45 protein-coding genes, 1 tRNA gene and 1 pseudogene (1 of these 47 running past the window's edge) are annotated in these 57671 nt (G+C 71.5%); 28 read left to right on the top strand and 19 right to left on the bottom strand.

From position 1 onward, the window contains the following. Positions 1-600 carry the 3' end of a hypothetical protein gene (locus tag I3F58_RS18610; protein WP_240109751.1) on the top strand. The gene continues 702 nt to the left of window position 1, outside the view, so only the last 600 of its 1302 coding nucleotides appear in the window; the start codon falls outside the window, past its left edge; it ends in the stop codon at positions 598-600. On the opposite strand, the gene I3F58_RS18605 is transcribed toward I3F58_RS18610, so the two are convergent. Beyond that, on the bottom strand, positions 588-1568 hold the full coding sequence (locus tag I3F58_RS18605) for an ATP-binding protein (RefSeq protein ID WP_240109750.1): 981 nt from the start codon (positions 1566-1568) through the stop codon (positions 588-590). The two genes, I3F58_RS18610 and I3F58_RS18605, sit on opposite strands and share 13 nt — an antisense overlap. Positions 1569-1667: 99 nt before the next feature. On the opposite strand from I3F58_RS18605, the gene I3F58_RS18600 reads away from it, so the two are divergent. Next, positions 1668-2486, top strand: a complete 819-nt coding sequence (locus I3F58_RS18600; RefSeq protein WP_240109749.1) for an oxidoreductase — start codon at positions 1668-1670, stop codon at positions 2484-2486. A 328-nt stretch (positions 2487-2814) separates the two neighbouring features. Here I3F58_RS18600 and I3F58_RS18595 read toward each other — a convergent pair whose 3' ends face one another. Beyond that, positions 2815-3720, bottom strand: a complete 906-nt coding sequence (locus tag I3F58_RS18595) for an HAD-IB family hydrolase (RefSeq protein ID WP_240109748.1) — start codon at positions 3718-3720, stop codon at positions 2815-2817. 599 nt (positions 3721-4319) lie between these two features. Here I3F58_RS18595 and ssd point away from each other — a divergent pair. From ssd to I3F58_RS18560, 7 genes are all read left to right on the top strand, one after another. After that, positions 4320-5519, top strand: a complete 1200-nt coding sequence (gene ssd / locus I3F58_RS18590; RefSeq protein WP_240109755.1) for a septum site-determining protein Ssd — start codon at positions 4320-4322, stop codon at positions 5517-5519. Then, positions 5516-6667 carry a TadA family conjugal transfer-associated ATPase gene (locus I3F58_RS18585; protein WP_240109747.1) on the top strand — a complete coding sequence of 384 codons (1152 nt, stop codon included), beginning with the start codon at positions 5516-5518 and terminating at the stop codon, positions 6665-6667. Before ssd ends, I3F58_RS18585 begins: the two co-directional genes overlap by 4 nt. Beyond that, on the top strand, positions 6661-7563 hold the full coding sequence (locus I3F58_RS18580; RefSeq protein ID WP_240109746.1) for a type II secretion system F family protein: 903 nt from the start codon (positions 6661-6663) through the stop codon (positions 7561-7563). Before I3F58_RS18585 ends, I3F58_RS18580 begins: the two co-directional genes overlap by 7 nt. Continuing rightward, positions 7560-8321: a type II secretion system F family protein gene (locus tag I3F58_RS18575; RefSeq protein WP_240109745.1), complete on the top strand. Its 762-nt coding sequence runs from the start codon at positions 7560-7562 to the stop codon at positions 8319-8321. The genes I3F58_RS18580 and I3F58_RS18575 overlap by 4 nt, the downstream gene beginning before the upstream one ends. Positions 8322-8365: 44 nt before the next feature. Then, positions 8366-8608, top strand: a complete 243-nt coding sequence (locus tag I3F58_RS29430; protein ID WP_275678667.1) for a DUF4244 domain-containing protein — start codon at positions 8366-8368, stop codon at positions 8606-8608. A gap of 70 nt (positions 8609-8678) precedes the next feature. Beyond that, positions 8679-9002, top strand: a complete 324-nt coding sequence (locus I3F58_RS18565; RefSeq protein WP_308355039.1) for a TadE family type IV pilus minor pilin — start codon at positions 8679-8681, stop codon at positions 9000-9002. 143 nt (positions 9003-9145) lie between these two features. Next, positions 9146-9481 (top strand): Rv3654c family TadE-like protein, encoded by a 336-nt coding sequence (locus I3F58_RS18560; RefSeq protein ID WP_240109754.1) that lies wholly within the window; start codon positions 9146-9148, stop codon positions 9479-9481. Between the two features lie 111 nt (positions 9482-9592). Here the strand turns inward: I3F58_RS18560 and I3F58_RS18555 are convergent, their stop codons facing one another. Further along, a complete protein-coding gene (locus tag I3F58_RS18555) occupies positions 9593-12061 on the bottom strand; it encodes a DEAD/DEAH box helicase (protein ID WP_240109742.1) in 2469 nt (822 codons plus the stop codon). A 79-nt stretch (positions 12062-12140) separates the two neighbouring features. Here I3F58_RS18555 and I3F58_RS18550 point away from each other — a divergent pair. From I3F58_RS18550 to I3F58_RS18505, 10 genes and pseudogenes are all read left to right on the top strand, one after another. After that, positions 12141-12495 (top strand): annotated as a pseudogene (locus I3F58_RS18550) (STAS domain-containing protein). A 518-nt stretch (positions 12496-13013) separates the two neighbouring features. Further along, positions 13014-13493 (top strand): ATP-binding protein, encoded by a 480-nt coding sequence (locus I3F58_RS18545; RefSeq protein WP_240109741.1) that lies wholly within the window; start codon positions 13014-13016, stop codon positions 13491-13493. Between the two features lie 226 nt (positions 13494-13719). Then, complete coding sequence (locus I3F58_RS18540; RefSeq protein ID WP_240109740.1) at positions 13720-16074, top strand: sodium-translocating pyrophosphatase; 2355 nt, start codon at positions 13720-13722, stop codon at positions 16072-16074. Positions 16075-16294: 220 nt separating this feature from the next. After that, positions 16295-16969 (top strand): small secreted protein, encoded by a 675-nt coding sequence (locus I3F58_RS18535; protein WP_240109739.1) that lies wholly within the window; start codon positions 16295-16297, stop codon positions 16967-16969. Positions 16970-17077: 108 nt separating this feature from the next. After that, complete coding sequence (locus tag I3F58_RS18530) at positions 17078-18625, top strand: methyltransferase (RefSeq protein WP_240109738.1); 1548 nt, start codon at positions 17078-17080, stop codon at positions 18623-18625. A gap of 898 nt (positions 18626-19523) precedes the next feature. After that, positions 19524-19721: a hypothetical protein gene (locus I3F58_RS18525; RefSeq protein ID WP_240109737.1), complete on the top strand. Its 198-nt coding sequence runs from the start codon at positions 19524-19526 to the stop codon at positions 19719-19721. A gap of 294 nt (positions 19722-20015) precedes the next feature. Continuing rightward, a complete protein-coding gene (gene topA, locus I3F58_RS18520; RefSeq protein ID WP_240109736.1) occupies positions 20016-22871 on the top strand; it encodes a type I DNA topoisomerase in 2856 nt (951 codons plus the stop codon). Between the two features lie 286 nt (positions 22872-23157). Further along, the gene (gene tmk, locus I3F58_RS18515; RefSeq protein ID WP_240109735.1) at positions 23158-26403 is read left to right on the top strand and encodes a dTMP kinase; all 3246 of its coding nucleotides are present in this window, start codon (positions 23158-23160) and stop codon (positions 26401-26403) included. Positions 26404-26501: 98 nt separating this feature from the next. Further along, positions 26502-27713: a DNA polymerase III subunit delta' gene (locus I3F58_RS18510; RefSeq protein WP_240109734.1), complete on the top strand. Its 1212-nt coding sequence runs from the start codon at positions 26502-26504 to the stop codon at positions 27711-27713. A 101-nt stretch (positions 27714-27814) separates the two neighbouring features. Further along, a tRNA-Thr gene (locus I3F58_RS18505) sits at positions 27815-27888 on the top strand. A gap of 66 nt (positions 27889-27954) precedes the next feature. Here the strand turns inward: I3F58_RS18505 and I3F58_RS18500 are convergent. Next, on the bottom strand, positions 27955-29121 hold the full coding sequence (locus I3F58_RS18500; RefSeq protein WP_240109733.1) for an epoxide hydrolase family protein: 1167 nt from the start codon (positions 29119-29121) through the stop codon (positions 27955-27957). Positions 29122-29203: 82 nt separating this feature from the next. On the opposite strand from I3F58_RS18500, the gene kamB reads away from it, so the two are divergent. Then, the gene (kamB, locus tag I3F58_RS18495) at positions 29204-29866 is read left to right on the top strand and encodes a 16S rRNA (adenine(1408)-N(1))-methyltransferase KamB (protein WP_240109732.1); all 663 of its coding nucleotides are present in this window, start codon (positions 29204-29206) and stop codon (positions 29864-29866) included. 25 nt (positions 29867-29891) lie between these two features. Here the strand turns inward: kamB and I3F58_RS29425 are convergent, their stop codons facing one another. From I3F58_RS29425 to I3F58_RS18455, 7 genes are all read right to left on the bottom strand, one after another. Next, on the bottom strand, positions 29892-31076 hold the full coding sequence (locus I3F58_RS29425; protein WP_275678663.1) for a DUF371 domain-containing protein: 1185 nt from the start codon (positions 31074-31076) through the stop codon (positions 29892-29894). A gap of 123 nt (positions 31077-31199) precedes the next feature. Next, positions 31200-31898: a PIG-L deacetylase family protein gene (locus tag I3F58_RS18480; protein ID WP_240109731.1), complete on the bottom strand. Its 699-nt coding sequence runs from the start codon at positions 31896-31898 to the stop codon at positions 31200-31202. Between the two features lie 42 nt (positions 31899-31940). Next, a complete protein-coding gene (locus I3F58_RS18475) occupies positions 31941-32771 on the bottom strand; it encodes an APH(3') family aminoglycoside O-phosphotransferase (protein ID WP_240109730.1) in 831 nt (276 codons plus the stop codon). Further along, entirely contained in the window at positions 32764-34110 is a 1347-nt protein-coding gene (locus I3F58_RS18470) for an aminotransferase class III-fold pyridoxal phosphate-dependent enzyme (RefSeq protein ID WP_240109729.1), read from the bottom strand. Before I3F58_RS18470 ends, I3F58_RS18475 begins: the two co-directional genes overlap by 8 nt. Before the next feature lie 93 nt (positions 34111-34203). Continuing rightward, positions 34204-35994, bottom strand: a complete 1791-nt coding sequence (locus I3F58_RS18465; protein WP_240109728.1) for a hypothetical protein — start codon at positions 35992-35994, stop codon at positions 34204-34206. Positions 35995-36389: 395 nt separating this feature from the next. Further along, the gene (locus tag I3F58_RS18460) at positions 36390-37214 is read right to left on the bottom strand and encodes a class I SAM-dependent methyltransferase (protein ID WP_240109727.1); all 825 of its coding nucleotides are present in this window, start codon (positions 37212-37214) and stop codon (positions 36390-36392) included. A 55-nt stretch (positions 37215-37269) separates the two neighbouring features. Beyond that, positions 37270-38724 carry an FAD-binding oxidoreductase gene (locus tag I3F58_RS18455; RefSeq protein ID WP_240109726.1) on the bottom strand — a complete coding sequence of 485 codons (1455 nt, stop codon included), beginning with the start codon at positions 38722-38724 and terminating at the stop codon, positions 37270-37272. A 457-nt stretch (positions 38725-39181) separates the two neighbouring features. Between I3F58_RS18455 and I3F58_RS18450 the strand changes: the two genes are divergently transcribed. Both I3F58_RS18450 and I3F58_RS29420 read left to right on the top strand, forming a co-directional pair. Next, positions 39182-40960 (top strand): hypothetical protein, encoded by a 1779-nt coding sequence (locus I3F58_RS18450; protein ID WP_240109725.1) that lies wholly within the window; start codon positions 39182-39184, stop codon positions 40958-40960. A 133-nt stretch (positions 40961-41093) separates the two neighbouring features. Then, positions 41094-41924 (top strand): hypothetical protein, encoded by an 831-nt coding sequence (locus tag I3F58_RS29420; RefSeq protein ID WP_275678662.1) that lies wholly within the window; start codon positions 41094-41096, stop codon positions 41922-41924. Positions 41925-41967: 43 nt separating this feature from the next. Here I3F58_RS29420 and I3F58_RS18440 read toward each other — a convergent pair whose 3' ends face one another. The 4 genes from I3F58_RS18440 to I3F58_RS18425 form a co-directional block, all read right to left on the bottom strand. Then, on the bottom strand, positions 41968-43587 hold the full coding sequence (locus I3F58_RS18440) for a GMC oxidoreductase (RefSeq protein WP_240109724.1): 1620 nt from the start codon (positions 43585-43587) through the stop codon (positions 41968-41970). A 14-nt stretch (positions 43588-43601) separates the two neighbouring features. Continuing rightward, positions 43602-44810 carry a 2-deoxy-scyllo-inosose synthase gene (locus I3F58_RS18435; protein WP_240109723.1) on the bottom strand — a complete coding sequence of 403 codons (1209 nt, stop codon included), beginning with the start codon at positions 44808-44810 and terminating at the stop codon, positions 43602-43604. A gap of 191 nt (positions 44811-45001) precedes the next feature. Continuing rightward, positions 45002-46033, bottom strand: coding sequence for a radical SAM protein (locus tag I3F58_RS18430; protein WP_240109722.1), 1032 nt, complete (start codon positions 46031-46033; stop codon positions 45002-45004). Between the two features lie 14 nt (positions 46034-46047). Next, positions 46048-47031, bottom strand: coding sequence for a radical SAM protein (locus I3F58_RS18425; RefSeq protein ID WP_240109721.1), 984 nt, complete (start codon positions 47029-47031; stop codon positions 46048-46050). 192 nt (positions 47032-47223) lie between these two features. Here I3F58_RS18425 and I3F58_RS18420 point away from each other — a divergent pair, with 192 nt between their 5' ends. Continuing rightward, positions 47224-48702, top strand: a complete 1479-nt coding sequence (locus I3F58_RS18420) for an MFS transporter (RefSeq protein ID WP_275678661.1) — start codon at positions 47224-47226, stop codon at positions 48700-48702. Positions 48703-48774: 72 nt separating this feature from the next. Here the strand turns inward: I3F58_RS18420 and I3F58_RS18415 are convergent, their stop codons facing one another. From I3F58_RS18415 to I3F58_RS18405, 3 genes are all read right to left on the bottom strand, one after another. Next, entirely contained in the window at positions 48775-50049 is a 1275-nt protein-coding gene (locus tag I3F58_RS18415) for a DegT/DnrJ/EryC1/StrS family aminotransferase (RefSeq protein ID WP_240109719.1), read from the bottom strand. Between the two features lie 64 nt (positions 50050-50113). Continuing rightward, positions 50114-50905, bottom strand: a complete 792-nt coding sequence (locus I3F58_RS18410) for a class I SAM-dependent methyltransferase (protein ID WP_240109718.1) — start codon at positions 50903-50905, stop codon at positions 50114-50116. Then, a complete protein-coding gene (locus tag I3F58_RS18405) occupies positions 50902-51375 on the bottom strand; it encodes a carboxymuconolactone decarboxylase family protein (protein WP_240109717.1) in 474 nt (157 codons plus the stop codon). Before I3F58_RS18405 ends, I3F58_RS18410 begins: the two co-directional genes overlap by 4 nt. A 280-nt stretch (positions 51376-51655) precedes the next feature. Between I3F58_RS18405 and I3F58_RS18400 the strand changes: the two genes are divergently transcribed. From I3F58_RS18400 to I3F58_RS18380, 5 genes are all read left to right on the top strand, one after another. Next, positions 51656-52933 carry a glycosyltransferase family 4 protein gene (locus I3F58_RS18400; protein ID WP_240109716.1) on the top strand — a complete coding sequence of 426 codons (1278 nt, stop codon included), beginning with the start codon at positions 51656-51658 and terminating at the stop codon, positions 52931-52933. Positions 52934-53189: 256 nt separating this feature from the next. Further along, positions 53190-54284 (top strand): radical SAM protein, encoded by a 1095-nt coding sequence (locus tag I3F58_RS18395; protein ID WP_240109715.1) that lies wholly within the window; start codon positions 53190-53192, stop codon positions 54282-54284. Between the two features lie 40 nt (positions 54285-54324). Next, complete coding sequence (locus tag I3F58_RS18390; RefSeq protein WP_240109753.1) at positions 54325-55056, top strand: TylF/MycF family methyltransferase; 732 nt, start codon at positions 54325-54327, stop codon at positions 55054-55056. 8 nt (positions 55057-55064) lie between these two features. Further along, the gene (locus tag I3F58_RS18385; protein ID WP_240109714.1) at positions 55065-56060 is read left to right on the top strand and encodes a zinc-binding dehydrogenase; all 996 of its coding nucleotides are present in this window, start codon (positions 55065-55067) and stop codon (positions 56058-56060) included. A 39-nt stretch (positions 56061-56099) separates the two neighbouring features. After that, positions 56100-56594 (top strand): RNA methyltransferase, encoded by a 495-nt coding sequence (locus I3F58_RS18380; protein ID WP_240109713.1) that lies wholly within the window; start codon positions 56100-56102, stop codon positions 56592-56594. A gap of 91 nt (positions 56595-56685) precedes the next feature. Here the strand turns inward: I3F58_RS18380 and I3F58_RS18375 are convergent. Beyond that, positions 56686-57671 (bottom strand): PLP-dependent aminotransferase family protein (locus I3F58_RS18375; RefSeq protein WP_240109712.1); only part of this gene is annotated, 986 nt, incomplete at its 5' end.

The raw sequence follows: 57671 nt of genomic DNA, 5'->3' as shown, positions 1-57671 counted from the left end.
TGCCTCGAAGGTCGGCAGAACTTCAGGAAGGCCGCTGCGGAGCTGGGCTGGCGCTACGACACCAGCGGTGTCAACAACCAGGTCTGGCCCGGCAGGAAGGAGGGCCTGTGGGACCTGTCCATGCAGCTCGTCCCCATCCCGGGTCGGGACTTCGAGACACTGTCCATGGACTACAACTTCGCCGTCAATCAGTCGGGGAAGACCCTCCACGGCGACCCGGCCATGCACAGGTACTGGGGAAACCAGATGCGCGACGGGCTGATCCAGGCTTTCAACCGCTCGTACCGGGGCAACCGTGCGCCGCTCATCATCGGGAACCACTTCGAGTCCTGGAACGGTGGCACGTACATGCGGGCCATTGAAGAAACGATTGCGCACGTCTGCGTCCAGGCTGACGTGCGTTGTGTGTCGTTCCGGCAGCTGGCCGACTGGCTGGATGTCCAGGACCCGGCGGTGCTGGCGAAGCTGCGCACCCTGAAGGTGGGCGAGGCGCCGCCCGGGGGCTGGGCGAGCTTCCTCGCCCCCCGGCCTCAGGCCGGATCCGGCGCTTCCGCCGCGCCGGGTGTGGCCGCGGGGGCGCGGCGTCCTCAGGAGAGCTGAGGCGCGGGCTCCCGCAGGACGAAGGCGGGGTCGACCTGCTCGGCCAGGTCGGCACCCGCCTTCGCGCTGCCCCAGCTGTGTGCGTTCCTGAGGTGGAAGTGCACCATCTGCCGCGTGTAGCGCTCCCAGTCGCGCTGCTCGTACGTGTCGTCCACCGTGGCCTTCAGTACGTCCAGGGCCGCGTGGACCTCCGGCTCCACCGCACCGAACGGGGCCGGCCTGCCCTTCTCGGCGGCACGCACCCAGTCCGAGTGGCCCACCGTCGTCAGCAGGTCGTCGCCGATCTCGCCACGCAGGAAGTCCAGGTCGTCCCGCCCCTGGACCTTGTTGCCGACGACCCGGAGGGGGACGCCGAAGTCCCGGGCGTACTCCTTGTACTGGCGGTATACGGACACTCCCTTCCGCGTCGGCTCCGCCACCAGGTACGTCATGTCGAACCGGGTGAACAGCCCCGAGGCGAACGAGTCGGCGCCGGCTGTCATGTCGACGACCACGTACTCGTCCGCGCCGTCCACCAGGTGGTTCAGATACAGCTCGACCGCTCCGACCTTCGAGTGGTAGCAGGCCACACCCAGATCGGCCTCGGTGAACGGCCCCGTCACCATCAGTCCGGCCTCGCCGCCGTCCAGCCGGATCGTCCGCGCGCACGCGGCGTGGACCGGATCGTCCCCTCGGACCCGGAGCAGCCGCGACCCCTCGCCCGGTGGAGTCGTCTTGATCATCCTGTCGGCGGAGGCGATCCGGGGGTTCGTACCTCGCAGATACTCCTTGATCAGCGGCATCCGGGCACCCATCGAGGGAAGCCCTGCCGCCTCCTCCTCGTCCAGGCCGAGCGCGGCGCCCAGGTGCTGGTTGATGTCCGCGTCGATCGCGGCGACGGGGGCTCCGGCCGCTGCCAGACGGCGGATGAAGAGTGAGGACAGCGTCGTCTTGCCGCTCCCACCCTTTCCAACGAAAGCGATCTTCATGTTCACCTAGGGTAGCGGGTCGGCTGCGTCACGTTGTCTCTATGAAGAAGGCCACTCGGGAGCGCTGTGGCGAGAGAGGGGCGCGTAGCCTCGTTACCTATGAGTACGCATGCCGCCGACCCGCTGGCCACCCTGGGTGAGCTCCCGGGTGTGCCTGATGCCGTCGAGTCCGTTCGCAAGGCTGTGGACCGGGTCTACGGACACCGCGTGATGCGGCGCCGCAGCAACGAGATCTCCTCCGAGGCCGCTCTGCGCGGCGCCCGCGCCTCGGCTGCGCTCTCCGGAGCCGACTGGGCACTCGAAGAGGTGCGCAGGCGCAGCGACTTCGGTGTCGAATCCGAGGCCAGGACCGTCGGTGCCGCCCTGCGGCTGGGTGCCGAGGCGGGGCAGCTGCTGTCCATCTGGCGCCAGTCGCCGCTGCGCGTGCTGGCCCGGCTCCATCTGGTGGCGGTGGGGGATCCCGGCGACTCGGTGGGAAGGCCTCGCCAGGACGGCGAGAACGTCGACGAGCCGCTGGTCGAGGCGCCGCTGCCCGGCGCCGCCGAGGTGGCCGGTCGACTGGACGGTCTGGCCGGTCTGGTGGTCACGGGCAGCGCGGCCCCGGCCTTGGTGACGGCCGCGGTGGTGCACGGCGAGATTCTCGCGCTGCGTCCCTTCACCTCGTACAACGGCCTCGTGGCGCGGACGGCCGAGCGCATCGTGCTGATCGGCAGCGGGCTCGACCCCAAGGCCGTCTGTCCGGCCGAGGTCGGCCATGCCGAACTGGGGCGGGCCGCCTACGTCGCGGCGTTCGGGGGTTATCTCTCCGGTACGCCCGAGGGCATGGCCCAGTGGATCGCGCACTGCGGGCGGGCCGTCGAGCTGGGCGTTCGAGAGTCGACGGCCGTCTGTGAGGCGCTTCAGCGCGGCGCGGCCTGACGTCCAGCGCGGCTGGACGTCCGCATCCGGTGGCCGGACAGGGTTGCGGCGGTGCCGAAGACGGCACCGCCGCTGGCACATCGGCCAGAGTTACCAAGCGTCCTCGATATGTGCCCATCAGGCGGGGAACTTTGCCCGGCGCCTGGTGCGGCTGGCCCGTAATCGACGGGTCGACGTCGCGTGGGTGCTCAGCTTCTGTGCGGTTCGGTCCGTGGGGCCTTCTTGCTCAACAGGTGATCCTCTCGGATGTCCTCCGGTCTCGCGGGCCGTAACTCCTTTGTACTCCGGAGCGCCGGGATGGGAAAGCCCTGGTCGGCGTTCTTTGCTTTCAGGGGCACACGCGGGTACCCCGGGCAGTGGTGGTCGCGGCGGCGACTGCACCCGCAGCTCCGGCCGCCTTCGCTGACGCCGAATGCCTGCGTCTGCTGGCATACCAGACCAGTCCGGCCGTCGCCGCCGCGGCGCCGACTGCTGCCGCCGCCACCAGGGCCGGGCGCGGGGGCAGCGAGAACGACGGCAGCCGCTGCTTGAGTCGTACCGGACGACTGAAGACGAGAGTCGGCCATTCCCGGGCGGCGGCCTCGCGGCGCAGAGCGCGGTCGGGGTTGACCGCGTGCGGGTACCCGACAGCCTCCAGCATCGGAACGTCGGTGGCGGAGTCACTGTAGGCGTAGCAGCGCGCCAGGTCGTACCCCTCGGACGCGGCGAGCTCCCGGACCGCCTCGGCCTTGGTCGGGCCGTAGGCGTAGTACTCCACCTCGCCCGTGTAGCAGCCGTCGTCACCGACGACCATCCGGGTGGCCACCACGCGATCCGCTCCCAGGAGTTCCCCGATCGGCTCGACCACCTCGGCGCCCGAGGTGGACACGATCACCACGTCCCGGCCGGCCGCGTGGTGCTCCTCGATGAGCGACGCGGCCTCGTCGTAGATGATCGGATCGATCAGATCGTGCAGCGTCTCCGCGACCAGTTCCCTGACCTGCTGGACGTTCCAGCCCTTGCAGAGCCCGGAGAGATACGCGCGCATCCGCTCCATCTGGTCGTGGTCGGCGCCGCCCGCCAGGAAGACGAACTGCGTGTACGCGGTGCGCAGTGCGGCGCGGCGGCTGATCAGACCGCCCTGGTAGAAGGACTTGCTGAAGGTCAGCGTCGATGACTTGGCAATGACGGTCTTGTCCAGGTCGAAGAACGCTGCCGTGCGGGGCGAGGAGTGGTTTTCCACATGCCTGAGCATAGGTGCCCGCCATTCGGCGTACGCTGAGGTGTGTGGGTTTGCCTGAGAGGGCTCTCGGGTACACCATGGAAGTCACGGATCGTTCGCGACCGTGCTAACCCGGACCGGCTCCTCCCCCCCCCCCCGAGCCGGCCGGAGAAGACGACCCCCGCTCTCCCCCCCGGCGGGGGTCGTCGCATGTCCAGAGGGGTTTTCATCTGCCGCTTGTGGCGTGCCGAGTTCATCTCCGCCCCCTTCGTCCGATGTCGGCAGGATGCGCGGCCCTGAGGCGTGCATCACTCAGAGTAGCCGCTGCGCTGCGTAGCGGAAGTCGCTGGTATGGGCGACGGGGATATTCACAAGCGGTGAGTTGTCCACAGCTTTTGCCCAAGATCCACTTTATTTCCGGAACCCCGTCACCGTGATTCCGAACGGCTGGGCCGCAGCGCCGGGAATCACTGATCTCCGGACAGCCCCGGCGTGCGGGCATCGCCCCGCGGCGGCACACGGCCGAGGACACGGCACGCCCTTCCCTGTGCGCTCCGCACGCGGACGGGCGCGGCAGACGGAAGAGGGGGACGGGACCCATGAACGGAACCATCACAACCGACCCGGACGGCATGCCGGGTGCCGACGACCGCACACCGTTCGTCGAGGGACACAGGGCCGCTCCGCTGATCGTGACGGACGACGCGGAGCTGCTCGACGACCTGCTCAGGCTGTCGGCCGCGGCAGGTGCGCAGCCGGACGTGCACCACTCGGCGCCCGTCGGAAAGGCGGCCTGGGACACAGCGCCCCTGGTGCTGGTCGGGGCCGACGCGGCCGTCCGCTGCCGGGGTATGACCCGCAGACACGGCGTCCTGCTGATCGCCCGCGACCTGGACGATCCGGATCTGTGGCGGCGCGCGGTGGAAATCGGAGCCGACGACGTCTCGCGTATTCCCGACGCGGAGAGCCGGATCGTCGGCCGCATCGCGGACGTGACCGAGGGAGCGGGACGGCAGGCACTGACCGTCGGGGTCCTGGGCGGTCGGGGCGGGGCCGGAGCGTCCACCCTCGCCTGCGCCCTCGCCGTCAGTGCCGCGCGGACCGGCCTGCGCACGGTACTGGTCGACGGCGATCCTCTCGGCGGCGGCCTTGACGTCCTGCTCGGCGGTGAGCAAGCCGAAGGGGCGCGGTGGCCGGAACTCGCCTCAGCCGAGGGACGCGTCGCCGGTACGGCCCTGGAGGAGTCTCTGCCGTTGCTCCACGGGGTGCGCGTGCTGAGCTGGGACCGGGGCACCACCGCGGCGGTTCCGGCGGAGGCGATGCGGTCCGTGCTCGCCGCCGCCCGGCGGCGTGGCGGCATCGTGCTCGCGGACCTGCCCCGGCGGATCGACGAGGTCAGCGTGGAAGCGCTCGCCCAGCTCGACATGGGTCTGCTCGTCGTGCCCGGCGAGCTGCGCGCGATCGCGGCCGCCAAACGGATGGCCGCGATGGCGGGGACAGTGCTCGGGGACCTGCGGGTCATCGCGCGCGGCCCCTATACCGCCGGCATCGACGAGACATGGGTGGCTCGCGCGCTGGGACTGCCGCTCGCCGGTGAACTGCCCACGGAGCCGCGGCTTCTGGCGGCACTCGACGACGGTCGGCCGCCCGGAGACAGCGCGTCCAGCCCCCTGGGCCGTTTCTGTACGGCCTTCTGGAAGCGCGCGCTCGCGGACCGCGGAGCCGGAAGCGGTACCGAGCCCGGACCCGGGAGCGCAGCCGGAGCTGGTTGCGGGACCGGGGCGGCCATGGCCGAGAGCACGGCCGGGATCGCCTGGGGCGGTGCCTCATGACCACCGCGCTGCTCGACGCCGTACGGCAGCGGCTTGCGGAGAGCGGTACGGAACCGACGCCCGCAGGTGTCGCGGCGGCGCTGCGGGCCCAGGGCAAACTGCTCGGTGACGCCCAGGTCCTCGGCGTCACCGCGCAGTTGCGGGGCGAGCTGGTAGGCACCGGGCCTCTTGAGGGCCTGCTGGCCGACCCGGCGGTGACCGACGTTCTCGTATCGGCGCCCGACCGTGTGTGGGTGGACCGGGGCGACGGGCTCGAGCTGTCAGCCGTCACGTTCCCGGACGCGACGGCCGTCCGTCGGCTGGCGCAGCGGCTCGCGGCCGTGGCGGGCCGCCGCCTGGACGACGCGCGTCCCTGGGCGGATGCCCGCCTGCCCGACGGCACACGGATGCACGCGGTACTGCCGCCGGTCGCCGTGGGTTCCACCTGTCTGTCGCTGCGGGTGGTGCGCCCCCGGGCCTTCACCCTCGACGAACTCGTCACGGCGGGCACCGTGCCCCCGGGTGGTGACCTGCTCCTGCGCGCGCTGGTCGAGTCCCGGGTGTCGTACCTGATCAGTGGCGGCACGGGCTCGGGCAAGACAACGCTGCTCTCCGCGATGCTCGGGCTCGTGGGGCGGCGGGAGCGGATCGTGCTGGCCGAGGACTCGGCGGAACTGCGTCCGGACCACCCGCACGTGGTGCGACTTGAGGCCCGCCCGCCCAACCAGGAGGGAGCGGGCAGCGTGACCCTCAAGGACCTGGTGCGCCAGGCGTTGCGGATGCGTCCGGACCGGCTCGTCGTGGGGGAGGTCAGAGGCGCGGAAGTGGCCGACCTGCTGGCCGCCCTGAACACGGGTCACGAAGGAGGCTCCGGCACTGTCCACGCCAACACGGCCGCCGATGTGCCGGCCCGGCTGGAGGCCCTGGGCATGGCCGCCGGTCTTGATCGCGGAGCGCTGCACAGCCAGTTGGCGGCGGGCCTCTCCACCGTGGTGCACCTGGTGCGAACCCCGCACGGGCGGCGCCGCGTGGCCGAGGTGCACGTCCTGGAGCGTCGCCCTGACGGCCTCGTGGCCACTGTGCCCGCCCTGCGCTGGGCACCTGACGGCTTCGCACGGGAACCGGGTTGGGAGCGGCTGCGGGCGCTTCTCGGGGGCGAGCCGTGGTGACGGGACAGCCGCTGTACGCGGCGGCGTTCTGTGCGGGAGTGCTGGCCTGGCTCTGTGCCGGGGACAGCCGGGCCGCGCGCAGGGGACGGATGCTCGTCGCCGGAGGCACGGTGATGGGGGCACGCCCCGGCGGGCCGCGAACCGGGACGGCCGGGCCCCGGCCCGGGGCCCTGGCTGGGGCCTGCTCAACGGCATGGGCGCGGGTGCGCGGCCGGGCGCGGCGCGAGTGGCTGTGCCTGGCTGTGGCGCTGGCGCTCGCGCTGCTCGGTGAGTCACTGCTGCCGCTGCTCGCGGGTGCCGCCGCCCTGCCTCTGGTGCGCCGGCGGCTGCGGGCCGGAGAGCGGCACAGGGAACGGGACCGGCGGGAGGGCGCGGTGATCGCCCTGTGCGGGGCGGTCGCGGGTGAGCTGAGGGCCGGCGCCCAGCCCGGCGCGGCGCTGCGGTTCGGGGCCCGCGCAACGGGAGCGCTGGGTACCGAGGAGGCCGCGGTCCTGGCGGCCGCGCGCTTCGGCGGCGATGTGCCGGGGGCGCTGCGCCGGGCCGCTCGTGGGGACGGTGCGGACGGCCTGGCCGGGCTGGCGGCGTGCTGGCAGGTGGCCGTCGACGGCGGCGCGGGTCTGGCCGCCGGGCTGCAGCGGCTGGAGGACGCGCTGCGGGACCGCCGTGAGCAACGGGAGCGGCTGCGAGCCCAGTTGTCCGGTACCTGGGCGACAGTCGTGCTGCTCGCGGTGCTTCCCCTCGCGGGGCTCGGGATGGGGGCGGCGCTCGGCGCGCAGCCTCTGAGAGTGCTGCTGCACACGCCCGCGGGTCTGGTCTGCCTGGCGCTCGGCGTGGCGCTGGAGGCCGCAGGCCTGTGGTGGGCGGGGCGGATCGTGCGGGCCGGTGAGGGGACATGAGCGGCGAGTCCGGCCATCAGGTGTGGTGGGTCGTGCTTCTTGTGGTCGCCGTGTGGGCGGTCCGGTCTCTGGAGCGCGAGCGTCGGGTGCGACATGCCCGCACACGGCTGAGAGGGCTTGCGTCCCGCGGGCGGGTGGCCGAGCGGGGGCGGTGGAGGTGGCGTGTGCCGTCGGCGCGGTCCGCACGGTGGCTGGGGCCGACGGTGGCGCTGGTCCTCGGGTGGGCCCTGTTCGGGGGCTTCCTGGGCTGCGTGACCGGTGCCGCCGGGGCTCTGGGTGTACGGCGCTGGCAGCGGCGCCCGCGCCCCGACGCCGCCCGTCTGGAGGCGGAACGGAGGCTGCCGCTCGCGGCGGAACTCCTCGCGGCGTGCCTGTCCGCCGGGGCGGGGCCCCGCGAGGCCGCCGAGGCGGTGGGCAGATCGCTGGGCGGCCCCGTGGGCGACCGCCTGACAAGGGCGGCGGCCGAGCTGGCGCTGGGGGGTGACCCCGTGGAGACCTGGGGCCGGTTCGGGGAGCTGCCGGGGGCGCGGCCGCTGGCCCGCTGTCTGGAACGGGCGGGCGCGTCAGGTGCTCCGGCCGCCGGACCCGTGGCCGGGCTGGCCGCCGGGCTCAGGGCCGACCGGGCGAGAACGGCGACGGCCCGGGCCCAGCGGGCTCAGGTGCTGATCACCGCCCCTGTGGGGCTGTGCTTCCTGCCGGCCTTCCTGGCGGTAGGGGTGGCGCCGGTCGTGATCGGACTGGCGACCCGGCTCCTGTGAACGGAGCACGAACGGTACGGGACATATGAGACAAGGGAGCTGTCATGTGGCGGTATGTGAGGGAAACACGGCTGTGGGCACGGGGCCGTTGGGGCCGGGCCCGGGAGGCGTTGCGCGGAGTGGCGGGCGCCTGGAGGAACGACGCGGGGATGAACACGGCCGAGTACGCCATGGGCACCATCGCAGCCTGTGCGTTCGCGGCGGTCCTGTACAAGGTCGTGACGAGCGACGCCGTATCGGCCGGGGTTCAAGGGGTGATCGGCAGGGCGCTCGATGCTCCGTTCTGAGGTCGACCACGCGAGTCGGGGGCGGTGCCGCCCGGCGGCAGACCGGGGATCTGTCACGGCGGAGGCGGCCATGGCCGTTCCGGCGCTGCTGGTGTTCGCTCTGGTGCTGCTGTGGGGCCTGGCCGCCGCGGCTGCGCACCTCCAGTGCGTGGACGCGGCCAGAGCCGGGGCGCGGGCGGCGGCGCGGTCGGAGCCCGAGGGGGCGGTGGTGGACGCGGCTCAAGCTGCGGCCCCGGAGGGAGCGCGGGTCGATCTGCGGCGGGACGGGGACCTGTGGCGGGTGCGCGTGGAGGCTCCGGCACCGGGTCCGGTCTCCTGGACGCTGACACTCCGGTCGGAGGCGGTGGCCCTGGCGGAGGACACGGTGGGCACGGACCTGGCGGTGACCTCGTGAACGCGGGCTTCCCGGGGCAGGCCCCACGGAGCCGATGGCTCCGGCCGACGTGGTGGAAGGGGAGGCCCTGGCGGGCCCGGCAGACCCGGTGGCGTCGGCCGGTCGGGCAAACCCGGTGGCGGAGGGACCGGGGGTCGGCCACAGTGTGGGCGGCGGTCACCGCGGGAGCGCTGTGCTGCGTCTTCGCGGCGGTGCTGGGCCTGGGGCAGGCGGTGGCCGCTCGGCACCGAGCGGGCGGAGCAGCCGACCTGGCCGCCCTCGCCGCGGCCGACCGGGCACTGGAGGGGGAGGGCCCGGCCTGTGAGGCCGCCGCCCGGGTCGCCGGGGCACAGCGCGCCGACCTGGTCCGGTGCGCTGTGCGCGGGGAGATCGCTGAGGTGACGGCGCGCGTCCGGCTCGGCCCGTACACCGTGCACGGCCGGGCAAGGGCCGGCCCACCGGCCATGGAGACGCATGGTCCGGGGCCTCCGGCGCCCTGACCTCGTATCGGAACTCCAACTTGCCCCGTCCGGCGATCGAAGGCGAGTGCCGTCCAGGCGTTGAGATGCGAGATCCGGAGTGGAGCACGTGTCGCGGCATTCGCCGCGCGCTCAGTCTCCCGACGAGGGATCCTCCGGAGCGCCCCGGAGGAGTTCGGTGAGGAGACGGACGGCGCCTCGCTTGTGCAGGGGGTCGTTGCCGTTGCCGCACTTCGGGGACTGGATGCAGGACGGGCAGCCCGCGTCGCACTCGCAGGACGCGATGGCCTCGCGGGTGGCGGTGAGCCAGGCGCGGGCGGTGTGGAAGGCGCGCTCCGCGAAGCCGGCGCCCCCGGGGTGGCCGTCGTACACGAACACGGTCGGCAACAGGGTGTCCGGGTGGAGCGGCACGGACACACCGCCGATGTCCCAGCGGTCGCACGTGGCGAACAGCGGCAGGAGCCCGATCGAGGCGTGCTCGGCGGCGTGCAGCGCGCCACCCAGCTGCTCCGGGTTCACACGGGCGGCGTCCAGCTGGTCCTCGGTGACCGTCCACCACACGGCACGGGTGCGCAGGGTGCGCGGCGGGAGGTCCAGTTTGGTCTCGCCCAGGACCTCGCCTGTGATGAGACGACGACGAAGGAAGGAGACGACCTGGTTGGTGACCTCGACAGAGCCGTAGCAGAGCCGGCCTTCCCCCCAGGGGACCGTGGTGTCGGTGTCCAGAACAGAGATGGAGGTGGTGTCACGGGCGGTGGTCGAATAGGGCGGGGTGGCTTCCTCGACCAGTGCGACCGAATCCTTGAGGTCCAGTTCCCGTACGAGATAGGTGCGGCCCTGATGGAGGTGCACGGCGCCTTCGTGGACCGTGGCGTGCGCGGCGGACGCGTCGACCGTGCCGAGCAGCCGCCCGGTGGCCGCCTCCACGACCCGTACGGGGCTGCCGCCCTCGCCCCGGATGTCGGTGAGGTCGGCGGCACGCTCCCGGCGCGTCCAGTACCAGCCGGAGGCTCGCTGCCGCAGCAGGCGGGCGGCCTCGAGCTGGGGCAGCAGGGCGGGGGCAGCCGGGCCGAACAGGTCCAGGTCGCTGTCGGTCAGGGGAAGCTCGGCCGCCGCCGCGCACAGGTGGGGGGCAAGGACGTACGGGTTGTCCGGGTCCAGCACCGTCGACTCCACGGGCCGCTGGAACAGTGCCTCCGGGTGGTGGACCAGGTACGTGTCCAGCGGGTCGTCTCGGGCCACCAGGACGGCCAGGGCGCCCTGGCCCGAGCGGCCGGCGCGGCCCGCCTGCTGCCACAGCGAGGCGCGAGTGCCCGGGTACCCGGCGATCAGGACCGCGTCCAGGCCGGACACGTCGATGCCCAGCTCCAGCGCGGTGGTCGCGGACATGCCGAGCAGCTCGCCGGAGTGCAGGGCCCGCTCCAGGGAACGGCGCTCCTCCGGCAGGTAGCCGCCCCGGTAGGCGGCGACCCGGCGGGCGAGGGAGCGGTCGACTTCGGCCAGGCGTTCCTGGGCGATCACCGAGATCAGCTCGGCGCCGCGCCGGGAGCGGACGAAGGCGACGGAGCGTACACCCTGCACGGTCAGGTCGGTGAGCAGATCGGCGGTCTCGGCGGTGGCGGTGCGGCGGACCGGGGCACCGTGCTCGCCGTGCAGTTCGGTGAGGGGCGGTTCCCAGAGTGCGAAGACCAGCTCGCCGCGCGGTGAGGCGTCGTCGGCCACCTCCTGGACGGGCAGTCCGGTGAGGCGGCCCGCGGCGGCTGCGGGCTCGGCGGCGGTGGCCGAGGCGAGCAGGAACACGGGATCGGACCCGTACCGGGCGCACAGACGGCGCAGGCGGCGCAGCACCTGGGCGACGTGCGAGCCGAACACGCCGCGGTACGTGTGGCATTCGTCGACGACGACGAACCGCAGCGCGCGCAGGAAGGAGGACCAGCGCGGGTGGGACGGGAGTATGCCCCGGTGCAGCATGTCGGGATTGGTCAGCACGTAGTTGGCGTACTGACGGACCCACTCACGTTCCTCCACGGGCGTGTCGCCGTCGTACACGGCCGGGCGGATCCGGGTGCCCAGCGGGGCGGCGAGGTCCTTCACGGCGCGCCGCTGGTCGGCGGCGAGCGCCTTCGTCGGGGCCAGGTACAGCGCGGTCGTGCCCCGGCCGTTGGGTGCCTCGGAGCCGTCCAGCAGCGTGGACAGGACGGGGGAGAGATAGGCGAGTGACTTGCCGGAGGCCGTGCCGGTGGCGATGACCACGGACTCGCCGTCCAGGGCGTGCTCGGCGGCAGCCGCCTGATGGGCCCACGGGTGGTCGATCCCCGCCCGGTGAATGGCGTTGATCACTTCTGGTCGGATGCGATCGGGCCAGAGGGCATGCCGTCCCTCTCTCGGGGGCAGGTGCTCCGTATGAGTGATGCGCGCAGCCCGGTTCGCACCCGCGGTGAGCCGGTCGAGGACGGTGCCGGGGGAGGGGTGGCTCACCCCGCTCTCGGCGGGGCGACTGGGGCGCTGATTCCTGGCCATCGGCACCGAGTGTGTCACTGGCATGACGGACAATGCTCCCAAGGCGTCGTGCATGCCTGCTGGTAAGTGATTGAATGCCATCGCGGCTGGCGAACCGTCCCCAGGCTCCGTCGGGGAACCCCGGGGGGCGACCGCTCGATAGCAAGGTGCTGGAGGATCCGTGGACCTGTCCCTGTCGACTCGCAATGTGTCCGGTCCTGGCGGCGACCGCACGGTCGTCGAGGTCGGTGGCGAGATTGATGTGTATACCGCGCCCAAGCTGCGCGAGCAGTTGGTCGAGCTGGTGAACGACGGCAGCTACCACCTGGTCGTCGACATGGAGGGCGTGGACTTCCTCGACTCGACCGGCCTCGGCGTGCTCGTGGGCGGTCTGAAGCGTGTTCGTGCCCATGAGGGTTCGCTCCGCCTGGTGTGCAACCAGGAGCGCATTCTCAAGCATCTTCCGGATCACGGGCCTGACCAAGGTGTTCCCGATTCACACGACCGTCGACGAGGCTGTCGCGGCCACCGACTGACCGACCTGATCGGCTCCGTCCGGCCGGGGTGACCGACCCCGGTCGGCGTGACTCGGTCGGCCGGTCCGTCGGGCGGTCCCTTCGGTGCGCCGTTCACCCTCTGGATGCCCGGCGGCCGCGCTGGCCGGGCGACCGGCCGGTGGGCCGGGGCGACGGTGCTGCTGTGGCGCGGCCCGTGGGCCTCGTGTGATCGGCGGCCACCAGGTCGGCCGACGGCAGTCGTCGTTGCGTCCCGGGCCCTCGGCCCTGAGCCTCTGGCTCAGGATCCTCGGGTTCGGGGCAGGCAGGGTCGTCCGCCGTGGCCCGAAAGGGGCCGTACAGGCCCCACACCCGGGTCGCTTCGTATCGTCAGGCCTGCGGGCTCGGCCGCGGTGCCCGGCAGATCGGCTCCACGCCCGGGTGACCGGAAGGTCAGCCGGACGCTCCGGGCGCTCCCGGGGGTCCGGAGAAACGGCGGAGGCGCCGGGTGCCCGGCCCGGTCCTCCGAGAACCACGCTCGTAAGCCCGAGGGGGACAGCATGGCCACCGTGGAACTCCGCATCAGTGCCCAGCCCGAGCACGTCAGGACCGCCCGGCTGGTGGCGGCGGCCGTGGCGCGCATGGCCGGGGTCGACGAAGCCGTGCTGGACGAGGTCCGGCTCGCCGTCGGTGAGGCCTGCTCCCGGGCCGTCGGGCTGCACCGCAGCAACCACATCACCGCCCCCGTCCGTGTCCTGCTGACCGAGGAGGAGAAGACCTTCTCCATCGAGGTCGGGGACGAGGTGCCCGGCCCGGGGACCGTGGCCGGCGGCACGACCGCCGACGCGGGCGGCCCCGCCGGGGTCCCGGGTGCGCGCGAGGGCGTCCCGCACGCGGACGCTGACGACGCGGAGGGGGAGGACGAGATGGGGCTCGCGGTGATCAGCGGACTCGTCGACGATGTGGAGGTGTCCGCCGGGGACCGGGGCGGTGTCATTCGGATGAGCTGGCCCAGGACGGGTTCCACCGAGCGCCGGTGACCGTTCCCGGCTGGCGGAGAACCCTTGCAGGTAATCCCGTCGAAGACCCGCCGATGCCTTGCTGAGCAGGTTCTTCTTGTTTCCGAGTGGCCGAATGCGGATTTCTTCCGGGTATTCCTCAGATCTTCCGCCCGGAGTCACCCCGTCCGCGCCGGTACCGCTTTCGGGTGTATCCCGCTCGTCCGCCCGTTTGCCGAGCTGTGCATCACGGCTGATTCTTTGAAGCGTGTCGTCTCTCGCCGCCGCGGTGCTCACCTCCGAGAACCGGATCATCGTGATCGTCATCGCGGGGGTGGCGCTGCTCGCCCTGGTGGTCGCCCAGGTGCTGGTGCGGCAGGTGCTCGCCGCGGGCGAGGGCACCGACCGGATGAAGAAGATCGCGGCAGCCGTGCAGGAGGGCGCGAACGCCTATCTGTCCCGGCAGTTGCGCACGATCGCGGTCTTCGCCGTCGTCGTGTTCTTCCTTCTGATGCTGCTGCCTGCCGACAACTGGTCGCAGCGTGCGGGGCGTTCGCTCTTCTTCCTCGTCGGCGCGCTTTTCTCCGCCGTCACCGGATACATCGGTATGCGGCTCGCCGTCCGCAGCAATGTGCGGGTCGCCGCTGCCGCGCGCGAAGCCACGCCGGGCCCCGGGGAGCCGGAGAGGGACCTGACGGACGTCGCGCACAAGGCCATGAAGATCGCCTTCCGGACCGGTGGCGTCGTCGGCATGTTCACCGTCGGTCTCGGTCTGCTCGGGGCGTCCTGCGTCGTCCTCGTCTACGCGGCCGACGCGCCCAAGGTCCTGGAGGGCTTCGGGCTGGGCGCCGCGCTCATCGCCATGTTCATGAGGGTCGGCGGCGGCATCTTCACCAAGGCCGCCGACGTCGGTGCCGACCTCGTCGGCAAGGTCGAGAAGGGCATCCCCGAGGACGACCCGCGCAACGCCGCGACCATCGCCGACAACGTCGGTGACAACGTGGGCGACTGCGCCGGGATGGCCGCCGACCTCTTCGAGTCGTACGCCGTGACGCTCGTCGCCGCGCTGATCCTCGGCAAGGCGGCCTTCGGGGACCTCGGGCTCGCCTTTCCTCTGATGGTCCCGGCGATCGGTGTCGTCACCGCGATGATCGGCGTGTTCGCGGTCGCGCCGCGCCGTGCCGACCGCAGCGGGATGAGCGCCGTCAACCGTGGCTTCTTCCTCTCCGCCGTGATCTCACTCGCCCTCGTCGCCGTCGCCGCCTTCGTCTACCTGCCCTCCTCGTACGCCGAGCTGGCGGGGGTCAGCGACGAGGCCGTACGGACCCACGCCGGCGACCCGCGGGTGCTCGCCCTCGTCGCGGTCGCTCTCGGGATCGTCCTGGCGGCGCTGATCCAGCAGCTCACGGGCTACTTCACCGAACCCGGCCGACGCCCCGTGCGGGACATCGGCAAGTCCTCCCTGACCGGGCCGGCCACCGTGATCCTGGCAGGCGTCTCCCTCGGCCTCGAGTCCGCCGTCTACACCGCCCTGCTGATCGGGCTCGCCGTGTACGGGGCGTTCCTGCTGGGCGGTACGTCGATCATGCTGGCACTGTTCGCCGTAGCGCTGGCCGGAACCGGGCTGCTCACCACCGTCGGCGTGATCGTCGCCATGGACACGTTCGGCCCGGTGTCGGACAACGCCCAGGGAATCGCGGAGATGTCCGGCGACGTCCAGGGCGCCGGGGCCCAGGTCCTCACCGACCTCGACGCCGTCGGCAACACCACGAAGGCGATCACCAAGGGCATCGCCATCGCCACGGCCGTCCTCGCGGCCTCCGCGCTCTTCGGCTCGTACCGTGACGCCATCGCCACCGCCGTCTCGGACGTCGGCGCCCAGGCCACAGAGCTGACGCTCAGCATGGACATCTCCCAGCCCAACAATCTCGTCGGCCTGGTCCTCGGCGCCGCCGTCGTCTTCCTCTTCTCCGGGCTGGCCATCAACGCCGTGTCGCGCTCCGCCGGGTCCGTCGTGTACGAGGTGCGGCGCCAGTTCCGGGAGCACCCCGGGATCATGGACTACAGCGAGAAACCGGAGTACGGGCGCGTCGTCGACATCTGCACCAGGGACGCCCTGCGCGAGCTGGCCACGCCGGGTCTGCTCGCCGTACTGGCGCCGATCACGGTCGGGTTCACGCTCGGGGTCGGGGCGCTCGGCGCGTACCTCGCGGGCGCCATCGGTACCGGCATCCTGATGGCGATCTTCCTGGCCAACTCGGGTGGTGCCTGGGACAACGCCAAGAAGCTCGTCGAGGACGGCCACCACGGCGGCAAGGGCAGCGACGCCCACGCCGCCACCGTGATCGGTGACACGGTCGGGGACCCGTTCAAGGACACCGCGGGCCCGGCCATCAACCCGCTGCTCAAGGTCATGAACCTGGTGGCGTTGCTGATCGCGCCCGCCGTCGTGCGGTTCGGCTACGGGGACGACGCGAGCCCCGGGGTACGGGCGGTGGTGGCGGCGGTGGCGATCACGGTGATCGTCGCGGCGGTGTACGCCTCCAAGCGGCGGACGGTGGCCGGGGGCGACGACGATGACGACGCGCCACCCGGAGAGGGTCTGCTGAGAGTGGGACGGTGATCGCGGCCCGGTGAAGTGGAGCGGTCGGCCGGGCTCTCGGTGCGGTACGGATGAGGGGGTGAGGGAGAAGGGAGTGTGAGGGGTGGGTGAGGGGCGGGTGAGCCTTGTCTCTCTTGGTGCGAATGGCTGCAAAAGCTTACGGAACGGTCGCGCGACACGCGGGTGTCGCCCACTTGGCGTGTATGTTCCGGGGCCGAGAGCCTTGGAAGGGACCAATCCGGTGAACAAGAAGCTTGCAGCCGCACTGTCCGGCGGTGCGGTGCTGGTGCTCGCGCTGTCGGGCTGTAGCGACGACGGCGACGACGGCAAGGTGGATGCCTGGGCGAAGGCGTTCTGTGACCAGGCCCAACCTCAGTTCCAGAAGCGGGCCGATGCCCAGCAGGCCATCATCTCGACCCACGCGGACAGCAAGCCCGCCGAGGTCCAGAAGGCCGACTCGAAGGCGTTCCAGGACATCGCGGACACGCAGAAGGCGCTGGCCAAGGCCGTGGAGAGCGGCGGTGTCCCGCCGATCGAGAACGGCGAGCAGCTTCAGAAGGACGCGGTCAAGGAGCTGAACGCCACGGCGACGGCGTACGAGGGGCTGCGCAAGCAGGTCGACGCTCTGGACCCCAAGGACCAGCAGAAGTTCGCTGACGGGCTGCAGGACGTCGCGGTCGGCCTGAAGAAGATCGAGAAGATGAACCAGGACGCGCTGGGCAAGCTGCAGTCCGGTGAGCTGCGCGACGCGATGGCCAAGCAGCCCGGCTGTCAGAGGGCCACGCCGTCCCCCGTGCCGACGGCGTCGGCCAGCCCGGCTGCGGGTGCGGGCGCGTCGTCGCCGGCGGCCAAGCCGTCCGGTTCGGCCTCTGCGTCGGTGTCTGCGTCTGCGTCGTCGAGCGGCAAGCCCGAGTAGGCGTTCGGCCCGGCAGGTGTGAGTGATGGCCCGGCTGTCCACAGGAAGTTGTCCACAGGAAGCCGGGCCGTCTCGTGCGTTGCGGGTGGTGGCGGTCACAATGAGCAGGTGAGTACGACCAGCCAGATCACCGGCCTTCCTCTGACCGACCACGCCGACCGCCTCCGTGAGGCCTTCCTCGCCGTCGGTTTCACCGCCGACGGGCTGCTTGAGAGGCTCGGCGCGTCGGCCTACGCCGCCCTCGCCCGCAGCGAGACGGTGCCCGCCCTGCGTGCCACCCGCGGGGACGGGGTGCTGGACACGCTCGTACGGCTCTTCCTCCTCCAGCAGTCGGTGCCGGTCGAGCGGGCGCGCGCGGCTCTTCCGCTGGACGAGGCGCTTGAAGACGGGTGGGTGATACGGGCCGGGGACACGGACGCGTTCGTACGGGCCGCCGTGGACGTCCGGCCGTACGGCGGGCCACAGGGTCAGGACTGGTACATCGTCTCGGACCTGGGCTGCGCCGTGGGCGGCGCGAGCGGGGCGGGCGGCAAGGGCGAGGGCGTGGTCCTGGGAGTCGGCGGCGCGTCCACCACGCTCGCCGGGATCACCGTACGGACACCGGTCGGGGCGGCGCTGGACATCGGCACGGGCAGCGGCATCCAGGCCCTGCACGCCACACAGCACGCCACGCGGGTGACGGCGACCGATCTGAACCCGCGGGCGCTGGAGTTCACCCGGCTGACGCTCGCCCTCTCCGGGGAGTCGCAGGCCGATCTGCGGGTCGGCTCTCTGTTCGAGCCGGTGGGTTCGGCGACGTACGACCTGATCGTGTCCAACCCGCCGTTCGTCATCTCACCTGGGGCGCGGCTGACCTACCGCGACGGGGGAATGAGCGGTGACGACCTGTGCCGCACGCTCGTCCAGCAGTCCGGGGAGCGGCTCAACGAAGGGGGGTACGCGCAGTTTCTGGCCAACTGGGAGCACGTCGAGGGGGAGGACTGGAAGGAGCGGGTCCGCGCGTGGGTGCCGCGCGGCTGCGACGCGTGGATCATTCAGCGGGAGGTCCAGGACGTCACGCAGTACGCGGAGTTGTGGCTCAGGGACGCGGGTGACCACCGCGAGGCTCCGGAGGAGTACGCGGCGCGGTACGAGGCGTGGCTGGACGAGTTCGAGGCGCGTAAGACCCATGCGGTCGGGTTCGGCTGGATCACGCTGCGCAAGTCGGGCGCCGAGGCGCCGTCGGTCGTCATCGAGGAGTGGCCGCACCCGGTCGAGCAGCCGCTCGGCGACACGGTCCTGGCGCACTTCGCGCGGCAGGACTACCTGCGGGTACGGGACGACGCGGCCCTGCTGGCCGACCGGTTCGTGCTCGCGCCGGAGGTGGTGCAGGAACAGGTCGGCCTGCCGGGGGCGGAGGACCCGGAGCATGTGATCCTGCGCCAGAACCGCGGCATACGGCGGGCCACGAAGGTCGACACGGTCGGCGCGGGCTTCGCGGGGGTCTGCGACGGCACGCTCACGGCGGGCCGCATCCTGGACGCGATCGCCCAGCTGATGGGCGAGGACCCGGTGGTCCTGCGCGACCGCACGCCCCAGGCGATCCGCCTCCTGGTGGAGGAGGGCTTTCTGATCCCGGCGCCCCAGCCCACGAACCCGGCGTCCCAGGGCGCCTGACCGCTTCGCCGTCCGGCCCTCCGCGTGCCGGGGCCGACTCCTGACCGCCGTGCCCCGGGGGCCGCGGCCCCCGGCCGCCGGTCGGGCCCACCTCTCCGCCCGCCCCGTCCCGTGGTGGCTCGGACGCCGGGATGCGTGCTGAGAGGGCCACGGCATCGGGGTCCGGCGGCCGGGCGGAACGGCCCCGGGCCCCGACCACTCCTGGTCTCCTCGGCCCCGGTCCCCTCGACCCCAGCCCGTCGGCCTCCGGGGATCCATCGGAGGCCGAGCCCAGCGACGGCGCATCCAGCACTCGCGGCGCCCATCCGGGCCTCGCCCGACTGGCCCTGGCCTGGCGGTCGCCTCCCCGCGGCCAACTGCGCGGGCCGCCCGCCTCCGGACCGCCCGCCTCCGGACCGCCCGCGCCCGCTGCCGGGCCGCCCGCCTCCGGGACCGCCCGCGCCCCGCCGGGCAGCGGGGCCCTCCACTCCGCCTGCCCGTCACTCCGCCGGGAGCCGCAACCCGGCCCCGCGCCCCAATGCCCCCGTCCCCTCAGGCACCGGACGCCCGGGCCCGCCCCCTCGGGCACCGTGTTCGGCCCCCGCCCCGCCCGCGGCCTCAAGGTCGGAACCGGGCAGTCGGGCAAGCCGGGCCGGGTCCTCGCCCGCCCGGCCCCTCGGGTCCCGGCGGTGCCCCAGGAGCCCGGGCACCTGGGACCGCGGGGCTGCCCGGTCCCGGAGCCCGGCCCCCGGTAGCCGGACAGGCTGACCGGGTGGGGACAGGCGTGTCGTTCACCTGCAATTCGCGCTCCCGACGCCGGGAGGTGCCAGCCTCGGCTTCGGGGGACGCGCGCCCGCCGCCATGTGCGGCGGCCGACGGCGCCCATGACGCGGATCACGGAGGGAACGGGGTGCGGGGCATGGAGAGCGGACCAGCCATCTTCGCGGGCACGGCGTTCACAGTGTTCGGGGCCGGACTGCTGGTGTGGACCGCAGCCCGGGTGCGGCACCGGTCCCCGGTCGCCCATGGTGTGAACCCGGCGGTGGCCGTCACTTTCGCGACGGCCTTCGGCGCCGCGTTCCTCGCCCTCGGGGTGTGGTGCTTCGGCCGGATCTGACCGGTGGCGGCCCCTGCGCGAGGCGGTACGGCGAACCCTGGCGATCTATAGGCGGAACGGGGGCCTCCGGGGCTCGGGAGGACTCCGGGCGGCAGGAATGCCAGAAGTCGGGTTACCGTTCGAGTGGCCGTTGCGGGCTTTCGCCGTTTGACACGGGGGCGGGTTGTACCGTCACACTCCGCAGCGACAGAAGCGCCACAGACCGTGGCGCAGTGCCCGCGGGCGAGGCTTCACCGAGAGGCCCGCACCGCACCGCACGTGCCACCGAGCGTCGACCGGAGAGAAGAGCGAACGTTGTCCCCGACTAGCGAGACCGCGCAGGGCGGCCGCCGACTCGTCATCGTCGAGTCACCTGCCAAGGCGAAGACGATCAAGGGCTACCTCGGCCCCGGCTACGTCGTCGAGGCGAGCGTCGGGCACATCCGCGACCTTCCGAACGGGGCCGCGGAGGTCCCCGAGAAGTACACCGGCGAGGTGCGCCGCCTCGGCGTGGACGTCGAACACGACTTCCAGCCGATCTACGTCATCAACGCCGACAAGAAGTCCCAGGTCAGGAAGCTCAAGGAGCAGCTGGCCGACTCGGACGAGCTCTACCTCGCCACCGATGAGGACCGCGAGGGCGAGGCCATCGCGTGGCACCTCCTGGAGGTCCTGAAGCCCAAGGTCCCGGTCCACCGGATGGTCTTCCACGAGATCACGAAGGACGCCATCCGCCAGGCCGTCGCCAACCCGCGCGAGCTGAACAAGCGGATGGTCGACGCCCAGGAGACCCGCCGCATCCTCGACCGCCTCTACGGCTACGAGGTCTCTCCCGTCCTGTGGAAGAAGGTCATGCCCCGGCTGTCGGCCGGCCGGGTCCAGTCCGTCGCCACCCGCCTCGTCGTCGAGCGGGAGCGCGAGCGCATCGCCTTCCGATCCGCCGAGTACTGGGACCTCACCGGCACCTTCGGCACCGGCCGACCCGGCGACTCCTCGGATCCCGCCGCGTTCAACGCGCGGCTCGCCTCCGTCGACGGCCGCCGGGTCGCCCAGGGGCGTGACTTCGGCCCGGACGGGCAGCTCAAGACGCCCGGCCAGATCCTGCACCTCGACGAGGCGAACGCCCGTGCCCTGGCCGCCGCGCTCGCGGAGACCGCGTTCGCCGTACGGTCGGTCGAGTCGAAGCCGTACCGCCGCTCGCCGTACGCGCCCTTCCGCACCACGACCCTCCAGCAGGAGGCCAGCCGCAAGCTCGGCTTCGGTGCGAAGGCCACCATGCAGATCGCGCAGAAGCTGTACGAGAACGGCTTCATCACCTACATGCGTACGGACTCGACGACGCTGTCCGACACGGCCGTCACCGCCGCCCGCACCCAGGTCACCCAGCTGTACGGCGCCGACTACCTGCCGGAGAAGCCGCGCACCTACGCCGGCAAGGTCAAGAACGCGCAGGAGGCGCACGAGGCGATCCGCCCCTCGGGTGATCGTTTCCGCACCCCCGCCGAGACCGGGCTGACCGGCGACCAGTTCAAGCTGTACGAGCTGATCTGGAAGCGGACCGTCGCCTCCCAGATGAAGGACGCGGTCGGCAACTCCGTCACCGTCAAGATCGGTGGCCGGGCCGCCGACGGCCGGGACGCCGAGTTCAGCGCGTCCGGCAAGACGATCACCTTCCACGGCTTCATGAAGGCCTACGTGGAGGGCGCCGACGACCCGAACGCCGAACTCGACGACCGTGAGCGCCGCCTCCCGCAGGTCGCGGAGGGCGACGCGCTGACCGCCGAGGAGATCACCGCCGACGGCCACGCGACCAAGCCCCCGGCCCGCTACACCGAGGCCACGCTGGTCAAGGAGCTGGAAGAGCGAGAGATCGGCCGCCCGTCGACCTACGCGTCGATCATCGGCACCATCCTGGAGCGCGGCTACGTCTTCAAGAAGGGCACGGCGCTCGTCCCGTCCTTCCTCTCCTTCGCCGTGGTCAACCTGCTGGAGAAGCACTTCGGCCGACTCGTCGACTACGGCTTCACCGCGAAGATGGAGGACGACCTCGACCGCATCGCACGCGGCGAGGCACAGGCCGTGCCGTGGCTGAAGCGCTTCTACTTCGGTGAGGGCGAGGGCACCGGCAGTGCCGGCGGCGCCGCCGACGCGGGGAACGGCGACGGCGACCACCTCGGTGGCCTGAAGGAGCTGGTCACCGACCTCGGCGCGATCGACGCCCGCGAGATCTCCAGTTTCCCCGTCGGCAACGGCATCGTGCTCCGGGTCGGCCGCTACGGCCCGTACATCGAGCGCGGGGAGAAGGACGCCGAAGGCCACCAGCGCGCCGACGTGCCCGCCGACCTCGCGCCCGACGAGCTGTCCGTCGAGTACGCGGAGGAGCTGCTGGCCAAGCCGAGCGGCGAGTTCGAGCTGGGCCACGACCCCGAGTCCGGACGCATGATCGTCGCCAAGGACGGCCGGTACGGCCCGTATGTGACGGAGATCCTGCCCGAGGGCACGCCGAAGACCGGCAAGAACGCGGTCAAGCCACGCACCGCGTCCCTCTTCAAGGACATGTCGCTCGACACGGTGACGCTGGAGGACGCGCTGAAGCTGATGTCGCTGCCGCGCGTCGTCGGCGCGGACGCCGAGGGTGTGGAGATCACCGCGCAGAACGGCAGGTACGGCCCGTACCTGAAGAAGGGGACGGACTCCCGCTCCCTGGAGCGCGAGGAGCAGCTCTTCACCATCACGCTGGACGAGGCCCTCGCGATCTACGCCCAGCCGAAGGTACGGGGCCGGGCCGCGGCCAAGCCGCCGCTGAAGGAACTGGGCAACGACCCGGTCAGCGAGCGTCCGGTGGTCGTCAAGGACGGCCGCTTCGGCCCGTACGTCACGGACGGCGAGACCAACGCGACGCTGCGGTCCGGGGACAACGTGGACACGATCACCCCGGAGCGGGGCTTCGAGCTGCTCGCGGAGAAACGGGCGAAGGGGCCGGCGAAGAAGACCGCCGCGAAGAAGACGGCGGCCAAGAAGACCGCCGCGAAGAAGACCACGGCGAAGAAGACGGCCGCCAAGAAGACGACAGCCGCCGCCAAGACCACGGCGGCGAAGAAGACGGCCGCCAAGAAGACGTCAGCGGCCGAGAAGACCGCCGCCGCGTCGAGGACGGCCGCCGAGGACTGACGCCGTTCCGGGGGCGGGCACGACGGGGGAGAGCCGCCAGGCAGGCGGCCCCCCGTCGCGCCCGCCCTCCCGCTCGCGTCCGCGCCTCCTCCTTGCGTCCGCGCCGCCCGTCCGCACTGCCGCACCTCCTCCGCGCCGCCCGTCGGCGGCCCCTCGGGCGCGCGCCCACCCGCCGGCAGGCGCGCGTCCCGTCGCGCGCTTCCCGTGCGTCGCCCTCCGCACCGGCCGAACGCATGCCCGTGGCAGCGGGCGGATTCGTGTCGGCCGGGGCGGATAGGCTGAGAGGATGACGCGAGCCGAGCAGCCAGCCGAGCAGCAGCCGGTACCGGACGCCCCCTCGGGCGCCGACACCGACGCCGCGCTGACCGCGGACTCCCGCGAGCGGGCGGTACGGGCCCTCCTGCGCAACCAGCCGCTCCGGCGGCTGTGGAGCGCCCAGGCCGTCGGCGGGACAGCCGATGCCCTGGCCCTGCTGGTGCTGGTCCTGCTCGCCGTCCGGGCGGGAGTCACCGAGGAGACCTTCGGGGCGGGCGCGCGCGGCGCGGCCTTCGCGGTCGCCGCCGTGTTCGGCGCCCGCGCTCTGTCCACGTTCCTCGTCGGCGCCGTCCTGCTCGGCCCGGTGACCCAGCTCATCGCCGCAGGTGGTCCGCTCGACCGCCGCTGGACCATGATCACGGCCGACGGGGTGCGGGCCGCGCTGCTGGTCGTGGCGCCGCTGTGGATCGTCTGGACCCCGGCCGAGGCGCTGTATCTGGTACTGCTGACCGCCTTCCTTGCGGGCGTGGCCGAGCGGTTCTGGGCCGTCGCCAAGGAGAGCGCCGCTCCCGCACTGCTGCCCGCGCCGCCCATCGAAGGCGCCGCCGTCCGGCCGCTGCCCGACCACCTGGGCGCACTGCGCCGCCTGTCGCTGCGCACGAACTTCGCGGTGATCCCGGTGGCCGCAGCGGTCCTGCTGGTCGCCTCGCTCGCCGGGCGGCTGCTGGGGCTCGGCGTCGACTGGTTCCAGATCCACCAGGCCGCGCCCGGCTCGTACGTCTCGGCCGGTCTCTTCGCCGCGTCCGCGTCGCTCCTGTCCGGCCTGCACCTGCCGGGCACACCGACCCCGCGCCCCCGGTCCCCGCTGGAGGGCCTGCGCCGTCCGTCCAACGGGACCGGCGTGGAGAAGGGCCGTACAGGTGCGATACCGCTGCTGGTCCTGGCCTGCGCCGCCGTCGCCGGAGCCATCGCGTCCGCCGCCGCCGTCGCCGTCCTGCACGCCGCCGGGCTCGGCGGGGGACCTGTCGCGTACGCCCTGCTGGTCCTCGCCCTCGTCGGGGGCACCGGCCTGGGCATCCGGAGCGCGGGCGGTGTCCTGCCCGCGTTGTCCCGGCGCCGCCTGCTGGCCCTCGCACTCGCGTTCGCCGGGGTCGCGCTGCTCGTCATGGGCCTCGTACCGGACACCACGACCGTCATGCTGCTGGCGCTCCTCGCGGGTTACGCCGCCGGGGTCGCCGCGCACACCGGGCACGCCCTGATCGACCAGGAGACCGAGGAGTTCCGCAGGCCCCGCGTCACCGAGCACCTCCAGGCGGTCGTCCGGGTCGCCATCGGGCTCGGCGCGCTCGCCGCGCCCCTGTTCGCCGCCGCCCTCGGCAACCACCGGCTGGCCGGCGACAGCGTCGTCCTCGCCCACGGCGGCGCCGCCTTCACGCTCATGCTGGCCGGCGCGCTGCTGCTGCCCGTCGCCGCGCTGGTGCTGGCCAGGACCGACGACCGGTCCGGGGTACCGCTGCGCCGCGACCTGGCCGACGCGCTGCGCCGGGGCGCCGACCCGGAGCAGGCCCCGGCCGCCTCCGGCTTCTTCATCGCTCTGGAGGGCGGCGACGGCGCTGGGAAGTCCACGCAGGTGGCGGCCCTGGCCGACTGGATCAGGGCCAAGGGCCACGAGGTCGTCGTCACCCGCGAGCCCGGAGCCACCCCCATCGGCAAGCGGCTGCGCTCCATCCTGCTCGACGTGTCGTCCGCCGGGCTGTCCCACCGGGCCGAGGCCCTCCTGTACGCCGCCGACCGCGCCGAGCATGTCGACTCGCTGGTCCGCCCGGCCCTGGAGCGGGGCGCGGTCGTGATCACCGACCGGTACATCGACTCGTCCGTCGCCTACCAGGGCGCGGGCCGCGACCTGTCCCCGACCGAGATCGCCCGCATCTCCCGCTGGGCGACCGGCGGACTCGTACCGCACCTGACCGTCGTCCTGGACGTGTCGCCGGAGACGGCCCGGGAGCGGTTCACGGAGGCCCCGGACCGGCTGGAGTCCGAGCCCGCCGAGTTCCACCGGCGCGTGAGGGCCGGGTTCCTGGCCCTGGCCGCCGCCGACCCCTCCCGCTACCTCGTCGTGGACGCGGGCCAGGAGCCGGAGGCCGTCACCACCGTCGTACGGCACCGGCTCGACCAGATGCTGCCGCTGTCCGAGGCCGAGGTGAAGGCCCAGGAGGAGGCGCGCAAGGCCGCCGAGGAGGAGGCCCGCCGCAAGGCCGAGGAGGAGGCCGCGCGCAAGGCGGAGGAGGAGCGCCTGGAGCGCGAGCGCCAGGAGCAGCTCGCCAGGCTGCGTGCCGAGGAGGAGGCCCGCCGCAAGGCCGAGGAGGAGGAGGCCCGGCGCCGCGAGGAGGAACGGCAGGCCGAGGAGGCCCGCCAGCGTGCGGCCGAGGCCCGGCGGCTCGCGGAGGAGGAACGGCGGCGCCGCGAGGCCGAGGAGAAGGCCCGCCTGGAGGAGCAGGAGCGGCTGCGCGCGCAGGCCGAGGAGGAGGCCCGGCAGCGAGCCGAGGCCGAGGAGCGGCGCCGGGAGAAGCAGCGCAAGGCGGAGGAGGCGCTGCTGCGTGCCGAGGAGGCCCGCCGCCAGGCCGCGGCGGAGGCGGCCGCCGCGGCTTCGGCCGCGCCCGCCGTGTCGCCGCACGATGTGACGGTGCCGACGCCGGTCGTGCGCCCGGACGAGTTCGCGGAGACGGTGCCGACCCCGCGCATCGACCTGCGCAAGGACGACGCCGAGACGCAGCGCATCAGCATGCGCAAGGGCGACGAGCGCCCGGCCGCCGCGGAGACCGCCGCTCCGCCCGCGTCGGCCGAGGACGAGACCCAGCGCATCAGCATGCGCAAGGAGGACGCGCCGGCGTCCGACCTCGCGGAGACGACCGTGCTTCCTCCGGTACGGGATGCCGTCCGGGACCCCGCTCGGAAGCGGGTACGGGACGACCGCGGCCCGGACGACCGGGTTCCGCCCGGCTTCTTCCGCGACGAGGCCCGGCACCCGGGCGACGCCCAGCCCTCGGCGGGTGCGCGGGAGCCGGCCGGTGAGGACGACCGGACGCGGGAGCTGCCGCAGGTCGACGAGGGGGGCCGCCCGAGGCGGGCCCGGCCCGACTGGGCGGAGGAGACCCCGCTGGACGACCTGCCGACACTGGCGGACGAACTGCTCGGCCCGCGCGAGGACGAGGAACCGCACGACCCCCACGGCCCGGGGGACCCCCGGGACCCGCTGGGCGGCGGTGGCCGCCGCTGAGCCGGGGACTGTCAGCCCCCTGCCCCACAATGAGAAGCGACACCCGCGGCCCGGGCCGCGAAACGCCCGCACCGGCACAGAACGAGAGGCGGTGACCCATGCCCGTATGGGACGACCTGGTCGGCCAGGACCGTGTCCAGGCGCAGCTCGCGTCCGCCGCCCGGGACGCGGACGCGCTGGTCACCGCCGAGGCGCAGGGCACGGCGCCGCCCGACGCGTCGAAGTCGACCATGACGCACGCCTGGCTGTTCACCGGCCCGCCCGGCGCCGGCCGGGACACCGCCGCCCGCGCCTTCGCCGCCGCCCTGCAGTGCGTCAGCCCCGACCGGGCGCTCGGCGGCGAGCCCGGCTGCGGGTTCTGTGAGGGCTGCCACACCGCTCTCGTCGGGACGCACGCCGATGTGGAGGCCGTCCGCACCGACCTGCTCTCCATCGGCGTCAAGGACACCCGCGACCTGGTCCGCCGGGCCCAGCTCTCCCCGGCCGGCGGCCGCTGGCAGGTCATCGTGCTGGAGGACGCCGACCGCCTCACCGAGGGCGCCGCGAACGTCCTGCTGAAGGCGGTGGAGGAACCCGCGCCCCGCACCGTGTGGCTGCTGTGCGCGCCGTCCCTGGAGGACGTGCTGCCCACGATCCGCTCCCGCTGCCGCCACCTCACCCTGCGGACCCCGCCCGTGACGGCGGTCGCGGAGCTTCTCGTACGACGTGACGGCATCGAGCCGGAAGCGGCGGCAGCCGCCGCCCGCGCCACGCAGGGCCACATCGAGCGGGCCCGCAGGCTCGCCACCGACGAGCGTGCCCGCGCCCGCCGCGCCGCCGTGCTGAAGCTGCCCCTGCGCGTCCAGGACGTCGGCGGCTGTCTGAGAGCGGCACAGGAGCTGATCGACGCGGCCGGGGAGGACGCCAAGCAGCTGGCGGAGGAGGTCGACGTCAAGGAGACCGAGGAACTGAAGGCGGCGCTCGGCGCGGCCCAGGGCGGCCGGATGCCGCGCGGTACGGCAGGTGTGATGAAGGACCTGGAGGACCGGCAGAAGCGCCGAAGGACCCGTACCCAGCGCGACACCCTCGACCTGGCACTCCGCGATCTCACCGGTTTCTACCGTGACGTCCTCGCCCTCCAGCTCGGCTCCGGCACCGCCGTCGCCAACGACGACGTCCGCGACGCCCTCGACCGGGTCGCCCGCGACTCGGCCCCGGAGAGCACCCTGCGCCGCATCGAGGCGATCCTCGCCTGCCGCGACGCCCTCGACCGCAACGTGGCCCCCCTCCTCGCGGTCGAAGCGATGACCATGGCCCTCCGTACCGGCTGACCCGGGCCCGCCCCCCCCCGCCGAAAGGGTGTGCACGAGCACCCTCTCCGCCTGTGTAGACTTAGGCCCGCTGCTGCACCCGCCACGGGTGAGAGCAGCGCGCCACCTTAGCTCAGATGGCCAGAGCAACGCACTCGTAATGCGTAGGTCGCGGGTTCGAATCCCGCAGGTGGCTCCGCTGGAGAGCCCGGGTCGGATGTGTCCGACCCGGGCTCCCGGCGTTGTGCGGGGTGTGGTGGCGTCAGAGGTTGGCGAAGAAGCGGGTCAGGTCGTGGGCCAGGTGGTGGGGTTCCTCGGTGGGGGCGAAGTGGCCGCCTGAGGGCATGACGGTCCAGTGGTTGACGGTGTAGAGGCGTTCCGCCCAGGAGCGGGGCGGGGTGCCGTCGTCGATGTACTCGTTGCCGAAGAGGCCGATGGCCGTGGGAACCTGGACGCGGTCGCTGGCGGTGAGGGAGTCGTACAGCTCGCGGTTGTCGTAGTAGTCGCGGAGCGAGGGGGCGATGCTGTCGGTCACCCAGAGGAGGGTCAGGGTCGTGAGGAGGAAGTCCCGGGTGAAGCGGCTTTCCAGGTCGCCCTCGCTGTCGGACCAGGCGCGCCACTTCTCCAGGACCCAGGCGGCCAGGCCGGTGGGGGAGTCGGTCAGGGCGTACGCGAGGGACTGGGGTTTCGTGGACTGGACGTGGTTGTAGCCGCCCTCCTCCTCCAGCCAGCGCTCCTCCTGGGCCAGATAGGCGCGTTCGGCTTTGGTGAGCGGTGGGGCGCCCGGGCCCAGGTACGGGGACAGCTCGATGTTGGACAGGTGCAGGCCACGTACCGCCGACGGCTGGTCGAGCGCCAGGAACGTACCGATGCCGGATCCGAAGTCGCCGCCCTGGACGCCGTACCGCTCATAGCCGAGGTCGCGCATCAGGGTGTGCCAGAGGCGGGCGGTGTCCCGCATCGTCAGCGCGCGGTCGGGGCGGGACGAGAAGCAGTAGCCGGGCAGGGACGGGATCACCACGTCGAAGGCGGGGCCCTCGATGCCGTGCGCCCCGGGGTCCGTGAGCAGCGGGACCAGGGGGAGCAGCTCCACGAACGTGCTCGGCCAGCCGTGGGTGAGGATCAGGGGGATGCCCTCCCCGTGGGCCGCCCGGTGGTGGACGAAGTGGATGTGGGTGTCCTCGATGCGGGTGCGGTAGTGGGCGAAGGCGTTGAGCTTGCGCTCCTGCGCCCGCCAGTCGAACTTCTCGGCCCAGTACGCCACGATCTCGCGCAGGTAGCCGAGATCCGTGCCCTGGCTCCAGGGGGCGCCCGGTGCCGGGGAGGGCCAGCGGGTGCGCTCCAATCGGGCGGTGAGATCGGACAGCAGTTCTTCGTCGACCGCGACCGTGAAAGGCTGCGGGGGCTGTGTCGCCGTGTCGGAGGTCACCGGCTCAGGCTGCCACGGGCTTGCCCAGGGGGGCGACCCTTCCGGCGTACGGGAGCGGGTGCCGCACCGGTACGCTGAGCGTATGCGTCGTGTCAGCGGGAAGCGGGTCGTGGAGCTGGGCCGGAGCGAGTTCGAGGAACTGCTCTCGCGGTACAAGAAGGTGGTGCTGGACGTCGGCACCGGCGACGGCAAGCACGCCTACCAGCTCGCCCGGCGTGAGCCCGACACCCTGGTCATCGGGCTGGACGCGGCCAAGGACAACATGCGCAAGGTCGCGACCAGGGCCTCCGCCTCACCCAACAAGGGCGGGCTGCCGAACCTGCTGTACGTGTGGGCCTCGGCCGAGCGCCTGCCCGGAGAGCTGCACGGGGTCACCGAGATCCATGTGCTGATGCCCTGGGGGAGCCTGCTGCGCGGCATGCTCGGGTCCGACATGAAGATGCTGCGGGACCTCGCGGGCGTGTGCGTGCCCGAGGCCACGTTCCTCATCACCTTGAACCTGCACGCCTGGCGTCCGGCCGTGCCCGAGGTCGGGGACCATCCGGAGCCGACGCCCGAGTCCGCCATGCGGGACCTGGTGCCCGCGCTCGCGCCCGGCGGGTGGCGGCTGGACGCCGCCGAGTACCTCGACAGCGCCGCCATCGAGGCGCTGGCCACGTCCTGGACCCGGCGGCTGAACTCCTCCCGCGATCAGCTCGATGTGCTTGGGCTGACCGGGGTGATCAATCCGGGGGAGCCGGACTGATCCGCTGGGCCCGTCTCTTGCGGGGTCAGTTCTTCCGACCGCCGGTTGCCTTCAGCACGAAGTCGTACGCCGTTCTGCGTGACCAGCCAGGCTGTGCCGCGAGCGCCATCGCGATGGTCCTTGTCGACAGCGACTGATCCAGCAGCGCCGCCACCAGTCCCGCCGGGTCCACGGCGGCCACCGCGGCGCCCGCCGGGGTCTCCACCGGGTCCACCTGGCACACCACCTCGCCCCGGCCGTCCCAGTTCAGCTCGGTCGCCGGGCCCCACCAGGGGCGTTCCGCGCCGGGGAGTGAGGCCTCCGCCACGCTGACCGTACGGCTGCCGGCCGGGCGGTCCACCTCCGCCAGCACACGGGGCAGCTCCTCGGCCGCGCAGCGGAACGTCACGGCGGCGCCCGGCTGGGTCGCCACCAGGCGCGGGACCTCGCGGGGCGGTGCCTCCGTCGCCAGGAGGCGTCTGGCACGTACCGGGGACACCGCGGAGACCGCCAGCTCCGGTGGGAGGTTCAGGACCTCGACCACGGGGCGGGCAGTCCGGTCGAGCAGCTGCGGCAACGGGCCCGGCGCCGCAGCGGCTGCCACCGTCAGGACCCTGCCGCCCTCGGCCAGTGCCTCGCGCGCCGCGGCCTCCGCGTCACGGCCGGATCGCGGGGACCGCGCGCCGGAAGCGTCGAGCGCGTCGTACCCGGCCAGCGCCGCCCGCGCCTCCCGGTCCTCGGCCAGGATCACGTCAGCCGCCGCGCATTCGACGGCCAGCCGCCGGTCGTGGCCGGGCGCTGCCCAGTAACGGACCAAGGTGCCGTTCTCCGGGCCGGGCGCCCGCTCCACCAGCACGTCCACCGCGGTGTCCGGGTCGGTGAGCGCGTGCACCAGTTCGCGTGGCAGGTCGGCCGCCGCCATGTCGGCATCGGTGGCCAGGGTGTTGGGGAGCCGTTCGGTGCTGCGCCGCACGACCGCCGTGGTGCCCGGCCGCCACAGGGAGTTGCCGAGCGCGTGCACGGTCACGCCGATGCCCCGCGCGGTGATCGTCAGCCGCAGCGGGCCCGCGACCGGGGGGACCGGACCCCCGTGTACGGTCGTGGCCACGCCCAGCACGCAGGTGGCGCGGGCGGTGATGTCCGGCTCCACGGCGAACTCCAGGGTCTTGCCGTGTGTGCCGCGTACGGCGGCGTGCCCGTGGGACCGGAGCCGCAGGATCCCGTCGTCCATGATCTGCCGCCTCCTGCCCCTGCGTGCCCCCTGCTGACCTGGGGTACGCGCCGCTCCGAACCTGCCCGGTCACCCTATCGCCGGACTGCCGCCAGGGGCGTACCGGCAGAGGGCACGCCGACTTCAGCAGAGCAGCAGCGCCCGCAGCCGGTCCGCGGTGCATGCGTCCGGCGCCCATAGCCGTTCGCCCGACACCGCCTCGGCGTGCCGGCGCAGCACAGGCAGGACCTCGTCCGGCTGCTGGGACGGGAAGTGCCGTACACCTGCCTCCTTCGCCGCCCAGTACCCGTCGGCCGGTACGACCAGGGGGCAGCCGCCGGGTGCCGGTACCCCCTCGGCGGCATACGGCAGGTCCTCGTACCAGACGACATCCGTCCCGGGTAGCGGTTCCCGCGCCGCCTGCCGTACGGCAGCGTGGTCGACGTGCCCCCCGGCCGCCAGCGGCGCCAGGACGAACGACGGGCGGACCCGGCGGACGGTGTCCCGCAGGATCCGGACCGTCTCGCGGACGACCTCCGGTTCCGGCGGCGCCCCCATCTCGGTGTCGTCGTCGTAGCCGCGCAGGCTCGAATCCGGGAGTTGCGCCCGGTGCAGTGACACCTCAGCGTGTACGGCCCAGTCCGCCTCCTCCCGTGTCCGCACCCGGGACGCGTCCTCCGCGCTCCCGTGCGCCGAGTGTCCGGGGGCGTAACGGGTGCGGCCGAAGAACGTGACGACACACAGCGACGCCGCCCCGGCGGCCCGCATCCGGGAGACCGTGCAGCCGAGCGACCAGGCGATGTCGTCCGGGTGCGGGGACAGCAGCAGGACCCGAGCGGGCATGGCGACACTCCGAGCGTCATCGGGAGAAGGTGAAGCGAGGCATCAGAAGAACTCGTCCAGCAGGCGGTAGAAGTCCGCCTTCGGCGCGTCGTACGTGATCCCGTAACCGCGCAGGAACGCCTCGTCGTGCCTCTCGGCGGCCGGCCACGCGCCCCCCGCGTCCCCCAGCTCGCGCAGCACCACCGCCAGGTCCCGCCACCGGTCCGCCGCGCCCAGCCGCCCCGCGTCGATGATCCCCGTCAGGGCCAGGGTGTCAGGGTCCACCAGCACGTTGTCCGGGCACAGGTCACCATGGCAGACCACCGGGTCCTCCGGCGGCGCTGGCGTGCCTCGCAACGCGTCCAGCAGTCTCCCTGCCGACCAGCCGAGATGGTGCTCGTCCAGGTCGTCCAGGTCCACCCGTCCCGTGTGCGCGGCGGTCTCCGCCCAGGCCAGCGTCGTGCGCAGCCGCCCGTCGAAGGGGCAGCCCCCGACGGGCAGCGCGTGCAGCGCCGCGGCGGCCTCGGCCAGCACGCGTACCACCCGGGGCCGCTCAGCCGCCGACCACGGGCCGCTCGCGGGACGCCCCGGCACGGCCGTGGTGACCAGCCACGTCAGGCCGTCCCGTACACCCACGTCGAGCACCTCGGGTACCGGCAGACCGTGGCCGCGCAGCCACGCCAGCCGCTCCGCCTCGGCCACCGGGTGGAAGCGGGTGTCGGCCTCCCGCACCGGGGTGGTCTTCACGTAGTAGGCACCGCCCCGCGCGCTGTCGACGCGGAAGACCCGGGGGCCGTACGAGCGCCGGGCCACCAGGGTCCAGGTGCCGCGCGGCACGGACCGGGACGCCGTCCAGGCGGGCGGCGTCCCGGCCGCCGAGGTCACCTCAGCCACATGCCGGGTCGAGGGTGCCACCGAGGGTGCGGTCGCGCTGCTCGACCTGCCGGACGATGTCCTCGATGCGCTTCAGCACGGTCTCGTTGTCGCGGATGTTGCCGCCGAATGCCTCCAGCGGGAAGGCCATCCTGCGGTCCTCCGGCAGCTCCCCGAAGTCGGGTTCGCGGGTGGCGACGACCCGCTGGGCGCCCATCTCGAAGGCGTGCAGGGCGTGTTCGACCTCCTCGTCGCCGTAGGCGGCGGTCACCATGTGCGTACCGCTGTCCTCGAAGTAGGCGCCGTAGTCGAAGGCCGCGCGGTAGATGTCCCAGGACAGGGACTCCGATTCGACGACGACGTCGAACATCATGTTCGGCCCGGTGATGTAGGCGGGGATTCCGACCTTCTTGAGGATCTCCCGCATCCCGTCCTTGAGTTTCTGGCCCATCTTCTCGCAGTGCTCGTGGACGGAGCCGTCCTCGATGACGTCGAGCACCGCGAGCGCGGCGGCCATCGGCGGGACCTCGCGGGTGTACGTCCCCGCGATGCCGGCCTTGTCGTACGCGTCGACGATCTCCCGCTTGCCGAGCACGGCCGACAGAGCGTGGCCGTTGCTCAGGCCCTTGCTGACGGTGATCAGGTCGGCGGGGACGCCGCCCGTGCCGTTCAGGCCGCGGGCGCCCCAGCGGACGCCTGTGATGACCTCGTCCAAGATGAACGGCACGTCGTGGCGGGCACACAGTTCGGAGAGCCGACGGTAGTAGTCGGCGCCCAGCCAGGCGGGCTCGGGGGTGACGATGACACCGCCGATCTCGCTGCCGAACTGCTCCAGCAGCCGGGCCAACGCGGTTTCGTTGTAGCCGAAGTTGACCACGCGGGAGGCGGGGTCGAAGCCCATGTTCAGGTACGTGAGCTGCCAGTCGTGCCAGCCGTGGTAGCCGGAGGTCAGAATCAGGTCGCGGCCGGTGTAGGCCCGCGTGAGCCGGATCGCGGCGAGGGTCGCCTCGGAGCCGGTCTTGCAGAACACCGCCTTCTCGCCCGCCGGGTAGCGCTCGCACAGCCGCTCGGCCAGCTCCAGGCGGGGCAGGGAGAGCGTGCTCGCGAACACGGTGCCGTGCTCGGCCACGCACTTGGTCACCGCTTCGACGACCGCGGGGTGCCGGTTGCCGAGCAGCAGCGAGCCGCTGGCCGCCGTCACGTCGAGGACGCGGTTGCCCTCGACGTCCCGCATCCAGGAGCCTTCGGCGCTGACGAACACCGACGGGAAGCGCGTCCCGATGTCGTAGTCCTCGGCTGCCGTGACGCGCCGGGCTCGCTCGATCGTCTCCAGGTTGCTCTGACCGCCCGTAGTAGTCATCTACTTCCCTTCACTTGCCGAGGTGGGTACGTGTGTTTCCGAGGCGGGCCACGGCTTGTCAGCCGGTCGGCCGTGGCCCGCCCCGGACGTGGCCTAGTTGACCGTCTCGGGTTCCTTGGCCTCGCGGGCGTCCGGATGGCTGTCCTGGAGCGGGGGCAGGGCGTCGGTGTGCAGCCTGCCCCCGCGGATGAACAGCCGTCGCCAGTCGGAGTAGTCCAGGGTGACCAGCTTGTGCCGGAAGCGCCTGCTGGCGTCGATCGTGTTCGCCCGGGAGCCCTCGTCGATACCGCTGGCCTCCGCGATCTGCCGGATGCGGTCGGTGCCGAAGTTGATGGGCGCCGCCTGGCTGAACTCCCCGGCGCTCACCGCCAGCCAGGCCAGGGTGTCCTGCTTGATGCCGTCCGAGAGCGTCCGTATCGCCTCCGCGACAGGGACGCCCGTGTCCCGCGCCTGCCAGAAGTGGAGTACCCGGTAACTATGACCGATCACCCCGCAGTTGGCGCCGCCGCTGGTCAGGAAGTGACCGTTGCCGAAGGAGTCGCCGGCGACCACGCCGTTGGGCGCGAGCCGGGCGTCCTCCCCGATCCGCTCCACCAGGCTGAACAGCTTGGGGCCGTAGTCCATCTGGACCTTGGCGAGGTCCTCCGGCTCCAGTTCCAGTACCTTCGCCGCGTGCTTGATATAGCACTCGTACAGCAGCTGCTGGTATCCGGCGAAGTACTCGGGCGAGGTTCGGTCAGTGTCCTCGGGGACGAGGCCCTCCGCGATCGGGTCGAAGGTCTCGAAGTCGGGGACCTGGACGAGGAGCCAGCCGACCTCGGGGTCGTTCTCGTGGCCGACCGCGATCTGCCGGACCCAGTACTCGTTGCCGTCCTTGTCGTACTCCGAGGCGATCCGGCGGCGCAGCCGGCCGTCGACCAGCACCTCGCAGAAGCCTGCGAGGTAGTCGGCCTGGGCCACGACCGGGCCGCGGCCGTCCTTGTGGTCGACCTTCACGTCCCGCTGGGTGAAGCCGAGCCGTTCGGCGTCGCTGCTGTAGAAACCCTGCGCGACCACGAAGAGTTCGGGGACGCCGATGTCGATGACTTCGGTGCCGGGGGCGCGGGTGCGGACGAAGCGGCCCCGGTAGTCCATCTCCTGGACCTCCTCGATCCGGACCCGCAGTCGGCCGTCCGGGCCGGGGATGAACCCGTCTCCGTCCTCGGTGATCACCCGGTGCTTGAGGAACAGCCGTACGCGGGGCTCCGCAAGCCCGCGCGCCAGGTCCATCTCCTCGATCTTCTCCAGATAGCGGCGCCACATGCGCAGCAGCTCGGAGGCGGCGGTCTGGAACGTGGACGGGCCGTCGAGCACCTCGGCCATGTCGGCGCGGATGAGGGACGGGTCCGGCTTCCGCGGCACCGGGACGGGCGGGGTCACGGTGATGGTCCGGTTCGGCTCCCCGTCCCGGTAGCGGTCGTCGATGAACTCGATGTGGTCGATCGTGCCGCCGACGTGCATCCGGGTCTCGAAGCTGTTCACCACCTCGTCGGCGGAGATCTGACCGGCGATGGTGTCCGGGTGGTAGAAGCAGTCCGACAGCCGGAAGACCGACCCGTCGCCGCGCTTGGGCACCCCGTCCGGACCGTACCGCTCCATCATCATGTCGTCGAGGAGACCGAACTGGTGGTACATGTCCTCGCGGATGTTCCAGTGCACGCCGAGCGAGGGCTCACCGCGCATCTCCACGCCGACTGCACGCCGGCCGCAGGCCACGCTCCAGAGCATCGCCATCATGTTGGTACCGCCGAGCCCCAGTGCCAGGAAGTCCGGGTCGATCACGCCTCGCAGATCGTGGTCTTCGCGGAAATAGGACTGGGTGCCATGGCTGGTGTCGCTCGCCACTTCCTCCTCCTTACCTATGGGCGGCTGCGCGTGGACGGACGAAGGGGAAGACGGCGTGAGCAGGCTGCCGGGTGTGTGGGCTGTGGAGTGTGTGGGGCAGGGACGCGCTGTGATCTCGCTGCGCGGACCGCTGCCGCGCGAGCTGTCGGACCATGCTCACCGCCGGAATCGCCGACGCACGCCTGTCCTCGACCGCGCACCACTGCGACTGCCTTTGCGGGCTGTCGTCCATCGGTGCGTCAGGCGCCGTCTGACAATGATTAACCGTGCGAGGTGGTCCCCCTTGGTCACTCCGGAGAATACCCCGCAACTCCCCTTCGCAGCCAGAGAATTGCGGAAGTCTGTCCCGGGACGGCCTTCTCGGCCGCCAGGGCTTTCTCGATCATGAAGTGTCCTCAGGCAGAAGGCGACTTCCGATAGACGGAGATGTGCGACTGACTGCTCGAAGTGATCGGAGAGCGCCGCCAGTCGGCCCAGCGGTGGCAGAGCTCCAGGTCGGCCATCCGGGCCATCAGGTCCAGTTCCGAGGGGCTCGCATAGCGCATACGGACGGGTGCCACAGTGACCGATCCGTCCTCCAGGAGGACCTGCTGGGTGAACATGGTCTGGTCGACCGGGTTGTAGTCCACGGCCCACAGTCCGACGCTGCTCGGATTGATCGACTCGACGACCAGATGCTCGTTTCCGTCGCCGTTTCCCCGGCCGTCCGGCAAGGGGAGCCGGATCGGCATCTCGATGACGAAATAGCCACCGGGTTCCAGGCGCTTGGCGACATTCCGAAAACAGGTGAGCTGCTCTTCCTGGGAATGCAGAAGCACCGGACCCCAGTCGATCCACGGGACCAGTCGGTAGGTTCCCTCCACGGCCACGTCGACATAGTTGTCCTGGAACACGGTGATCTTGTCGCCGTACGGTTTCTCCCGCAGCTTCTCGATCATCGCGTCGGACAATTCGAATCCGTGGACGGTGAGCCCGCTGCGGGCCAGCGGAATCGCCACCCGGCCGGTGCCGATGCCGAGTTCCAGGACGTCGCCGCCGTCCGCCAGGTCGCACAGCACGGCGAGGCAGTCGGCGTCGATCTCGCCGCCGATCCAGTCGTCCAGGACACCAGCCCAGTAGTCGCCCCAGGCCGCGTACGCGTGGGAGGGCTTGGCTCCGGAGCCCCTGCCGTTGGGGCCATGTGGGCCGCCGGATCCGTTCGCTGACAGGCCGCCGATCATCCAGCCGTACTCCGTCCCTCTGAGGTGTGCCGACGCGTGGACCCGTCAGGGCGCGTCACGACGCGTCGGCGTGGGCGTTGTAGAACTTCTGCAGGGCCGTGGTGATCGCCGGGTCGTCGAAGGCGAGCAGCTCGGGCGGCGGTACGAAGCGGGGGTGCAGCTCGTCCAGCATCCGGTCGTACATCGCGCGCAGCTGCTCCTCGATCAGCGGCGGCCAGTCGACCGGGATGCCCCAGTCGTGCTCGTAACCGAGGGCGAGGGTGTGCTGCACGGCCGTCTCCAGGCAGTCCTGCCTGCTTGTCGCCTGGATCGGCGCGCGGACGGGGGTGAACACGTCCAGGCTCGTGTCGTGCTCCTCGCCCAGGACCCGGGCGGCGAAGTCCCGGGCGAGCAGTGGGGACTGATGGAGGCCGTCGCGGTAGGTGCCGGTCATCATCCACAGGCCGTCCACCTCGACGCGACCGAGCAGCGGGAAGCCGTCGAGCGGCACCGGGCGGTTGCCGACCATGATCTTGCGTACCGAGGCCTCGACCAGGTCGCTGCGGATCTGCTTGGTGCAGCCGAGCAGCAGGTTGAGGTCGTCGACCTTGGCGTACGCGCGGGAGGTGGCCGAGATGTTGTTGGTGGCGCCCAGGTAGAGCTGCCCGCCGGAGCGGGGCACCACGTGCAGCCCGCAGGCGAAGGCCCGGTTGGGGGTGCGGATGACGTACGGCGGGACCGTGCCGTCCTGGGCCTCCAGAATCAGCGAGACGCCGTAGCCGGAGACCATCGCCGGGACTCGGCAGCGGATTTCGTCCGGCAGGGAGCCGAGCAGATCGACGCTGGCGGCGCCGGCGGCGAGCACGACCTGCGGTGAGGACAGGGTGTGCTCGGACCGGAGAACCACGCCCTTGGCCCGGTCCCCGTCGACGACGACCTCGGTCACCAGGTCTTCCACGAGGGTGCCGCCGGCCCGCTCGAACGCGGTGGTGAGGGCGCGGAGCAGGGCGGTGGAGTCCACCGCGTGCTCGTTGGGGAGGAACATCGCCTTGAGCGGGCGCGAGGTCGGCTCCGGCGCCAGCCAGTCCAACTGGTCGGGGTCGACGTCCTCGTACGACTCATCGTACGAGTCGAGGGCCTCGCGGATCGCGGCGTACCCAGCGGTGTCGATCTCGCGGACTCCGATGGTGTTGAGGATGACGACGGTGCCGTCGGCGCTGCGGATCCGCTGTTCTCCGGACTCCTCGACGAGAGATTTCTCCCAGTCGTCCCAGAGTGCCGTGGCGCGTACGTCCATCGCGAGCTTCGCCCGGCCGAACTCGCTCTGCAGAAGGCCCGGAGTGGCCTCCCCGAAACAACCGTTCATGGCGCCGGCGACCGGCGAGGCGGCGAACGGCCGGGTGCCTTTTCCGACAACTGCGACGCTGACGCCGCGGCGTGCGAGGACCAGCCCGAGAGAAAGGCCCAGAGCGCCGTTTCCGGCGATCGTTACATCGAATGTGCGCGTGGCGTCGGATATTGTTTCAGCCATAAATGATACCTCGAATTGTGCCTCGGTGAGGAGCTCTTCGTGGCGCTGGGTCGGTGCAGGGAAATCCGCAGCGGCGCTGATCTTCGCCGGTCTTCATGGCGGCGTCAGGGCGGGAACACGCCGGCTGGCGACAGCGCGTGTATCAGAGGTGCATCAGGGCTGAAGACACTTGCAGCGCCTTGCCGAGTGCGTCAATGATGTGTGACGTAGATCACAGTGGACTCGTTTTGCCTTCTGTGAGTGAAGCCATGGAGTATGCGCGGGAGCCTCGGCGGGCGCTCCCGGATAAGCGGATTCTCGAATTCCCCTTTTTGCCGTCCGCTGGAGATGGCGCGGGGGGTTCGGGTACGGTTGACGGAAACCCCCGCCTAATTTCCCGCTCGTGGCCGCTCGCGGCCCCCGCGGGTGCATCTTGCCGCCTTGCTGCACCGTTCCACGCGTCTCAGAAAGGCAAGCGATGTCCTTTTCCACTCACGGGGACCACGACGATCTGCGCGGCGTCACTGATCCCGATTTCCTCGCCCTCGGCCTGGGCGGAACCAACATGATGGCGATGCTGTGGAGCGTGGCCATGGGGCGCCGGGCGGTCGGCGTGGAGATGCGCGGGGACCCGTCGCCCGGCGCGTCCTGGAACATCGCCGCCGACACGTACCACCAGCTCGGCCGCATCGACCGGATGATGCTGGAGCGCTACGGCGATGACCGGCTGCCCCGTCGGGGTGACGGCCGGCTGCTGCGGCTGGCCGAATGCTTCCACAAGCCCGGGGCGGTCACCGGAACCATCGCGGTCGAGGAGGTCATCAACTGCTTCTTCGACTTCGACGACGAGGAACTCAAGATCGCGGGCGATCTGGAGAGCATCGAGCACCTCGACGACCGGTGGGTGGACGGGTCGCCCCGGCGTATCCGCACGCTCCAGCCCGCCGCCGAGGTCCCCGACAGCCCCGACCCCGACTTCGGGGACCGGGACCTGGCGGAGGTCCTGAAGGGGCCGCACCCCTTCCAGGTGTCAGCCGCCGAGCTGCTGACGCTGATGCGCCGCTACCTGGAGGCGCTGGAGGCGATGGACCTCGCGGACCCGGAACGCACCCCGAGGGTGCGGCTGTTCAGCGAGCACCGGGTCGCGGGCGAGGCCGACGGCGGGATCGAGGAGATGCCGGACGGGCGTCTGCGGATACGCGTCGAGGCGCTGCACGAGCTGGACTACCGGGGCACCTTCGCGTACGTACGCAAGCCCGGCACCCCGATCATCGACCTCGGAGTGCCGGAGCTGTTCGTGATCGCCCAGGGGCCGAACAGCAGCGACGCGGCTCGGCTCGGCTTCAAGCGGCACGAGGTCGAGGTCGACCGGCGGGACGGGCGCCCGCCGGTGCCTGCGCGGGCCGACTTCGTCGCGATCCTCCTGAGCATGCATGCGACGGGCCGCTTCCGGTACCGCATCGCCTCGGAGTTCGACGACGACGGCAACGAGTACTGGGTGCGGCAGATGCTGCTGGGGCACGAGAACGACCCCGAGGTGGGGTGGGTGCTCGTCCAGGTCCCCGACTACCTCACCTTCGACCCGGTCGCGGCCGGGCTCGTCCCGGCGGACGCGGACACCGAGTCGCCGGAGTACTTCGCCGCGTACCAACTGCTGCTCAAGGAGTTCCTGCTGGACCGGGCCGAGGAGATCCTGGAGATGCCAAGGCAGCAGATCGAGAAGATCAACACGTTCTACGGTCCGAAGCTGGTCCAGGTCGAGGAGCGCGCGGGGACGGACGCCCGGGTCGCCGTGAACGGCGTGGTCGCCGGGGACACCTTCGGCAACGGGCACTTCATCAACAGCGGCGACTCCATCACCGGCATGGTCGGCCACAGCCGCGAGGTCCGCCGGTACTGGGAGCGGCGGGACGAGGGCGTCGCGCCGGAGCAGGCGATCGGGGAGCTGGCCGACGGCATCAGGCGTGACACGCAGGCCTGGCTCGACGCCGGCGCCGTGGAGTTCACCCAGCCCGTCCAGCCGGGCATCGACCCCGCGAAGCTGGACGAGGCCCGGCGCACGCGCGCCCGGCTGGCCTCGCTGGACCTCTCCGACTGGAACCGCCTGCTCGTCCACGCGGGCCGCCTTCACACCGACCCCCTGCCTCCCGCCGGCGAGCTCCACCCGGCCGACCTCGGGCTGGGCTGGACGAAACGCCGCGGGCGGCGGGTCGTGGCGCTGCTCCCCAGCGCCGGGCATGCCGAGTACGAGGTCTGAGGCCCTCATGACACCGCCTGTCTTTCGTCGACCCGGCGCGGACGCCTGCGCGCCGGTTTCGGCCGCGGGTTGTCAGGACTGTGGGGTGGGGGACGTGGTGGTTCCGGGGGGTGAGGGGTTTCTTCGGCGGTGGGTGTACGACCATCCTCGGCTGGCCGGCCGGCGGGACCTGTTCGTGCGGTGGCTGGAGGATCCGACGCCGCGGGAGGAGATCGCGGAGCGGCTCGGGGTGCCGCTGGGCGTGCTGTTGCGGGCGTTGAACGACACGGCGCCGCTTCAGGAGCCGTTGGGCTTTCACCACCGGGACGTGCCGTTCGAGGTGGTCGCGATGGACGGGACGTGCGACGACATCGCGGACGGGCGGTTCCCGATGTTCGGCGCGCCGCTGACCCTGCGGTGCTACCTGAAGGGCGGGTCGCTGCCGCAGGGGATGTACGAGGCGGCCGACTGGAACTTCATGGACGCCGGGCGGCCCGGGTTCGTCGGGTACCTGTACGGGGTGCGGCATGGCGACACGCTCTATCTGGCCGGTGTGCAGAGCGACTTGGGTGTTCGGTACAGCTATCTGTTCCAGGCCCGTGGGGACGGGCAGACCGAGGTACGGCGTGGGGACGAGGTGCGTCTGGAGCCCGTCGCGTGGCCGGCCGAGGAGTTCGGGGCGTATGTGCCGGTACTCCGCCGGACGTTCCAGCGCTACTGGATCCCGGTTCTGCTGGGCGCAGTCGTGGCCTGGGCCCGTCGGCACCCGGAGGTACGGCGGGTGGGGCTGCTCCAGTTCCCGCTGAAACCCGGGGAGGAGCGGCGGGGGCATGTGGTGCAGCGGGTGTACCGGGAGCTGCCGGAGCGGGTGGGCGGGGCGAGGCGGTGCGTGCGCCTTGATGACGGGTGCCATCTGTACGCGCTGCTCACGTTGGAGCAGCTCACGGGGCACCTGGGGGCGCGGCTGCGGGTCGCGGCCGCGTAGGGCGTGCCCGGCGGATCCAGTTCAGTCAGCGCGTCCGGGGGGCTCAGGCGACGATCTCCCGTAGCGTCGGCGTCACGCCGAATCGCGCCGCCAGCATCCGGCGTGCTGTGCGCAGCGCCACCGCCTGGATCGTCAGCGTCGGGTTCGCGCCGCCGGGGAACGGGAGGACCGCGCCGTCCCCGATGTAGACGTTGTCCGTGTCGTGCAGCCGTCCGTCCGGGTCCGTCACACTCGTCGCGGGGTCCGTGCCCATCCGGCAGGTGCCGTGCAGGTGCGAGCTGCCCAGCGACCAGCCGGACGGCTCGCGGACCGTGACCTCGCAGCCCGCCGCCCGCAGCATCCGCTCGCCCTGCCCCAGCAGGTACTCCAGCCGGGCCAGGTCGCGCGGATGCGCCTGGTAGTCCATGACCACGTCGGTCACCCCATGGGCGTCGCTCCCGGTGCCCAGCCGGACCCGGTTGCTCAGCTGTGGCTCGTCCGGTACGAGCGCCTCGATCCGCACCAGCTGCTCACTGTCGCGCAGCCGGAACGGCCGCTCCGGCCTCGCCTCGTACAGGATCCCGCCGAGCCCGCCGGGCGCCGCCGGGTCCTCGTACAGGTCGGTGACCGCACAGGTCGAGAACGGGCCGAGGCCCATCACCGCGCTGCCCGGCCGTCCTGAACGCTCGGGGCCGCCGCCGTACCGGTACCCCACCAGGTACTCGCTCAGCTTGAAGCACAGGCCGCGCCCCACCAGGTCCCGGGAGTTGCCCAGCCCCGCCGGGTAGCGGTCGCCGGTGGAGCGCAGCAGCAGCGCCGCGGTCTGCACCGCGTTGCCGCACACGGCGAACTGGCGGGCGCGGAACCGGTACCGGCGCCCGGAGTCCATCCGTACGCACTCCAGCGCCGCGACCGTGCGGCCGTCCCCGCCCGCTCCGGGCTCCAACCGCACCGCCTTCATTCCCGCGAACAGCCTCGCGCCGTACCGCCGCGCCGGGTCAAGGAACCGGCTGACCGCGTCCCCCTTCGCCCCCACCGGGCAGCGGCGGCAGATGCACGGCGCGTCGGCGGCGCACTCGGCCTGCCCCCGGTAGCCCTGGCTGTTCACGGCCAGCGGGGTCGGGAACGGCCGCCAGCCGAGCGCGGAGGCGCCCGCCGCCAGCAGCTCCCCCTCCATGGAGCGCGGTACCGGCGGCAGCGGGTACTTCTCCCCGCGCGGAGGCAGCGTGGGATCCGCGTCCGCCTCACCTGCCACGCCGACGAGCTGCTCGACCGCCGTGTAGTACGGGTCCAGCTCCTCCGGCCCCCAGGGCCAGCGCAGCGGCAGCTCGCCGGCGCCCAGGGCGATCTCGGCGTCGAAGTCGACAGGCCGGTTACGGAAGAACGCGCCGCCGTAGAAGAGCGTGCCCCCGCCGACGTTGCAGGTCGACCACGGGTAGCCGATCTTGCCCCAGGTGCCGTTCTCCTGCCGTACCCACGCGGCCTCGGCCTCCGCCAGCAGGTCGTCGTATGAGATGTCGGGCGTGACGTACCGGCCCTGTTCCACGACCACCACCGACAGCCCGGCGCGGGAGGCCAGCCAGGCCGTCACGGCTCCGGACGCGCCGCTGCCGATCACGCAGACGTCGTACGTCGCGGCCAGCTCCGACTCCGTCGGCACGGGCCCCATTGCCGACGGCCCCATGGGCCCCACCCCGATCACCGTGCCTCTGCTTCGACTGAATCCGGCACCGGTCCCGGCGCAGGCGCCTCCAGAGACTCCAGCGCCGTCTGTATCTCCTTCAACGCCACCGGCACCAGCGGCAGTTCCGGTTCCCCTGCCGGCTTCCCCAGGTCGTGCAGCAGCACGAACGGCACCGACTCCGGGTCCGGCGGCAGATACCCGCGCTTGTTGTCGTCCCGCACGGTGTCCAGCACGTCGTCGACGGACAGCCCGGCGGGCAGCCGCACAGGTGCGCCGAGCGCGCCGACGATCTCCTCGTGCAGCGCGACGTTCTCCGCGGAGAGCCAGCCCCGGGCGTGGGAGATCCGCGCGGCCACGACCATCCCGAAGGCGATCGCCTCGCCGTGCGAGAGGCCCTCGATTCTCCGGCGGCGGTGGTCGCACAGCTCCACTGCGTGTCCCACGGTGTGGCCGTACTCCAGCACCAGTCCGGTCCTCTGCTCGCGGGTGTCGGACGTGGTCACACTGCTCTTGGCCTGCACACTCGCGTCCAGCAGCCACAGCAGAGCCTCGGGGTCGGCCAGCCGTCCCCCGGCCAGGACGCGGCGCAGCTCGGGCAGCTCGTCGGGCCGGATGGCCAGGCAGTTCTTGGCGGCCTCGCACAGGCCCGAGCGCAGTTCGCGTTCCGGCAGCGTGGCCAGCAGCCGGACGTCGGTGAAGACGGCGTGCGGGGCGAGGTAGGTGCCTACGTGGTTCTTGCCCAGGTTGCTGTTGATGGCCTGCTTCAGGGAGAGCACCGAGTCCATCGCGGCGGTGGTGGTGGTCGGGATGTGCACCAGCCGCACCCCCCGGAAGAGCAGCGCGGCGATCACTCCGGCGAGGTTGCCGGGGACGCCGCCACCCAGGGCGATGACGACCGAGCGCCGGGTGGCGCCCGCGGCCAGGACCCGCTCGATGTCGGCCGCGAGGGTCGGCAGCGTCTTCATCGACTCGCCCGGCCGGTGGCTGACCAACTCGACGGGGGCGAGGGGCCGGAGCCCGGACAGCAGGGTGTGGCCGTGCAGGGCGAGCACGGTGTCGTCGGTGACGACGATGAACCGGTCTGCCCGCAGGGCGGCCAGTTCATCCAGGACGAGGGCCATGCAGTCGGCCCCGTAGTAATACGGGTATCCGTGGTCTCCGATCGTGACCTGACGGACCTGCCAGCGGTTCTCCGGCACGGCGGCGACGTCATTCCCAGGCATCTACCATCTCCCATTCGCCCGTCTGGTGTGACCGGCTCCGCCCCTGGCCGAGGGGCAGCGTTCACGGCTGCGGCGGTGCGGGCGGGCATAACCGCACAGGCGGATCTCGCGCGACATCACGTCGCGAACCCAGGCCGGTGATAACGGTCCTGATCCGACGACGTCAGAACAGGCTCCCTTTCCTGTCATGTTCATGTTTTAGATCGCGACGCAGCGGCGGCCTTCGCCACCGCCCCCGGCAGATTCGCGTCGAGCCAGGTCATGGTCCGTTCGTCGCGGAACAGGTCCAGGTAGTAGTCGATGACCGAGAAGTACGAGCGGCTCGCGAAGGTCTCCCGGTAGTACGGACCGAACTCGGGTTCTTCCGACAGCAGTCGGTGCATCGCCGGGTGCGGGTTGTGGTAGAGGAACTGCTGGACCGGGGACGCCTTCTCCCTGTGCAGGATCGTGTCGAAGGACTCCTTCCGGAAGTCGCCGAGGAAGAACGGCGTGCCGCGGAACTTCTGGTTGTCGTAGGTCATGTTGCAGGTGCTCACCACATGGCCGTGCGGGTTGACCCCGAGGTGGACGCTGAAGCAGTCGTCCATGTCGTCCGGCACGCGCTTCGTGTAGACCTGTTCGAGGCGCTGGATGGTCTCCGAGTTGTTGCCGCTGGTCACCAGCGAGTCGAAGTACAGCGTCTCGCCGTCGAGGCCCATCTCCCGCTTGATGAGGTCGTCGGCCTCCGGCTGGTCGGAGAAGACCCAGTTCAGCTCGTAGGTGACATCCAGGTCGTAGCAGGCCTGGCGCAAATGCTTGACCCGCTCCAGCGGCACATACCGCAGGTGGTAGGCGCTGGCGCTGGGGAACACCGCCCGTACACCGGCCTCCTTCAGCTCGCTCAGCACCCTCCGGGTGCGCTCGGGCGTACGGGCCCAGTAGGCGTTGGTGTTGAGGCAGACGTAGTAGCCGAGGTCCCGGGCGGCGCCGACGACCTGGAGGATCTCGTCCGGGTAGAGCATGGCCTCGCCGCCGGACAGGTCCAGGAAGCTCTTGCCGTGCTCCGATCCCACCCTGAGCAGCTCGATCGCTGTCTCCGGGTCGAGCTTCTTCTTCTTGCGCGGGTTGGACTCCACCAGGCAGTGGTCGCAGGCGGCGTTGCACCCAAAGGTGTAGATCATGTAGATCTTCGAACTCTCGACGTGGTCGTAGCACACGCCGGTCTTCGGGTAGTACTCGGCCATTCTCTTGACTCCAATCAGGGGCGCGGGGGATCTGCCGCCAGGAGGTCCCGCAGCGCCGCGACCCTCCGCGGGTCGCGCAGGGCGGTCATGCAGAAGTCGCAGATGTTCTGGTACCGCCCGTGCGCCAGGTCACGGAAGAGAGCGTGGTCCCGGACCAACTTCCTGAAGTAGACGGGGGAGTCCGGTTCGTAGAAGGCGGTGATGAGCCGCTCGCGGGCGGCCTGCTCGTCGATGTCCTCGGGCACCTTGCTGACCGGGCCCAGGAACACGGGAGTCCGCTTCATCGCGTCGGTGCTGATGTCGAGTTCGCAGCAGGCGTACACATCGCCCGTGGCATGGACCGTGGTGGTGAGGCTGTCGCATTCCGGAAGCTCGTCGACGCGCCTCCCCACGGAAATGTGCACGAGATCCTTGCCGCGTCCCCGGTCGAGGAGTTCGTTCTCCAGGAACGGTTCGCCGGCCTCGGTCAGTGCCTTTCTGATGTCGGCGTCGGTCTCGGGGCGGTCGGAGGGGCAGAAGTTTATCTCGGTGACCAGGCCCGCGGCCCTGGCGGCCCGTACCGCGTTGACCGCCCGCTGGACCGGAAAGAAGTCGACATGGAAAGCGTCGGCGCTCACCGCGAGCCCGGATATTCCGGCCTCGACGAAAGGCGCAAGTTTCCGCTCCGCGATCCTCTCGGAACGGGCCCAGAAGCCGTTCGACTCGACGTCGACGACATATCCGAGCCGCTTGGCGAAGGCGATCACCTCGCACATCTGGGCCGGGAAGAGGAAGGTCTCGCCCCCGCTGAACGTCACATGCCGCTTGCCGCGGCCCCGGCCCACGCCGAGGGCGGTGCGCACCTCATCCGTGGTGAGCCGCTCGGTGCGCCGGGGGCTCGACTCCACGATGCAGTGGGCACAGGAGAGATTGCAGGTCAGAGTGAAGTTGATCGCGAGTCGGTCGCGCGCGTCAAAACGGTCCCATATCGCAGGCGGGCTGTCGTGCGTATCCGTCATCGGACACTCTCTCGCTTCCTACGGAAATACTGAGGAGCGGGCCGCGCGGCCCACCCTACGCCACCCTCTCCAAGAGCGACAAGGCATATCGTGAAAGCGGAAGTTGATATTCCTGAAGGATCGGGTGCTGGGACTTTCCGGGAATCGCCGTACAAGCCCCTGCCGTACCTTTAGGGTGATCCTCCACGCGCAATGCTCGGCGCCTTTGGAGGACATCACGTGAATCACTCGGGCACGGTCGATGCAAGGGCGCGCTGGCTGGGGCTCAGCGTACTCTGCGCCGGAATGTTCATGATCATTACCGACGGCACGGTCGTCAACGTCGCCCTTCCCACGATCCAGCACGAGCTGGACTTCGCCCAGGCGGATCTGGCCTGGGTGGTCAACGCCTTTGTCGTTCCCTTCGGTGGTCTGCTGCTGCTCGCGGGAAAGCTCGGTGACCTCGTCGGACGCAAGCGGGTCTTCCTCGTGGGACTGGTGGCGTTCACTCTGGCGTCCCTGCTGTGCGGGCTCTCCGGTTCGCAGGGCATGCTGATTGCGGCGCGCTTCGTCCAGGGGGTCGCGGGCGCGCTGTGCGCGGGTGTGGTGCTCGGGAAGATCACCACCCTGTTCACCGAACCCCGCGATCTGGGAAAGGCGTTCGGACTCTTCGCCTTCGTCCTGACCAGCGCCGGCGCGGTCGGTCTGGTCCTCGGCGGTGTGCTCACCGAACTCGTCGGCTGGAACTGGATCTTCTTCATCAATCTCCCGGTCGGGGCAGCCGCCACCCTCCTGGCCGTCCGCTACCTCGACGACGACCGAGGGCCGGGGCTCAGCCGGGACACCGACTTCCTCGGCGCGCTGCTGGTGACGTCCGGGCTGATCCTCGGCGTCTACACCATGGTGGAAGTACCGAAGAACGGCTGGGGCTCCGGCACCACGATCGGCCTCGGCGCGGTCGCGCTCGCACTGCTCGCCGCGTTCGTCGTACGGCAGCGCATGGCCGCCAACCCGATCGCGCCACCCCGGCTGTTCAGGTCCCGCAGGCTGTCCGGCGGCAACGCGCTCCACGCGTTCTACGTCGCCGCCGCGCTGGGCGTCTTCTTCGTCTGCACGCTGTTCCTCCAGTCCGTCCTGGACTACTCGCCGCTCCAGATCGGTCTGACGTTCCTGCCGATGACCGCGATCACCGCCGTGCTGACGCTCTACCTGACACCTCGGCTGATCGCCCGGTACGGCGAGCGCAGGATCCTGCTCATCGGCCTGGTCCCCGTGGCGCTGGGACTGGCGTTCCTCGCCAGGGCGCCGGTGGACGCCCGCTTCGCGACCGACCTGTTGCCGTCGATGATCCTCCTCGGCGCCGGCGGACTGGTGGTTCCGGCGCTGACCGCCACTGCCATGGCGGACGCCCCGCCGGAGGACTCCGGGCTGGCCGGAGGGCTGGTCACGACCATGCAGCAGACCGGCGGCGCGATCGGCGTCGCTGTCCTGGCGGCGTTCACCACCTCCCGTACCGCAGATCTCGCGGCCCAGGGGCGCTCCGCCGCCGACGCGCTGGCCGGGGGCTATCACCTGGGGTTCGCCATCACGACGGGCTTCGTCCTCACCTGTCTGCTGGTGGCCGCGGTCGTCCTGCCCCGCCCCGCACCCGTCGCCGGAGGCAGCGAGGAGCCGGTCGCCGCGGAACAGTGACCGAACGGCGCCCCTGTGGCACGGCGACCGGCCGACCGGCAGGCCGGCGGACCACGGGGGCGCCCGTGCGGTTCAGCGCAACCGCTCGTGCCCGTCGCGCACCTTCCGTACGGCGGCGACGAGGTCCGCCATGTCGGCGGGCTCACCCAGCAGCGCCTTGTGGTGGAAGAGCAGCGTCGTCTCCCGGTACCGCTCCGCGCCCGGGTAGTCCCGCCCCAGCGCACGGCGGCGCCCGTCCTCCGTCCACACCGGCGCGAACCGGCGCTTGGTGTGCGGGTGCAGCATCACGCTCCGGTGCAGCGGAAGATCCGGCGGCCACACGTCCATGCCCAGCTCCGCCGTGACCGCCTCGGCCACCCGCTCCACCGGTACGTCTCCGAAGGCGCCCGGCCGGAACCGGATGCCGTACTCGTAGATGGAGCGCCGGTCCGCGCCCTCCGGCAGCGGGATCGCCCCGAAATCCCCCAACTCCACCAGGCCGCGTTCCAGTTCGAGGGCCATCTTCTCCCGGTGCTCGTGCTGGGCGTCCAGCCGGGACAGCTGGTCGAGCAGCACACCCGCCGTCAGCTCGGACATGCAGTAGTTCCCGCCCATGACCTCCCCGGCCTCGACCAGCTCGTTCCCACCCTCCGGCACTTGCTCGTCCGGGTAGCGGCGGGAGTCCGCCCGCAGTTGCTGCGCCCGCCGGTACAGCTCGGGGTCGGAGGTGATCACGGCGCCGCCCTCGCCCCCGGCCAGCACCTTGCCCACCTGGAAGCTGAAGGCGCCAAGCTCGCCGAACGTGCCGACGTGGCGTCCCCGCCACCGGGCCCCGTGTGCTTGGGCGCAGTCCTCGATCAGCTTGATGCCGGCCCAGTCCACAGCGGCGCGGATTCCGTCAACATCGGCCACACTCGCCGCGAGGTGCACCACGATCGCGGCCTTCGTACGGTCCGACACGGCGGCGCGCAGGGCCTCCGGCGTCATGCAGCCGGTCTCCGGATCGACGTCGACGACCACAGGCAGCGCCCCGACTCGCAGGACCGCGCTGACCGGCGCGACCCAGGTCATCACGGGCACGATCACCTCGTCGCCGGGGCCGATGTCCAGCGCCTCCAGCGCGACTACCAGTGCACTCGACCCGTGGTCCACACTGACGCAGTGCGGTACCTGGTTGTACCGGGCGAACGCCTCCGCGAACCGCCGTTCCCTGGAGGGGCTGCCGTCGCTGGGCCAGCTCAACGCCCAGCGGCGCGAGCGCAATGCAGCGACCAGCTGCTGCTCGGTCGCCTCGTCGTACTGTGGCCAGGCGGGCCAGGGACGCGGTCCGCGGGCTGGGGTGCCACCGAGTATCGCGAGTTCGCTCATCGTTCTCCTCACAGGCAGGTGTGTGGGGTGGTCGACGGATGCCACGGGTCCATGGGATGGGCCGTCAGTCCGCAGCGCGGCGTAGCACCATCAGGACATCGCGGACGCCGAGTTGGACGCGGGATCCGCGTCTCCGGGAGATCTCGGCTGCGAGTTCGGGAAGGCGGGGCTCCCGCAGGAGCGCCGGGTCGTAGGGCGGCGGGGTGATGGCGTAGTCGAGGTGGTCGGACGCCGACATCTCGACCCACTGGAGCCCGCTCTCCAGGGCCGCCGTCACATAGTCCTCGAAGAACAGCCGGTTGACCGTGTCGCTCTCATGCACATGGCGGACCAACACGTCGGCCAGCCCCTCGGACACACCGGTCCGCAGCAGCTGTCGCAACTCCTCCGGCCGGTAGGCGAGATGGGCCCAGGGGGGCAGCAGCGTGTCGTCCCAGAAGGTCAGGTCGCGCCCCTGGTGGCTGACGTACTCCAGCTGGTGTCCGTCGACCGCGCTCCAGATCGGCCCGAAGTGGGCGTACAGCAGCCCCCCGGGCTTCAGCACCCGCCGCACCTGGGCGAGCGTGGCCGTCACGTCGACGAACTGGAAGGCGTTGCACGAGAAGACGGCGTCGACGCTGGTGTCGGCCAGCGGCATCTCTTCCGCCCGCACCGCCAGCGTCTCCCTGACGCCTCCGAAGTCTCGGCCCGCCGGCCGGTTGGGGTCGATCGCGTACCAGGCGGCCACCTGGTGCTTGGCCAGCAGCTCGGCGGGGAAGGCGCCGCCGATCTCGGCCACGGTGGCGCCGGCGAGGTCCACCCGTGCGACGAAGTCGGAGAAGACCTCCTCCTCGGACATCGCCAGTCCGGGCGTCACTTGATTTCCCACGGCCGGGCCGGCCCGGCGATGCGGTTCCAGGTGTTGATGATGGCGATCGTCCAGACCAGCTCGGCCAGTTCCACGTCGGTGAACTCGGCGGCACCCGCGTTCCATACCTCGTCCGTGACCGGGCCCCGGCTCATCAGTGTGACGGCCTCGGTGAGGTCCAGAGCGGCGCGCTCGCGGGCGGAGTAGAAGGGCGACTCCCGCCAGACGGGGAGGGACAGCAGCTTGCGGACGTCCTCGCCCGCCTCCCGGGCCTCCGAGCTGTGGGCGTCGACGCAATAGGAACAGCCGTTGATCTGCGAGACGCGGGTGCGGACCAGCTCCAGCAGCCCGGCGTCGAGACTGACCTTGTCCGCGGCGGCGTCGAGAGCGTCCATCCGCTTATTGAGGTGCGGGACCAGCTCGTCGACCGCCAAACGTATGCCGAGCGAGGTGGGCACTTTGGCATCGGTATTATCCAAGACAGCTCTCCCGGTGACTTCCTGACGGATAGCGTGGATTGGTGGGCAGCACTGTACGTCAGATCCTGACCGGTCCGGCCCGTTTCTCACAAGGTGCTGATCGACCTGAGCAAGGGGCTCAAAACCGGAACGGCTCTTTCGATATGTGAAGAAATCCCGGGGCGTGCTGGACCCGGTGTTACTGTTGCCGGATCCCGACCGATTCTTCGCGCCCTGGGCGCAGTGTTCCCGCGTCACCGCTGAATTCCCGCACGCCGCAGTCCGAGTCGGAGACTTTTCTGTGAGTACGGATCCGAGTTCGCCGAGCCGCCCCCCGCACATACTCAGACTGACCCCCCACCTCTACTGGCCGCAGCTCGCCGGCACGTCCTGGCCGGTGAAGTTCGACGCCATCGGCGGGATGCAGTCACAGATCTACCGCCTCACCCGGCAACTGGACGAGCGGGGCGTGCGGCAGACCGTGCTGACGCTCCGCCTCCCCGGCGCCCCCCGGCACTGGCCGATGTCCGGCCGCACCGAGGTGCGCGGCGTACGGATACCGGTGCTGCCGCTGCGGTCCCGAATCCGCGGGATGGTGGACCTGAACCTGGCCTGGGCTCTGGGCGTGGCCGCGGACCTCGTGCGGCGCCGGGAGCGCCCCGACATCCTCCATGTGCACTGCAGCGGCGTCATCATCCCGCCGCTGCTGGGCTGGCTGCTGACCCGGCTGCTCCGGGTTCCGCTGGTCCTGACCGTGCATTGCTCGATCATCGTCACGTACCACCCGATGAACCGGCTGGACGGCATGCTCCAGCCGCTGGCGCGCTGGATCGAGCGGCGGGCGATCCGGGCCTCGGCCCGCACGATCACGCTCACCCCGCGCACGATCCCCCTCCTGACCCGTGAGACCGGGGTGCCGAGGGAGCGGTTCGCGGTCCTGCCCGACGTGATCGACGCCGACGGTTTCGCCGGCCGGGCGACCCCGGAGGCCGTCCGTGCGGCCCGGGCGGCGTGGGGGCTGCCCGAGGGGAGACCCGTCGTCGGATACGTCGGCCGCATCGCGCGGGAGAAGGGCTGGCCGATCATCCTGGACATCGCGGAGGAGCTGCGCGACACCGATGTGCACTGGCTGATCTGCGGCGACGGCAACGAACGCGACCTGTTCGAGCGGGCGGTACGCGAACGCGGGCTGACCGACCGGGTGACCGTGACCGGGTATGTCCCGAACGAGGACGTGCCAGCCGCCATGGGCGCCATGGATCTGTTGCTGATGGCCCCGCTGCACGAGGAGTTCGGCAGTGTGATGCTGGAGGCCATGGCGTGCGGCCTGCCGATTGTGGCGGTCGGAGTCGGCGGCGTGGCGGACGTCCTGGAGCAGGGCGCGCTGGGCTGGCTGGTGGCCGAGCGCACGCCCGCCGCCTTCGCCAAGGGCATACGGGAGGCCCTGGCCGCGCCGGAGTGGAGGGCCGCCACGGCGGAGCGGGCGGCGAAGACGGTCCGCGCCCGGTACGACCTGAAACAGGTCGCCGCGAGGACGGCCGAGGTGTACGAGGAGGTCGTCCGCGCACGACGCAGCTGATGACGCAGACGACAACACCCGCAACCCGCGCAACAGTCTTATTCACCTGCCTCAGGAGTCAATTTCCGGCGCCCGGAAACGGGTGCGCCGTCACCGGATTTCAGGAGTTCGAAGGAATTCGCTCCTTCCCCATTGCGCCGCCGTCGCCGGTGGGTATGATCGGCCTCGTTCACCGACTCCCGCCACAATTTCCGTGGTGCCGTAGGCACTTCATTTGCCATGTGTTCTCTGGAGGCGTTTGATGGTTGATCTTCCCATGATTCCGACTGTGCCGCGGCATGTGACCGTCTTCGTGAATTGGGCGTGCAATCTCACCTGCCGTGAATGCTGGATGTACGGGGACTCGGCCGCCGAGAGCACCTGGCTCGAAGAGGTCAAACGCGACCAGATTTCCCTGGAGATGTGGAACGGGCTCGTGGACGAGCTGGCCCACGGGCAGAAGGAGAAGGTCTATCTGACGATCATGGGCGGCGAGCCGCTCATGCACCCGCAGCTGGTCCGGCTGGTCCGTGAGGCGAAGACCCGGCTGCCGGACTGCAACCTCGACATGAGCACCAACGCCACTCTCCTGCCTCGCTACGCGGAGGAGCTGGTCGACGCCGGCATCGACGACGTGTACGTCTCCATCGACGGCCCCACCCCCGAGATCAACAACCCGATCCGGGGCCGCAAGTCCTTCGAGCGTGCCATGGACGGCCTCAAGGCCCTCCAGGCGGCGAGCCGCAAGGCCGGCCGAGGCCCGCACATCGCGCTCAACTTCACCGTCACCGGCATGAACTACACGTACCTGCCGGACATGATCAGGCTCGCGGAGAGCGTCGGGGTGAAGGAGGTGACGGTCGGCCTCGCCAGTTACTTCACCAAGGAGGAGGGCAAGGCCAGCCGTGCCGCCTTCGAGGACGCCACCGGCCGCCCGTTCCTGTCCTGGGCCGGGTACTGCAACGAGCACCAGCACGCCGACATCGACCCCGCCCGGCTACGCGAGCTGATGGACGAGGCGGAGAACCTCACGGACGCCGTCGACGTGCTCATCGCGCCCACCCGCTACGACTCCACGCAGAAGAGCCGTTTCTTCTCCGCCGACTGGCGCCACATCATCCGCGAGAGCACCTGCGTGAAGCTGTGGGCTCAGACCACCGTGCTCCCCAACGGCGACGTGATCAGCTGCACCACGTTCTCCGACACCGTGATGGGCAACATCAGGGACAGCTCCCTGAGCCAGGTGTTCCACGGCGAGACCTACCGGCGCATGCGGGACACCATCAAGCAGGGCCTGCAGCCCATCTGCCACCGGTGCTGCGAGCTGAACATGGACATCGACGTCGACCCCGCCCTGTACGCCCACCAGTAGGCCACCGGCAGAGAGCAGAGAGGTGACGATGACTTTGAGCGTGGGACAGGTCTCCAACGCCACATACAACGACATCGAGCGTGCCCGGAAGATCTACGGCGACGTCTTCCGGACGACCTTCGAGTACGTGTGGGGAAGCCACATCCCCGGAGCCGTCGCGGAGTTCGGCTGCTTCGAGGGGTTCAGCTCCCTCATGCTGGCGGATCTCATGCTCGAGTTCGACGCCCAGTCGGACTGGTACACCGAGATCTTCTCCCGGCACCTGTACGTGTACGACTCCTTCCAGGGCTTCCCGAAGAGCACGAACCCGGTGGACTCGATCTCGTACGAGGTGGCGGACAGCGGCTACTGGCGGGAGAGCGAGGACGCCTCGCCCCCGGGCACCGAGGAGATGCTGCGCGCCGAGTTCACCCGCCGCTTCGGTGAGGCCGGCTGGAGCGTCGTGCCCGGAATGTTCGAGAAGTCCCTGGAGGCCTCCCCGATCTCCCATGAGGTGGCCGTCGCCAACCTCGACTGCGACCTGTACTCCTCCTCCGTCGAGGTCCTCGACCACCTGCTGGGCCGGAGGCTGATGCCCGACGGGGCCGTGCTGCTCATGGACGACTACAACTGCAACCGGGCCAACCCCCGGTTCGGGATGCGCCGGGCGATGCGCGAGTGCTTCGCGCGCACCGACGGGTTCTACGAGTACAGCGAGTTCCTCCGGTACGGCTGGCACGGGCGGGCGTTCTTCGTGCACCGCCTCGGCGACTGCCCCAACCCGGATGCGTGAGGCCGCCGATGACCGAGGAACACATACGGGCCCTCGTCGTGCGCGGCCCCAAGGAACACGCGCTGGAGCGAATCCCGCGCCCCGTCCCCACGGCCGGGGAGGCGTTGGTGGCCGTCACCCACGTCGCCGTCTGCGGCACGGACCTGAGGCTCTTGCGGGGCACCCTGCACGACGCCGACTATCCGGTGATCCCGGGCCACGAGTGGGCGGGCAGGGTATTGGAGGCCCCCAGCAGGCCGGAGCTGGTGGGCAGGGCCGTCGTAGGTGAGGGCATCACCCCGTGCCGAGACTGCGCCCGCTGCAGGGAGGAGCGGTACAACCTCTGCCTCGACCTGGACGAGGTCGGCTTCACCCGGGCGGGGGCCTTCGCGGACGCGTTCACCGTGCCCGCGGGGAACCTCAGGCTGCTGCCGCCGGGGCTGTCCGGCGCGGAGGGCTGCCTGCTGGAGCCGCTGTGCGTGGCGCTCCACGCGGTGGAGCGGGCCCCGGATCTGGCCGGGCGGCGGGTGGGCGTGATCGGCGCGGGCACGATCGGTCTCCTGGTCGCACAGCTTGTCGTGCGGGCGGGCGCCGCCGCCGTCACGCTGGCCGACCCGTCCGCGCACCGCCGGGGCATCGCCGCGGGGCTGGGCCTCGGCCACCAGGAGCGGCTCGACGACTGGGCGGACGACCAGCCCGAGGTCGTCTTCGACGCGACCGGCGTCGCGGACGTGTTCCCGCAGGGGCTGGAGGCGACGCGGCCGGGCGGCACCTATGTCCTGGTCGGCTACTCCGGAGAGGAGACCACGTCGGCCGTGCCCAGCACGGTCATGCTGCGGGAGCTCACCGTACGGGGGGTGCTCTCCGGTTACGACCAGATCGACCAGGCCCTGGAGGTGGTGGCTGACGGCTCCGTCCGGCTGGGGCCGCTGCTCAGCGAGCCGTTTCCGATCACCGAGTACCGCACAGTCCTGGAGGAGCAGCCCGAACCGCCCCTGAGATACGTCTTCACCACCGGGGCGTGACGCGGTCCGGCACCGGGGGCCCGGCTAGACTGGCCCATCATGTTCGAACATCTTCGCCACAAGCCTCCGGCCGCCCTGGAGCGGGAGCGCGAGCTGGTGATCGTGTGTGCGCCGCTGCGGACCAAGGCGAATCTCTCCAGCATCGTCCGGACGGCGGGCTGCTGCGGGGTGCAGAAGGTCATCGCCTGCGGAAACGCCGCGATCGACCGCAAGGTCGCGCGTGACGGGGCCGACCATGTCGAGCTGGAGCTGCGCCGGACGCTGGCGCCGGTGCTGAAGAAGCTCAGCAGCGAGGGGTACCGGCTCGTCGCGCTGGAGCAGACGTCGAACTCGACGAGCCTGCACGAGTTCGCGTTCCCCCGGAAGACGGCGCTCGTCATCGGCAACGAGCGCACCGGTCTGGACGACGAGGAGCTGAAGCTCGTCGACGACTGCGCGGAGATCCCCGTGTGGGGGATGCCGCACAGCTACAACGTCGCGACGGCGACGGCGATGGCGATGTACGAGTACTGCAAGCAGTTCCCGCAGGGTTAGGGACGCCTCCGGCGGTTCCCTCCCGCCGCACCCGGCCGGGGATCCCTGGGCGTGGCCCCGGTGCCCCCGGTGCCGGGAGAGGGGACAACCCCTACGGCGCTCCCCGCGCCAGATCCGCGAGCGTGCCCAGGGCCCGCTCCAGGGTGCCGCGGGGCGGTGACGCGAGGCCGAGCCGGACCGCGTTCGGGGCCCGGCGCGGGTCCGCCGCGAACGCCGCGCCGGGGGTCACCGCGATGCCCCGCCGGGCCGCCGCCGCCACGAACAGGTCGGTGCGCCAGCCGTCCGGCAGCTCCCACCAGCAGAAGCACGACCGAGGGTCGGTGCGGAGGGCGAACCCGTGCAGCAGCCTTCGCGCCAGTTCCTGCCGATGCTCCGCCTCTCGCCGCTTCGCCCGTACGAGGGTGTCGACGGTTCCGTCGGACTGCCACCGCACCGCCGCCTCCAGCGCGAACCGCGACGGCCCCCAGCCCCCGGAGCTGATCGCGGTCTCCACACGGGACGCCAGACCCTCGGGCACCACCGCGAACCCGGCTGTCAGCCCGGGGGCCAGCCGCTTGGACAGGCTGTCGACGAGCACGGTCCGCTCGGGCGCGACCGCGGCGAAGGGCGCCGCCCCTGACGGCGTCCGCGTCTCGGGCGGTACCCCGGCCTGCCGCGTGCCCCCGTCCTCGTACAGGAAGGACCAGATCGCGTCCTCGACCACCGGGATGTCGCACCGCCGCAGTACTTCCGCCAGCGCGGCGCGCCGCCCCGGCGGCATGGTGAGCGACAGCGGGTTGTGCAGGACCGGCTGGACGTAGACCGCGTGCAGCGGCCCGCTCCGGTGCGCGGCCTCCACCGCGTCCGGCCGTACGCCTTCCGCGTCCATCGCCAGCGGGACCACCGTCACCCCGAGGCGTCCCGCCAGCGACCTCAGCACCGGGTAGGTCAGCTCCTCCGCGCCCAGCCGCCCCCCGGCCGGGACCAGCGCGGCCACCGCCGCCGACAGCGCCTGCTTGCCGTTGCCGGTGAACAGCACGCGCTCGGGGCGGGGCCGCCAGCCGCCCCGCGCCAGCAGCTCGGCCGCCGCCCCGCGCG

Origin of the sequence: Streptomyces sp. MUM 203J (assembly GCF_022414595.1) — a bacterium.
Lineage (GTDB): Bacteria > Actinomycetota > Actinomycetes > Streptomycetales > Streptomycetaceae > Streptomyces.
Note: the sequence above shows the minus strand (reverse complement) of the source record. Positions and strands in the feature narration are given on the sequence as shown.

What these genes read in the sequence shown, in the direction of transcription:
- I3F58_RS18450 (WP_240109725.1), top strand. Translation starts at nt 39,182, where the DNA reads ATGTCCTTTTCCACTCACGGGGACCACGACGATCTGCGCGGCGTCACT.
- tmk (WP_240109735.1), top strand. Translation starts at nt 23,158, where the DNA reads ATGACGCGAGCCGAGCAGCCAGCCGAGCAGCAGCCGGTACCGGACGCC.
- I3F58_RS29425 (WP_275678663.1), bottom strand. Translation starts at nt 31,076, where the DNA reads ATGGACGACGGGATCCTGCGGCTCCGGTCCCACGGGCACGCCGCCGTA.
- I3F58_RS18480 (WP_240109731.1), bottom strand. Translation starts at nt 31,898, where the DNA reads ATGCCCGCTCGGGTCCTGCTGCTGTCCCCGCACCCGGACGACATCGCC.
- I3F58_RS18545 (WP_240109741.1), top strand. Translation starts at nt 13,014, where the DNA reads ATGGCCACCGTGGAACTCCGCATCAGTGCCCAGCCCGAGCACGTCAGG.
- I3F58_RS18385 (WP_240109714.1), top strand. Translation starts at nt 55,065, where the DNA reads ATGACCGAGGAACACATACGGGCCCTCGTCGTGCGCGGCCCCAAGGAA.
- I3F58_RS18555 (WP_240109742.1), bottom strand. Translation starts at nt 12,061, where the DNA reads ATGGCATTCAATCACTTACCAGCAGGCATGCACGACGCCTTGGGAGCA.
- I3F58_RS18595 (WP_240109748.1), bottom strand. Translation starts at nt 3,720, where the DNA reads ATGCTCAGGCATGTGGAAAACCACTCCTCGCCCCGCACGGCAGCGTTC.
- I3F58_RS18435 (WP_240109723.1), bottom strand. Translation starts at nt 44,810, where the DNA reads ATGCCTGGGAATGACGTCGCCGCCGTGCCGGAGAACCGCTGGCAGGTC.
- I3F58_RS18425 (WP_240109721.1), bottom strand. Translation starts at nt 47,031, where the DNA reads ATGACGGATACGCACGACAGCCCGCCTGCGATATGGGACCGTTTTGAC.
- I3F58_RS18380 (WP_240109713.1), top strand. Translation starts at nt 56,100, where the DNA reads ATGTTCGAACATCTTCGCCACAAGCCTCCGGCCGCCCTGGAGCGGGAG.
- I3F58_RS18470 (WP_240109729.1), bottom strand. Translation starts at nt 34,110, where the DNA reads ATGACTACTACGGGCGGTCAGAGCAACCTGGAGACGATCGAGCGAGCC.
- I3F58_RS18460 (WP_240109727.1), bottom strand. Translation starts at nt 37,214, where the DNA reads ATGATCGGCGGCCTGTCAGCGAACGGATCCGGCGGCCCACATGGCCCC.
- I3F58_RS18565 (WP_308355039.1), top strand. Translation starts at nt 8,679, where the DNA reads ATGGCCGTTCCGGCGCTGCTGGTGTTCGCTCTGGTGCTGCTGTGGGGC.
- I3F58_RS18440 (WP_240109724.1), bottom strand. Translation starts at nt 43,587, where the DNA reads ATGGGGCCGTCGGCAATGGGGCCCGTGCCGACGGAGTCGGAGCTGGCC.
- I3F58_RS18430 (WP_240109722.1), bottom strand. Translation starts at nt 46,033, where the DNA reads ATGGCCGAGTACTACCCGAAGACCGGCGTGTGCTACGACCACGTCGAG.
- I3F58_RS29430 (WP_275678667.1), top strand. Translation starts at nt 8,366, where the DNA reads ATGTGGCGGTATGTGAGGGAAACACGGCTGTGGGCACGGGGCCGTTGG.
- I3F58_RS18585 (WP_240109747.1), top strand. Translation starts at nt 5,516, where the DNA reads ATGACCACCGCGCTGCTCGACGCCGTACGGCAGCGGCTTGCGGAGAGC.
- I3F58_RS18605 (WP_240109750.1), bottom strand. Translation starts at nt 1,568, where the DNA reads ATGAAGATCGCTTTCGTTGGAAAGGGTGGGAGCGGCAAGACGACGCTG.
- ssd (WP_240109755.1), top strand. Translation starts at nt 4,320, where the DNA reads ATGCCGGGTGCCGACGACCGCACACCGTTCGTCGAGGGACACAGGGCC.
- I3F58_RS18600 (WP_240109749.1), top strand. Translation starts at nt 1,668, where the DNA reads ATGAGTACGCATGCCGCCGACCCGCTGGCCACCCTGGGTGAGCTCCCG.
- I3F58_RS18575 (WP_240109745.1), top strand. Translation starts at nt 7,560, where the DNA reads ATGAGCGGCGAGTCCGGCCATCAGGTGTGGTGGGTCGTGCTTCTTGTG.
- I3F58_RS18415 (WP_240109719.1), bottom strand. Translation starts at nt 50,049, where the DNA reads ATGAGCGAACTCGCGATACTCGGTGGCACCCCAGCCCGCGGACCGCGT.
- I3F58_RS18395 (WP_240109715.1), top strand. Translation starts at nt 53,190, where the DNA reads ATGATTCCGACTGTGCCGCGGCATGTGACCGTCTTCGTGAATTGGGCG.
- I3F58_RS18455 (WP_240109726.1), bottom strand. Translation starts at nt 38,724, where the DNA reads ATGGCTGAAACAATATCCGACGCCACGCGCACATTCGATGTAACGATC.
- kamB (WP_240109732.1), top strand. Translation starts at nt 29,204, where the DNA reads ATGCGTCGTGTCAGCGGGAAGCGGGTCGTGGAGCTGGGCCGGAGCGAG.
- I3F58_RS18420 (WP_275678661.1), top strand. Translation starts at nt 47,224, where the DNA reads ATGCTCGGCGCCTTTGGAGGACATCACGTGAATCACTCGGGCACGGTC.
- I3F58_RS18525 (WP_240109737.1), top strand. Translation starts at nt 19,524, where the DNA reads ATGGAGAGCGGACCAGCCATCTTCGCGGGCACGGCGTTCACAGTGTTC.
- I3F58_RS18510 (WP_240109734.1), top strand. Translation starts at nt 26,502, where the DNA reads ATGCCCGTATGGGACGACCTGGTCGGCCAGGACCGTGTCCAGGCGCAG.